Annotated in this window: 57 protein-coding genes (2 of these 57 cut by a window edge); 39 read left to right on the forward strand and 18 right to left on the reverse strand. The window is 36.7% G+C overall.

Features of this window, described 5'->3' with window-relative positions; all coding sequences use genetic code 11:
* The 8 genes from GQR44_RS02955 to GQR44_RS02990 all read left to right on the forward strand — a co-directional run.
* Positions 1 to 861 carry the 3' portion of a hypothetical protein gene (locus tag GQR44_RS02955; RefSeq protein WP_028867717.1) on the forward strand. The gene continues 84 nt to the left of window position 1, outside the view, so only the last 861 of its 945 coding nucleotides appear in the window; the start codon falls outside the window, past its left edge; its stop codon occupies positions 859 to 861.
* A gap of 9 nt (positions 862 to 870) precedes the next feature.
* The gene (locus GQR44_RS02960) at positions 871 to 1770 is read left to right on the forward strand and encodes a DUF350 domain-containing protein (RefSeq protein ID WP_166369109.1); all 900 of its coding nucleotides are present in this window, start codon (positions 871 to 873) and stop codon (positions 1768 to 1770) included.
* Positions 1771 to 1836: 66 nt separating this feature from the next.
* Positions 1837 to 3546, forward strand: a complete 1710-nt coding sequence (locus GQR44_RS02965; protein WP_166369111.1) for a polyamine aminopropyltransferase — start codon at positions 1837 to 1839, stop codon at positions 3544 to 3546.
* Between the two features lie 199 nt (positions 3547 to 3745).
* Positions 3746 to 5473 (forward strand): lysophospholipid acyltransferase family protein, encoded by a 1728-nt coding sequence (locus GQR44_RS02970; protein WP_346774315.1) that lies wholly within the window; start codon positions 3746 to 3748, stop codon positions 5471 to 5473.
* A 137-nt stretch (positions 5474 to 5610) separates the two neighbouring features.
* Complete coding sequence (locus tag GQR44_RS02975; RefSeq protein WP_205962957.1) at positions 5611 to 7155, forward strand: SulP family inorganic anion transporter; 1545 nt, start codon at positions 5611 to 5613, stop codon at positions 7153 to 7155.
* A 697-nt stretch (positions 7156 to 7852) separates the two neighbouring features.
* The gene (pfkA, locus tag GQR44_RS02980; protein ID WP_166369115.1) at positions 7853 to 8815 is read left to right on the forward strand and encodes a 6-phosphofructokinase; all 963 of its coding nucleotides are present in this window, start codon (positions 7853 to 7855) and stop codon (positions 8813 to 8815) included.
* A gap of 290 nt (positions 8816 to 9105) precedes the next feature.
* Positions 9106 to 9705, forward strand: a complete 600-nt coding sequence (locus GQR44_RS02985) for a UPF0149 family protein (RefSeq protein ID WP_166369117.1) — start codon at positions 9106 to 9108, stop codon at positions 9703 to 9705.
* Positions 9706 to 9823: 118 nt separating this feature from the next.
* Complete coding sequence (locus GQR44_RS02990; RefSeq protein ID WP_166369119.1) at positions 9824 to 10534, forward strand: TIGR01621 family pseudouridine synthase; 711 nt, start codon at positions 9824 to 9826, stop codon at positions 10532 to 10534.
* A gap of 136 nt (positions 10535 to 10670) precedes the next feature.
* On the opposite strand, the gene xthA is transcribed toward GQR44_RS02990, so the two are convergent.
* Together xthA and GQR44_RS03000 are read right to left on the reverse strand one after the other, a co-directional pair.
* Complete coding sequence (gene xthA, locus GQR44_RS02995; RefSeq protein ID WP_166369121.1) at positions 10671 to 11477, reverse strand: exodeoxyribonuclease III; 807 nt, start codon at positions 11475 to 11477, stop codon at positions 10671 to 10673.
* Between the two features lie 229 nt (positions 11478 to 11706).
* Complete coding sequence (locus GQR44_RS03000) at positions 11707 to 12612, reverse strand: LysR family transcriptional regulator (protein WP_166369123.1); 906 nt, start codon at positions 12610 to 12612, stop codon at positions 11707 to 11709.
* Between the two features lie 112 nt (positions 12613 to 12724).
* On the opposite strand from GQR44_RS03000, the gene GQR44_RS03005 reads away from it, so the two are divergent.
* A complete protein-coding gene (locus GQR44_RS03005; protein WP_166369125.1) occupies positions 12725 to 13357 on the forward strand; it encodes an NAD(P)-dependent oxidoreductase in 633 nt (210 codons plus the stop codon).
* Between the two features lie 290 nt (positions 13358 to 13647).
* Here the strand turns inward: GQR44_RS03005 and GQR44_RS03010 are convergent, their stop codons facing one another.
* Both GQR44_RS03010 and bamE read right to left on the reverse strand, forming a co-directional pair.
* Positions 13648 to 13884, reverse strand: a complete 237-nt coding sequence (locus tag GQR44_RS03010; RefSeq protein ID WP_028867728.1) for a TIGR02647 family protein — start codon at positions 13882 to 13884, stop codon at positions 13648 to 13650.
* Between the two features lie 280 nt (positions 13885 to 14164).
* Positions 14165 to 14587 carry an outer membrane protein assembly factor BamE gene (bamE, locus tag GQR44_RS03015; RefSeq protein WP_166369127.1) on the reverse strand — a complete coding sequence of 141 codons (423 nt, stop codon included), beginning with the start codon at positions 14585 to 14587 and terminating at the stop codon, positions 14165 to 14167.
* Between the two features lie 246 nt (positions 14588 to 14833).
* On the opposite strand from bamE, the gene hemA reads away from it, so the two are divergent.
* The 8 genes from hemA to rlmM all read left to right on the forward strand — a co-directional run bounded on the left by hemA (position 14834) and on the right by rlmM (position 21897).
* Entirely contained in the window at positions 14834 to 16099 is a 1266-nt protein-coding gene (gene hemA, locus GQR44_RS03020; RefSeq protein ID WP_166369129.1) for a glutamyl-tRNA reductase, read from the forward strand.
* Between the two features lie 51 nt (positions 16100 to 16150).
* On the forward strand, positions 16151 to 17242 hold the full coding sequence (prfA, locus tag GQR44_RS03025; RefSeq protein ID WP_166369131.1) for a peptide chain release factor 1: 1092 nt from the start codon (positions 16151 to 16153) through the stop codon (positions 17240 to 17242).
* A complete protein-coding gene (gene prmC / locus GQR44_RS03030) occupies positions 17243 to 18082 on the forward strand; it encodes a peptide chain release factor N(5)-glutamine methyltransferase (protein WP_166369133.1) in 840 nt (279 codons plus the stop codon).
* A gap of 79 nt (positions 18083 to 18161) precedes the next feature.
* Positions 18162 to 18548 (forward strand): SirB2 family protein, encoded by a 387-nt coding sequence (locus tag GQR44_RS03035; protein WP_166369135.1) that lies wholly within the window; start codon positions 18162 to 18164, stop codon positions 18546 to 18548.
* A gap of 3 nt (positions 18549 to 18551) precedes the next feature.
* Entirely contained in the window at positions 18552 to 19412 is an 861-nt protein-coding gene (locus GQR44_RS03040) for a tetratricopeptide repeat protein (protein WP_346774317.1), read from the forward strand.
* Positions 19413 to 19505: 93 nt separating this feature from the next.
* Positions 19506 to 20351, forward strand: coding sequence for a 3-deoxy-8-phosphooctulonate synthase (gene kdsA / locus GQR44_RS03045; RefSeq protein WP_166369137.1), 846 nt, complete (start codon positions 19506 to 19508; stop codon positions 20349 to 20351).
* Between the two features lie 8 nt (positions 20352 to 20359).
* Entirely contained in the window at positions 20360 to 20764 is a 405-nt protein-coding gene (locus tag GQR44_RS03050; protein ID WP_346774318.1) for a DUF423 domain-containing protein, read from the forward strand.
* Positions 20765 to 20811: 47 nt separating this feature from the next.
* Positions 20812 to 21897, forward strand: a complete 1086-nt coding sequence (gene rlmM / locus GQR44_RS03055; RefSeq protein WP_166369138.1) for a 23S rRNA (cytidine(2498)-2'-O)-methyltransferase RlmM — start codon at positions 20812 to 20814, stop codon at positions 21895 to 21897.
* 208 nt (positions 21898 to 22105) lie between these two features.
* On the opposite strand, the gene GQR44_RS03060 is transcribed toward rlmM, so the two are convergent.
* Both GQR44_RS03060 and GQR44_RS03065 read right to left on the reverse strand, forming a co-directional pair.
* Complete coding sequence (locus GQR44_RS03060; RefSeq protein ID WP_166369140.1) at positions 22106 to 23017, reverse strand: VanZ family protein; 912 nt, start codon at positions 23015 to 23017, stop codon at positions 22106 to 22108.
* Positions 23018 to 23290: 273 nt separating this feature from the next.
* Positions 23291 to 24505, reverse strand: coding sequence for a pyridoxal phosphate-dependent aminotransferase (locus GQR44_RS03065; protein WP_166369142.1), 1215 nt, complete (start codon positions 24503 to 24505; stop codon positions 23291 to 23293).
* A gap of 206 nt (positions 24506 to 24711) precedes the next feature.
* Between GQR44_RS03065 and GQR44_RS03070 the strand changes: the two genes are divergently transcribed.
* The 6 genes from GQR44_RS03070 (at position 24712) to GQR44_RS03095 (ending at position 31171) form a co-directional block, all read left to right on the forward strand.
* On the forward strand, positions 24712 to 25650 hold the full coding sequence (locus GQR44_RS03070) for a LysR family transcriptional regulator (protein WP_166369144.1): 939 nt from the start codon (positions 24712 to 24714) through the stop codon (positions 25648 to 25650).
* A 251-nt stretch (positions 25651 to 25901) separates the two neighbouring features.
* The gene (gene moeA, locus GQR44_RS03075) at positions 25902 to 27149 is read left to right on the forward strand and encodes a molybdopterin molybdotransferase MoeA (RefSeq protein WP_166369146.1); all 1248 of its coding nucleotides are present in this window, start codon (positions 25902 to 25904) and stop codon (positions 27147 to 27149) included.
* Between the two features lie 232 nt (positions 27150 to 27381).
* On the forward strand, positions 27382 to 27576 hold the full coding sequence (locus tag GQR44_RS03080) for a hypothetical protein (RefSeq protein WP_166369148.1): 195 nt from the start codon (positions 27382 to 27384) through the stop codon (positions 27574 to 27576).
* The gene (gene aroG, locus GQR44_RS03085; protein WP_166369525.1) at positions 27570 to 28622 is read left to right on the forward strand and encodes a 3-deoxy-7-phosphoheptulonate synthase AroG; all 1053 of its coding nucleotides are present in this window, start codon (positions 27570 to 27572) and stop codon (positions 28620 to 28622) included. Before GQR44_RS03080 ends, aroG begins: the two co-directional genes overlap by 7 nt.
* 156 nt (positions 28623 to 28778) lie before the next feature.
* Positions 28779 to 30179 (forward strand): cobyric acid synthase, encoded by a 1401-nt coding sequence (locus GQR44_RS03090; protein ID WP_166369150.1) that lies wholly within the window; start codon positions 28779 to 28781, stop codon positions 30177 to 30179.
* A gap of 2 nt (positions 30180 to 30181) precedes the next feature.
* The gene (locus GQR44_RS03095; RefSeq protein WP_166369152.1) at positions 30182 to 31171 is read left to right on the forward strand and encodes a Solitary outer membrane autotransporter beta-barrel domain; all 990 of its coding nucleotides are present in this window, start codon (positions 30182 to 30184) and stop codon (positions 31169 to 31171) included.
* A gap of 135 nt (positions 31172 to 31306) precedes the next feature.
* Here GQR44_RS03095 and pdxH read toward each other — a convergent pair whose 3' ends face one another.
* Positions 31307 to 31960, reverse strand: a complete 654-nt coding sequence (gene pdxH, locus GQR44_RS03100; protein ID WP_166369154.1) for a pyridoxamine 5'-phosphate oxidase — start codon at positions 31958 to 31960, stop codon at positions 31307 to 31309.
* Between the two features lie 244 nt (positions 31961 to 32204).
* Here pdxH and GQR44_RS03105 point away from each other — a divergent pair, with 244 nt between their 5' ends.
* From GQR44_RS03105 to GQR44_RS03120, 4 genes are all read left to right on the forward strand, one after another.
* Entirely contained in the window at positions 32205 to 32771 is a 567-nt protein-coding gene (locus GQR44_RS03105; protein WP_166369156.1) for an elongation factor P hydroxylase, read from the forward strand.
* 84 nt (positions 32772 to 32855) lie between these two features.
* Positions 32856 to 33308: a low molecular weight protein-tyrosine-phosphatase gene (locus GQR44_RS03110; protein WP_166369158.1), complete on the forward strand. Its 453-nt coding sequence runs from the start codon at positions 32856 to 32858 to the stop codon at positions 33306 to 33308.
* Positions 33309 to 33315: 7 nt separating this feature from the next.
* Positions 33316 to 33720, forward strand: a complete 405-nt coding sequence (locus tag GQR44_RS03115; RefSeq protein ID WP_166369160.1) for a thioesterase family protein — start codon at positions 33316 to 33318, stop codon at positions 33718 to 33720.
* A gap of 159 nt (positions 33721 to 33879) precedes the next feature.
* Positions 33880 to 34173, forward strand: coding sequence for a PilZ domain-containing protein (locus GQR44_RS03120; RefSeq protein WP_166369162.1), 294 nt, complete (start codon positions 33880 to 33882; stop codon positions 34171 to 34173).
* Between the two features lie 92 nt (positions 34174 to 34265).
* On the opposite strand, the gene GQR44_RS20020 is transcribed toward GQR44_RS03120, so the two are convergent.
* Positions 34266 to 35075 (reverse strand): 4'-phosphopantetheinyl transferase superfamily protein, encoded by an 810-nt coding sequence (locus GQR44_RS20020; RefSeq protein WP_166369164.1) that lies wholly within the window; start codon positions 35073 to 35075, stop codon positions 34266 to 34268.
* Between the two features lie 223 nt (positions 35076 to 35298).
* Entirely contained in the window at positions 35299 to 35601 is a 303-nt protein-coding gene (locus GQR44_RS03130; protein WP_166369166.1) for a DUF496 family protein, read from the reverse strand.
* 266 nt (positions 35602 to 35867) lie between these two features.
* Here GQR44_RS03130 and GQR44_RS03135 point away from each other — a divergent pair, with 266 nt between their 5' ends.
* Positions 35868 to 37247, forward strand: a complete 1380-nt coding sequence (locus GQR44_RS03135) for a PhoH family protein (RefSeq protein WP_166369168.1) — start codon at positions 35868 to 35870, stop codon at positions 37245 to 37247.
* A gap of 229 nt (positions 37248 to 37476) precedes the next feature.
* Here GQR44_RS03135 and GQR44_RS03140 read toward each other — a convergent pair whose 3' ends face one another.
* Positions 37477 to 38391: an AEC family transporter gene (locus GQR44_RS03140; RefSeq protein ID WP_166369170.1), complete on the reverse strand. Its 915-nt coding sequence runs from the start codon at positions 38389 to 38391 to the stop codon at positions 37477 to 37479.
* A 457-nt stretch (positions 38392 to 38848) separates the two neighbouring features.
* Between GQR44_RS03140 and GQR44_RS03145 the strand changes: the two genes are divergently transcribed.
* Positions 38849 to 39235 (forward strand): nuclear transport factor 2 family protein, encoded by a 387-nt coding sequence (locus GQR44_RS03145; protein ID WP_166369172.1) that lies wholly within the window; start codon positions 38849 to 38851, stop codon positions 39233 to 39235.
* Between the two features lie 150 nt (positions 39236 to 39385).
* The gene (locus GQR44_RS03150; RefSeq protein ID WP_166369174.1) at positions 39386 to 39910 is read left to right on the forward strand and encodes a phosphoribosyltransferase family protein; all 525 of its coding nucleotides are present in this window, start codon (positions 39386 to 39388) and stop codon (positions 39908 to 39910) included.
* Between the two features lie 212 nt (positions 39911 to 40122).
* On the opposite strand, the gene GQR44_RS03155 is transcribed toward GQR44_RS03150, so the two are convergent.
* Entirely contained in the window at positions 40123 to 41319 is a 1197-nt protein-coding gene (locus tag GQR44_RS03155) for an MFS transporter (RefSeq protein ID WP_166369176.1), read from the reverse strand.
* Between the two features lie 541 nt (positions 41320 to 41860).
* Here GQR44_RS03155 and GQR44_RS03160 point away from each other — a divergent pair.
* A complete protein-coding gene (locus GQR44_RS03160; RefSeq protein WP_166369178.1) occupies positions 41861 to 42601 on the forward strand; it encodes an antibiotic biosynthesis monooxygenase in 741 nt (246 codons plus the stop codon).
* A 240-nt stretch (positions 42602 to 42841) separates the two neighbouring features.
* Here the strand turns inward: GQR44_RS03160 and GQR44_RS03165 are convergent, their stop codons facing one another.
* Complete coding sequence (locus tag GQR44_RS03165; RefSeq protein WP_166369180.1) at positions 42842 to 43450, reverse strand: RNA methyltransferase; 609 nt, start codon at positions 43448 to 43450, stop codon at positions 42842 to 42844.
* A gap of 301 nt (positions 43451 to 43751) precedes the next feature.
* Entirely contained in the window at positions 43752 to 44111 is a 360-nt protein-coding gene (locus GQR44_RS03170; RefSeq protein ID WP_166369182.1) for a DUF2750 domain-containing protein, read from the reverse strand.
* 193 nt (positions 44112 to 44304) lie between these two features.
* On the opposite strand from GQR44_RS03170, the gene GQR44_RS03175 reads away from it, so the two are divergent.
* The 6 genes from GQR44_RS03175 (at position 44305) to GQR44_RS03200 (ending at position 51534) form a co-directional block, all read left to right on the forward strand.
* On the forward strand, positions 44305 to 45495 hold the full coding sequence (locus GQR44_RS03175; protein ID WP_166369184.1) for a site-2 protease family protein: 1191 nt from the start codon (positions 44305 to 44307) through the stop codon (positions 45493 to 45495).
* 202 nt (positions 45496 to 45697) lie between these two features.
* Complete coding sequence (gene cysD, locus GQR44_RS03180; protein WP_166369186.1) at positions 45698 to 46606, forward strand: sulfate adenylyltransferase subunit CysD; 909 nt, start codon at positions 45698 to 45700, stop codon at positions 46604 to 46606.
* Between the two features lie 46 nt (positions 46607 to 46652).
* Positions 46653 to 48062, forward strand: a complete 1410-nt coding sequence (gene cysN / locus GQR44_RS03185) for a sulfate adenylyltransferase subunit CysN (RefSeq protein WP_166369188.1) — start codon at positions 46653 to 46655, stop codon at positions 48060 to 48062.
* Positions 48063 to 48129: 67 nt separating this feature from the next.
* Complete coding sequence (locus tag GQR44_RS03190; RefSeq protein WP_166369190.1) at positions 48130 to 49857, forward strand: SLC13 family permease; 1728 nt, start codon at positions 48130 to 48132, stop codon at positions 49855 to 49857.
* 85 nt (positions 49858 to 49942) lie between these two features.
* On the forward strand, positions 49943 to 50575 hold the full coding sequence (gene cysC / locus GQR44_RS03195) for an adenylyl-sulfate kinase (RefSeq protein WP_166369192.1): 633 nt from the start codon (positions 49943 to 49945) through the stop codon (positions 50573 to 50575).
* The gene (locus tag GQR44_RS03200; protein WP_166369194.1) at positions 50575 to 51534 is read left to right on the forward strand and encodes a DHH family phosphoesterase; all 960 of its coding nucleotides are present in this window, start codon (positions 50575 to 50577) and stop codon (positions 51532 to 51534) included. Before cysC ends, GQR44_RS03200 begins: the two co-directional genes overlap by 1 nt.
* 186 nt (positions 51535 to 51720) lie before the next feature.
* On the opposite strand, the gene GQR44_RS03205 is transcribed toward GQR44_RS03200, so the two are convergent.
* The 3 genes from GQR44_RS03205 to GQR44_RS03215 all read right to left on the reverse strand — a co-directional run bounded on the left by GQR44_RS03205 (position 51721) and on the right by GQR44_RS03215 (position 54519).
* Positions 51721 to 52242 carry a tellurite resistance protein gene (locus GQR44_RS03205; protein WP_166369196.1) on the reverse strand — a complete coding sequence of 174 codons (522 nt, stop codon included), beginning with the start codon at positions 52240 to 52242 and terminating at the stop codon, positions 51721 to 51723.
* 96 nt (positions 52243 to 52338) lie between these two features.
* The gene (gene radA, locus GQR44_RS03210; RefSeq protein WP_166369198.1) at positions 52339 to 53751 is read right to left on the reverse strand and encodes a DNA repair protein RadA; all 1413 of its coding nucleotides are present in this window, start codon (positions 53749 to 53751) and stop codon (positions 52339 to 52341) included.
* Between the two features lie 105 nt (positions 53752 to 53856).
* Entirely contained in the window at positions 53857 to 54519 is a 663-nt protein-coding gene (locus GQR44_RS03215) for a regulatory protein RecX (protein ID WP_166369200.1), read from the reverse strand.
* A gap of 198 nt (positions 54520 to 54717) precedes the next feature.
* Here GQR44_RS03215 and GQR44_RS03220 point away from each other — a divergent pair, with 198 nt between their 5' ends.
* Positions 54718 to 55377: a 7-cyano-7-deazaguanine/7-aminomethyl-7-deazaguanine transporter gene (locus GQR44_RS03220; protein WP_166369202.1), complete on the forward strand. Its 660-nt coding sequence runs from the start codon at positions 54718 to 54720 to the stop codon at positions 55375 to 55377.
* Between the two features lie 218 nt (positions 55378 to 55595).
* On the opposite strand, the gene GQR44_RS03225 is transcribed toward GQR44_RS03220, so the two are convergent.
* The gene (locus GQR44_RS03225) at positions 55596 to 56333 is read right to left on the reverse strand and encodes a hypothetical protein (RefSeq protein ID WP_166369204.1); all 738 of its coding nucleotides are present in this window, start codon (positions 56331 to 56333) and stop codon (positions 55596 to 55598) included.
* A 47-nt stretch (positions 56334 to 56380) separates the two neighbouring features.
* Positions 56381 to 56656, reverse strand: a complete 276-nt coding sequence (locus tag GQR44_RS03230; RefSeq protein WP_166369206.1) for a DUF2960 domain-containing protein — start codon at positions 56654 to 56656, stop codon at positions 56381 to 56383.
* Positions 56657 to 56905: 249 nt separating this feature from the next.
* On the opposite strand from GQR44_RS03230, the gene GQR44_RS03235 reads away from it, so the two are divergent.
* Positions 56906 to 57671, forward strand: partial view of an AMP-binding protein gene (locus tag GQR44_RS03235; RefSeq protein WP_166369208.1) — the 5' portion only. It continues 959 nt past the right edge of the window; 766 of the gene's 1725 nt are visible here — the first part of the coding sequence; its start codon is at positions 56906 to 56908; its stop codon lies off the right edge, out of view.

Consider the following 57671-nt stretch of genomic DNA (forward strand, 5'->3'; position numbering starts at 1 on the left):
AAAACCGCTGATTATTTGATCGAGAATCTAGGCTCAGACTTAGATGCCGGGCGTGTCCGTAATGCGATTATTTTACAACAATACGCTCAGTTACTCGCAGCACAAAAACCGTCACTTAAACCCTTAGTTACTGAGCTATCTAAGGATGCTAGTCGATCTGGACCAATGTATTATTCATTGAGTCATCGTTTGTCTACGTTGCAATCAAAGCCTGAATTATTGGGTGATATTGATGCGCAGTTGTCAGAAAGTGATACCTTAATAGAAGCGTCCGACCCTAACTTGTTCAGTGATGCATTGTCAGATCCAATCAATGTAATCGCAGATATGTCTGAAGGAAAGCTAGCGCGTGTTAATGCCATCAGCCAAGCACAAAGTTTGCAAGCGAACGCGGCAGAAAATAATGGGGCGGGGAGTCAGTTAGTAGGTAATCCAAGTTACGGGCAGTGGCAAACAAACAGTAGTGGCGGTTCATTTTGGCAATGGTACGCTGCGTACTCTCTGTTTTCTGCTATTTCACCTCGTCCGATTGGTTACCATAACTGGTCATCTCGACGTGATTATAGTTATTACAATGATGTTGGTCGCCAACGTTATACCTCACCACAACAAAAACAGTCTCAAAATGATTTAGCACAACGAACTAAAAAACAGTTTGCCAATAAAGGCGGTTTTAATAGCCCTTATGCCAAATCAAAAACGGGCGCGAGTCGGATGTCTACAGCGAGTAAAAAAGCACAAAAAGCCCCAAGTTTTGCATCTAAGTCTAGTTATTCTAAGCAAAAGTCTACCAGTACTGGCAGTAGTAGCTTTAGAAATAGTAAATCGACCACGTCACGCGGCGTTAGTCGCGGTAAATAAGGTATTGATATGAATGAGTTAATTACAACATTGGAAAACAATAGTTCCCTAATAGGTTACTTAGCTATTGATATGGCAGTCGCGATGCTTTTCCTCGGCTGTATCCGTTATATGATGGGTCTATTCAATAAGTTAGATACCACTGATGAACTGGCTACCAAGGACAACTTTGCATTTGGTATTAGTATGGCTGGCGGTGTCGCGGCTATGGGCATCGCACTAAGTGGTGCGATTACTGGCGAAGTGGCAGGCTCTTATAAAATAGAGTTAATTGGTATGCTCAGCTACGGAATAGCGGCATTAATCTTGATTAAAGCAGGCCGCTATATTCACGATAAATTTGCCTTACCTTCTTTTAATAAACAAGATTTGATCGGTAATCGAAATATTGCTGTTGGTTTAGTTGATGCTGCTTCTGCTATTGCAACCGCTATTGTGGTGCGTGCTGCCATTATTTGGGTAGAAGGGATCAGTGTTGATACCTTTATTGCATTAACGTGCGTGTGGATAGTGTCACAGGTAATGCTAGTGATCATTACGCGTATTTTTGAATGGAAGTACTCGAAAAACAACGGTATTACCTTTCAAACTGCATTAGTGAATGAGCATCTTGCATTATCCATTCGCTACAGCGGCTATTTAATCTCTACGGCAATGTCTGTTACGGCAGCTAGTTACTTTATTGAATTTAATATCGACGAATTATGGTTAGGGCTAGCACAGTGGGTCGTGATCAGTGTGGTATTAATGGTGCTATTAACTCTGTTAACAACCGTTGCTAAATTATTAGTGTTATGGGGCATTGACCGTCGACAAGAAGTTGAAGATCAGCAAAATATCGGTGTTGCAACGATTGAGTTAACAACCTCATTTTCTATTGCTTTATTACTAATGGCATTAATGTCGTAATTTACAGCCTCCTAAATCGTTCAGGCCATCTTTAAGGTGGCCTTTTTTATAAGCGAATATCAATCTATGTCCTTCAATGCTGACAAAAATAACAAAATAAAACTCCTTGTTGACGATACACTATTAATTTTAATCATGGCGACCTTAGCCTGCTGTGGTTTGATTTACGAATACCTTTTATCCCATTATTCAGCCCGCATTTTAGGCAGTGTTGAAACGGTCATTTATGCAATCATCGGGATCATGATTGTGTCCATGGGCTTAGGGGCTTTTGCAGCAAAAAGAATAAAGGATGCATTTCAAGGATTTGTGGTATTAGAGTTAACCGTTGCATTGATCGGTTGTAGTGCAACTTTGTTAATTGCTTCGGTGATTGGTTTTAGTCAAACCTTGCCACAAATTATCGCTGATACCTATCAAATACCTAATGATGTATTAGTGAATGGCGATTTTCTATCAACGCTAAGTTGGATAAGCCTGCAGCTACCTTACTTTTTTGCATTTGTTCTTGGCTTTTTAATTGGTATGGAAATCCCACTAATCGCTCGTATTCGAGAGACCGTTTATGGTCATCATCTCGCCCATAATGCAGGGACTATTTACGGTGCAGACTATATTGGTGCAGGGATAGGGGCTGCTATCTGGGTGTTGTTCATGCTGAAAATAGAAATCAGCCAAGCAGCGGCATTAACTGCGTCTTTAAACCTGATCGCAGGCTTTATCTTCTTAGTTCGCTTCAGAACTTATCTTCGTTTTAAAGTTAAGCTGGTGTTAGGGCACGTTCTATTAGGGCTGTTAATTGTATTAATTTTTGTTTCTGGTGGACATTGGCAAAAGCAGATGCAGAATATGTTGTATTTGGATAAAGTAGTTTATCAAACGCAGACTCCCTATCAGAATCTAGTATTTACTGAGCGTCTACTTGGTGGCGGTTATGAACCTATTTATAATTTTTATATTAATGGTCGATTGCAGTTTTCGAGTCTAGATGAGCATATTTATCACGAATTTTTAGTACATCCTGCAATGCAAGCATCAGCCCGCCACGATAAAGTATTAATCATTGGGGGAGGTGATGGGCTTGCTTTAAGAGAAGTACAAAAATGGTACCCTAAGAAGGTCATTTTAATTGATCTTGACCCTAATTTAGTGGCCTTATTTAAACAACCTGAAAAATTTTTACCTGCACATTTAAGCAGTAAAATTAAAGCATTAACACAAGATAGTTTTAATCAACCCGAGGTTGAAGTGATTCACGATGATGCTTTTATTGCTATTGATAAGCTATTAGCTGCTAACATAAATTTTGATACGATTATTGTTGATTTACCGGATCCAAGCCATCCAGATTTGAATAAATTGTATAGTGTTAATTTTTATTATCGCTTACAGCATTTATTGAATGGTGACGGGACGATAGTTATCCAATCAACATCCCCATTTCATGCAAAATCAGCTTTTATCTCAATCGGTAAAACATTACAAAAGGCCGGTTATCAAACCCAACAATACCATCAAAATGTTCCATCATTTGGTGAGTGGGGGTGGACCATTGCAAGTAAAACTGGGTTGCCTCCTTTACAACGATTATCTGCATTCGATGATATTGATGTTTCAACAAAGTGGTTAACGTTGCCGTTATTAACGGGGTCATTTGTTTTTAATAAAGATTTCTATGTAGATAAAGAAAGCATAAAGGTTAATTATCTAGGCAGTAATGCGCTTTATCAATACCATCAACAAGCGTGGGAAGTTGAAACTGAATTTTCTCATTAAATAGATTAATTGATTTTTCATCAATTGAAAGATCAAAAAACCACAAAGTCTTTAAACCTTGAAGCATATAAATCTTAAAATATAAACCCGAAGTTTTTGTATTTGTATACGTCATAAATACGTCTTATTTTTGCAACCTAACTGTCATCGTTATTGCTTATCTTAATTTAAAAGCATAAAAAACGCTGAGATAAGAGGTATGACTAAGATGATTTCAAGCCAACAAATTTTAAAAAAATATTTTCCACTGTTACAAGAAAATACCTTAAAACATAAGCTACTCAGTTCTGTTTGCAAAAAACTGCTTCATGAAAAGGAATTTATTCACTTCGCAGATTGTTATCCCAACCTACGTGGTTTTGATTTAATAGAAAAAACCCTCGAACATTTTGATTTTAGTTTTGCCACGATTGACAGGCAAATTGAGCGGATACCAGTCACAGGGCGTGTTGTTATTGTATCTAATCATCCTATTGGCACCTTAGATGGTTTGGCATTGTTGCACTTAATTAGGAAGCTGCGTAGTGATGTAAAAGTGGTGGCCAATGAACTGTTAATGGAAATATCTGCGTTACATGAGTTATTACTACCGGTTAATAACTTTTCGGGTAATACGGCAAAACAAGATTTATTAAATATTCATGATTTCCTTTCCTGTGATGGTGCAGTGATCATCTTTCCTGCCGGTGAAGTTTCTCGTTTTACAGCCAAAGGTATTAAAGATTGTACTTGGCATAAAGGTTTCTTAAAAATAGCTTTACGTGCTAAAGCACCGATCCTACCGATACATATAAAAGCAAGAAATTCATGGACATTCTATGCGTCTTCGTTTTTTTATAAACCACTTGCAAGTCTATTATTAGTACAGGAGATGTTTAACCATAACCAACAAAGCATCCAGGTAAGTATAGGTAAATTAATTCCTTTCAATAGCTATGCTAAAAATAAGTTATCAACTCAGGTAAAAGTAAACTTGTTACAAAATGAGGTCTCCAGAGTAGCTAAAGGTAAAGTTAGTTATTTCAAGACAGAATCGGTGATTGCACACCCTGTCCCGAGAGTTGATTTAAAGCAAGCAATTGAAAAATGTAAACTGCTAGGTAATACGTCGGATAATAAATGTATATATTTACTAGAAAACCCACAACAGGGCGTGCTATTAAAAGAATTAGGTCGATGCCGTGAAATAACTTTTCGGGCTGTTGGAGAGGGGACGGGTAAAAAACGTGATGTAGATAAATACGATCTAGAATATATGCACATTATTCTATGGGACCAAACACAGCTTGAGTTAGTTGGTGCTTATCGTTTTGCTAAGACATCAAAATTACTCGCTACGCAGGGATTAGATGGACTATACAGTCATAAACTATTTCAATATGAGTCTGATATGCATCCCATATTTGAGCGAGGTATTGAGTTAGGGCGTAGTTTTGTACAACCTAAGTATTGGGGAAAACGCAGTTTAGAATCTTTATGGCAGGGGATTGGTGCTTATTTAGCCATGAATCCGGATATACGTTACTTATTTGGAGCTGTTTCTTTAAGTGCTACTTTACCTAGGGCTGCTCATGCTTACCTTGTTTATTTTTATCAGTTATATTTTCCTGCGCAGGGTACATTAGCAAGTGCACGTAATGGTTATTTAATATCAGATGAATTAGATAATGAGTTATGTAAGTATTTCACTGGAGAAAATTATGCAAAGGACTTTATGAAGTTAAAAACCATGATGCATGATCTGGGTGTTAGCGTACCAACACTTTATAAACAATATACTGAACTTTGTAATGAAGGAGGTGTTCAGTTTGTTGATTTTAATATTGATCCGGACTTTAACCACTGTGTTGATGGTTTAGTGGTGGTGGATTTAAGTTATTTGAAACAAAAAAAGCAGCAACGTTATATTGATATTCACCTAAAGTAACGCTAAAAAAGTAACGCTAAAAAATAATAAATTTTCTTATAAATTTTGTTTGTTTTGCTGTTCACCTCAATGGACGCTATAATACGCGCCCTATATTTGCCCTTACAAGGAACTAATCGGTGTTCGAATTCCCCCAAATGAATAAAAGCAGTATTAAAAATGATGTGCTTTCAGGTTTAACCGTTGCATTAGCACTGGTACCTGAAGCAGTAGCCTTTGCCTTTGTGGCTGGTGTTGAACCTATGGTTGGTTTATATGCCGCATTTATGGTGGGATTAATTACTGCTATATTTGGTGGTCGCCCTGGTATGATTTCTGGCGCAACAGGTGCAATGGCCGTAGTAATGGTTGCACTAGTGAGCGAACATGGACTGCAATACTTATTTGCAGCTGTCTTATTAACAGGTTTATTACAAATCTTATTTGGTGCATTTCATTTGGGTAAATTTATCCGCATGGTGCCACACTCGGTAATGATAGGTTTTGTTAATGGATTAGCGATTGTTATTTTCTTAGCTCAACTTGGGCAGTTTAAGGTCAAAGATGCAAGTGGTAACCTAAGCTGGTTACAAGGCGAAGCATTATATGTAATGCTGGGTTTAATTATTTTAACCATGGCAATTATTCATTTTTTACCAAAATTAACTAATGCAGTACCTTCTACCTTAGTTGCAATTGTAGTCGTGACATTATTGGTTTATTTTGTACCTGCATTAGATACTCGTACGGTACTGGATTACCTGCAAAGTATGAGTGGCGATGAAAATGCAACCATTGCTGGATCTTTACCTACCTTTGCCATTCCTGCGGTGCCATTTAATTTAGAAACATTACAAATCATATTACCTTACGCGTTAATTTTAGCCGCGGTTGGATTAATTGAATCATTGTTAACATTAACCGTGGTTGATGAAATGACAGGTACGCGTGGTCGACCTAATAAAGAATGTGTTGCACAAGGTGCTTCTAACATGGTAAATGGCTTGTTTGGTGGTATGGGCGGTTGTGCCATGATTGGACAATCAATGATCAATATTAACTCCGGTGGTCGTGGTCGTTTGTCGGGTGTTACTGCTGCTTTGGCATTACTTGCTTTCATTTTGTTTGCTTCAGGCCTGATTGAAATAGTGCCATTAGCTGCGTTGGTTGGGGTTATGTTTATCGTCGTATTAGGCACTTTTGAATGGGCTTCATTCAAGATGATGCGTAATGTGCCGATTAAAGATGCATTTGTTATTGTGTTAGTAAGTGGTGTTACCGTTGTTACTGACCTTGCGATTGCTGTATTTATTGGTGTGATTGTTTCTGCTTTAGTATTTGCATGGGAACATGCGCGTCATATCCATTCGAAGATTGAAGTGAGTGAAGACGGCAGTGAAAAATCTTACCGTATTAATGGTCCTTTATTCTTCGGTTCTGTAAGTAACTTTTTAGAGTTGTTTGACGTGAAAGACGATCCTCGCCATGTCATTGTTGATTTTGCAGAGTGTCGTGTTGTTGACCATTCAGCTATCGAAGCGATTAGTGTGTTAAACGGACGCTATACTAAAGAAGGTAAAAAATTACATATTCGTCATCTAAGTAAAGATTGTCGCAAGCTATTAAACAAAGCGGGCGTATTAGTAGAAATGAATGTAATTGAAGATCCATCTTATGCGGTTGCATCAGACCAACTGGGTTAAGTGGTTATATAAACCTTATTGATATACTAACCGTTAACATTCAGATGAAGGGTTAGTATTTAAGGTGTAGGGTATTAAGCAGGATAATCGCCTGCTTTTTTATTTGATGGTTTGATTCTTTTATAATATATGAAACTATTTTTTGAGCTTGTTTTAGCGGTTTGATTGGCGGGTAGGACGGTAGTCTGCATCACATTTAGGACTGAGTTGTGTGGATTTTGGATTCCAAACTGAAAACCATATGTGTTTATTTCGAAATGTTTTCTTTCTATTTTTCATTTTCTTCTCCTTTTAGTTAGTAAGTACAATAACCTGTAAAGGTTACAATTTTGTGACCATTAAAAAAGATTTGTAGTAAAAATTAAGATGTTAATAAAATAATAAATAAACATCTTTTTAGTGAGAATCTTTATAATATTGTTATTGTAGTCGTCACAGTTATTGTATGCTTACCATTCAGAGTGTCATCGGTTGTTTACATGAAAAACCAATGATTAAAAAATAGCTATTTTAACCATTCAAAGTACGCAGTGATTTTTTGATGTCTATATTATTTATAGAAAACTGCATATAAGTTGAGTTAAAATAATAAAAGTTTTAATTTTATAGACAATAATCATTAACTGAAATTATTCATAAGTCGTAATAACGTAGTTTTATATTATTTGTCAATTAGTGTAATTGGTTGAGGTAAATTGTGATTAAAAAAATTGGTGTTTTAACAAGTGGTGGCGATGCGCCAGGTATGAACTCTGCAATACGTGCAGTAACGCGTACTTGTCTTTCACACGGTATTGAAGTGTTTGGTATTTACGATGGTTATGCAGGACTGCATGCAGGTAAAATTGAACAATTAGACCGTTATTCAGTTTCAGATATTATTAACCGCGGTGGTACATTTCTAGGGTCAGCTCGTTTCCCTGAATTTAAAGAAGAAAGTGTTCGTAAAGAAGCGATTAAACAATTAGAAAAACATGGTATTGAAGCTTTGATCGTAATCGGTGGTGATGGTTCATACATGGGTGCGTTGAAATTAAGCGAAATGGGCTTCCCATGTATTGGTGTTCCTGGGACTATCGATAACGATATCGCAGGTACTGATTACACTATTGGTTTTATGACTTGTTTAAATACAATTGTAGAAGCGGTTGACCGTCTACGTGATACTTCTTCTTCACATAATCGTATTTCAATTGTTGAAATCATGGGCCGTCATTGTGGTGACCTAACACTATGGGCTGCTGTCGCTGGTGGTAGCGAGTATGTGATTGTTCCTGAAAAAGACTTCGATGAAGAAGGTTTGATTGAACAGTTACGAGTTGGTGAAGAAAAAGGCAAAAAACATGCGATTATTGCTATTACCGAGCATATCACCGATGTTAATGCGCTAGCTAAACGTATTCAAGAAAGAACTAAGCGTGAAACACGCGCGACTATTTTAGGCCACTTACAACGTGGTGGGGCGCCAATGGCCTTTGACCGTATTTTAGCAAGTCGTATGGGTTCATACGCTGTTGAATTATTAAAAGAAGGACAAAGCGCACGCTGTATCGGTATTAAGAATGGTCAAATGGTTCATCATGATATTGCTGAGTGTTTACAAACAATGCAACGCCCATTCCGCCAAGATTTATACGACTTATCAAAAATATTATACTAAAACATAATACTAAAACATAAGACTAAATCATCGGTAAGATTTAAGTGATCGGCTAAGCCTACCTTCGAGTAGGCTTTTTTTTGTCAATATTAATGAGACTCGTCACATTCAATAAATAGCCTATTTTTTTGTTAAAATAACTTAGTGCTTCGTTGTAAGTTTTTGTTTATATAGCATAAAATATTTTCACATCGATTTAACCTTGAACTAAGCCATTTTTCCTTCGTGAAGCTTACAACCCTTATTTAATATAATAGTGGTTAAAATAGAAAGTATTAATAGGAATAACTATGTCCGATCATAAAATCTGCATTTTTAAAGAATTCATTGATTATAACGAAAACTGCCAACAGTCACAGCAACTTCATCCCTCCTATTATCAGCTTGGTTTTATATGTAGCGTTCAAGCAATACCCGAAATAGTGGACCTTGAGCAGTGGTTAACATATTTATGGCAAGAGGGGGCTGACATTAGTTTTGAAAATGAACTTCAAGCTGCTGAATTTGCAAATAATGTATTAAAACTGGTTGCTGAACTGGAACGTTTATACGAACAAGCGACTCCGTTAAATGCACTGGATTGTGATTCCTGGATCCGAAGAGATCAAACATTAAGTAATGATGCTCACTTTTTTTCAGCAGGATTTTTAGCCGCCATTGAATTGTTTAATGCACAATGGTTAATGCTTGAAGATGATCCTGAGGCGCAAAACTTACTACAAACAACTATTTTACTGTTAACAAAAATGGCTCCAAGTGAAACCATTGATCCGGCACTGATAGAAGTTTTTGAGCAATTACCTGATGTTGCTGAAATAGTAAAAATATTACCACAACTGATAAGCAATTTGGCCTATAGTGCAGCCTCTACAAATACAGAACAGCAGTAATTCTTGGATTCAGATTATAAGTAAGTAATTATTAATAAATAGTAAGCAATTTAGCTTATAGTGAGGCCACACTAATACAGGCCAACAAGAATAAGTTATTTAACGCTTGGAGCTAACAATGATTGCACAGAATAAAACGGAAAATGGGTACTTTTCATTAGTGTCAGAAAATGAACACTTTGTTGTCATTAATAAGCAACCGGGTATTAACTTTCATAGTGAAGATGGTGAATTTGGTGTTGTTGTTGCAGTAGAAAAGTTTTTGAATATAAAGCTGTATAGCGTACATCGTTTGGATAAGATGACTTCTGGACTATTGTTATTGGCAAAATCATCGCAGGTAGCGAATGGTCTGTCTGAATTATTCAAAGCACAGCAGGTTCAAAAGTATTACCTTGCTATTGCTGATAAGAAGCCTAAAAAAACACAGGGTCTAATAAAAGGTGGTATGGATAAATCGCGTCGCTCGATGTGGAAACTGACACGTAATCAAGATAACCTCGCTATCACACAGTTTTTTAGTTATGCCCTAGGTGAAGGTAAGCGATTATTTATTGTGAAACCTAAAACCGGTAAAACGCATCAAATTCGAGTGGCATTAAAAAGTGTTGGTAGTGCTATTTGTGGCGATCCTATTTATGCTACGGAAACCGCGCATCAATACGACAGAGGGTATTTACATGCTTATCAAATTCAGTTTAATTATCTAGGGCAAGATCATCAATTTAGTGTAATGCCAGAATCGGGAGTAGAATTTCTATCAGATGCTTGTCAGCAAAAACTATTAGAATTGGGTAACTGTGACGGCTTACATTGGCCTAAACTTTAATTCGTTTTATGAGAAGTTTTTAGAAATATTTACAGGATTTCATTGAATGATTTTTGCCTCTTCAATGATAATAACTTTAATAGTGACCAACAGCATGTTGATCACTATTCATGGAAAGGTGATTTAATGTTCCGAGTTAAGCAAATTCCGTCCAAATAGGTGCATGATCAGAAGGTTTATCAATACCTCTTAGTTCATAATCTATATCGGCTTCTATCGTCTTTTCTGCTAATGAGTGTGTTGCTAATACGACATCGATGCGTAAACCTCGATTGTCATCAAAACCGCGAGAGCGATAATCGAACCAACTGAATTTCTCATTTTCTTCCGGGTGCAATAAGCGGAAAGTATCTATGAAACCAAAGTCCATTAATGTGGCTAACCATTCACGCTCTTCCGGTAAGAAGCTACATTTTTTTGTTTGTAACCAACGTTTAGCATTGACTTCTCCGATCCCGATATCTAAATCTAGCGGAGATATATTGATATCACCCATCACAATGACCTGTTCATCGGCATTATGGTTTTCATGTAAATAAGTATTTAAATCCTTATAAAACTGGCGTTTATAAGGATATTTAGTCTCATGGGTTTGGTTTTCACCCTGTGGGAAGTAACCATTCAAAATATGTACTGGCTGACCATCTTCATCTGCCACGGTGACCATGATTATGCGTTTTTGATGTTCTTCGTTATCGCTAGGAAAGCCATACTGAACTGCGCTTGGTTTTTGTTTGCATAACATTGCAACGCCGTAATGGGCTTTTTGTCCATGAAAGTATACGTGGTAACCCATTGCTTCTACTGCTTCAATTGGAAATGCATCATTGTGCACTTTGATTTCTTGCAAACCGATCACATCAGGTTGATGTTTATCGATAATTGCTTGTAATTGATGTAGACGTGCACGTAGCCCGTTAATATTGAAGGAGATAACTTTCATAAAATAATAGCCTTTACAGAATCGAAAGCCTGAATGTACCTTGTTGTGCTTATTTACTCAACCGAGTAATAATAATTAAAGCCTACGCAGCTTATTTAACTGGCTTTATATAAATATTAGTCGCTATTGGCTGGGGGCTTTTTAAAGACTAATATTTTACATTATTTTTACAACCACTCGCAATTGTAATCATTATAACAGTGCCGTTTATGGAATGATTATGATTGAGTTAGGAGGTGGTTCCAGTAAATTTATGAATATCTTGTTGCCAGTGTGTTGCTAAAAAGTCAATAAAAGCACGCACGACCGATTGTTGATAATTACGAGAAAGGTAAACGGCCCATAAGTTATGGCCGGGAGAATAATAGTCAGGTAGCACTTGAACTAGTTCTCCGCTTTGTAAATAGGTATTTGCTAAATCACACGGAATATTAGCAATGCCCATACCTCTGAGCGTCGCATTAATCAGGACGCCCATTTCATTACATTGCAAGTTCCCCTTGACCGTTATTTCTTGATCACTGTTGGCAGATGTAATCCGCCATTTAGTGGCACTGCTATGCACCAAACAGTTATGAGTGATTAAGTCTTGCGGTATTTTTAATGCCGCAGAATTTTTTAAATAAAGGCTAGAAGCACATAATACACTGTCGATGTGCATCAATTTACGAACAATAAGTTGCTCATCGGGCTGTTGCATATAACGAAGCGCAACATCAACGCGCTCATCAACTAACTGTGACAGGTTATCAGACAGAATAAGTTGAATGTTTGTATTAGGGTGTAATGTTAAAAATGCTGCAACTTTATCAAAAAGCAACGTTTGCCCAAGCCCAATGGGTGATGCAACTCGTATTGTCCCCACTAGTTCATTATTATGGCTATGAGCACGACTCTGCATGTCTGAAACCGTGCTGATTATTTGTTGGCAATACAGTAAAGCTTCTTCTCCTTGTAACGTTAGACTTACTTTACGTGTAGTGCGATGAAATAATCGAAGTGATAACCATTGTTCTATTTCTTGTACATGGCGGCTTACCTGTAGGCGACTTAAAGATAAATGTTCAGCTGCTTTAGTAAAACTGCCTGTTCGAGCAACTTCGATGAAGCTATTTATTGCCGTTATCTTATCCATTAGTATCCTAATTAGAAACAATATGCATCTTGATTCAATATTTATCATTTTAAATTGAACAAGTAAACTGTTTTTACTCGCTCAACAGTAAACATGAAAGAAGGAACATAAAATGAAATTAGCAATATTAGGTGCAACGGGTTGGATTGGTAGTCACATTATGGAGCAAGCTGTAAAGCGTGGTCATGAGGTGGTTAGTCTTGTACGTGATCCGACAAAAATCAGTAATTCAAAAACTAGCGTTGTCTCGTTTGACTTACAAAGCGAACAAGAGATAACACCTTTGATACGTGACGTTGAAGTCGTGATTGTCTCTGTAGGTGGACGTACTAACGATAATCACCAGCTAGTGGCTGAAACTGCACAACGTTTGATGACAGATCTTGATGGCAGTAGTACTCGCATCGTTTGGGTTGGCGGGGCTGGAAGCTTAGAAGTGGCACCCGGTGTTACACTCGTTTCATCACCTGAATTTCCAGAAGATTATAAGCAAGAAGCATTAGCACAAGTAGAGGCATTAAATGTGTTCAAAGCCAGTAAAAGTAATGCATCATGGACATTTGTTAGTCCGGCTGCGATTATTTATCCAGGCGATAGCGAAGCTAAATACCGTATCGGTGATAACACATTTTTTACTAATACCGATGGTGAAAGTAAAATATCAGTGACTGATTATGCGATTGCTATGGTAGATGAAGCTGAAAATGCAGCGCATTTAAATCAACATATGAGCATCGCTTACTAATCTATTTATCGATAGTTTAACAGTACCAACAATATTGAAACGAGCTTAATAGTCTCTAGATTTAATCAAGTACAATGATTAAAAAATACATTTATTTAATCTACGTTGAGTCAAAATACATTTGATAGAAGTGCATTTGTAAAATGCAGAATAGTTATCTAATTAAATGTCCGCTGTATATTCTATACAAAGTTACATTAACTATTGGCTGATTATTTTAATCAGCCAATTTTTTTAATTAGTTATTTTAAGTTAATTCATTAACTGAGTTCATCAATTTGATTGATTTATTAATTTAACGCAATCAATACATGGTGTAAATGCTCGGCTGTTTCTAAACCACTGTCGGTTAAGTAACCTCCGTCATGCTGCGTAGTGAGACCTTTGTCAAAAAGAGATTGTGCGGCTTGGATAACTGACGGGGATGCTTCTTTGTGAATTTTTAATCCTTCTAATTGTGATTTTTGTGGGAACTTAGCAAGTAATTTCATTTCTTCGAAAAAAGTATCAGAGTAAGTTTTAATCATCTTTAATTCACTTCTATTGTATTAAGGAACTTTCATCATATGCTCTGTTATATAAAAAGCAAAATTTACTCGAAGGGAACATGGGCTAGATCAATTCTCTGTAATATTCTGTTATTAAAGGTGATTTAGCGCACTTAAACAGATATTACTATGGAGAATATAATCTGTTTTATGGCTACGAAATGAGGTTTGTTAATTTCACTTTCATAATAATGCAATAAAAAAAGGAATGCCCTTGGCATTCCTTTTTTCTAGTGACACTTTAACCGTATTATAAAATTTATTCTGAGGTTAGAGGCACTTCGGTCTGATCACTTTGCGCAGCTTCATTAGGTGCATTTTTAGTTTTAGGGTTCTTAATTAATGGATTTTCAACAGAGGTATTGTCACTCACGATTTCAACTAATTGACCATTTTTGAAAGTAAGTAAAATTTCTGATTGCTGAATGTCTTCACCGCCTGGTTTGATATAACGAATGTAATACCATTTTGATGAATCAAACTGATCTATTAACATCGGCGAGCCTAAAACGTAAATAACTTGCTCCTGTGTCATGCCTATCTCAATTTTGGCTAGTTTTTCACTGTCAATATAGTTTCCTTGCACTACATCAATTTGGTAAACAAAGGTATCGTACAAATAAGAACAACCTGAAAGCGAAAAGGTAACTATAATACTAGCGAATATTTTTTTAATGTTCATGGGCTCATCAATCGTTAAAGGGTGAAAATGATGAAGCAGATAATACCCAAGCACAGCAGACAAGTAAAAATATAAGCGAAGAAATTTTGTGTTTCTGTTTTATCAAGCAGAACAAGTTAAGTAATTGTTTAAAAATAAGACTAATTAGGTGCTAGAAACAGAGTTAGCTTTAAATTTGTTGTAAATTTACGTAGAATTCAGCTCTTTTATTTTATCCCAATCTTTTTGACTCTGTGAATTATATAAATGCCATTATTTGCGTTAGGAATTAATCATCAAACTGCATCAGTAGAGCTGAGAGAAAAGGTTGCTTTTTCGCCTGATTCTTTATCTATTGCCTATGCTGATTTGTTGGCTCAACCCTTTGTCAAGGAAGCGGTCATTATCTCAACCTGTAATCGATGCGAAATCTATTGTCATTTTGAGCAGGAAGACCCCAGTTCAATATTATATTGGTTAACGCAGTTCCATGGTATTGAAACTGACAGCTTAAATGATAATTTTTACTGCTATCAAGATCAGCAAGCCGTAGCGCATTTATTTCGTGTTGCCAGTGGCTTAGATTCATTGGTGCTGGGTGAGCCGCAAATATTAGGGCAGATCAAACAAGAGTTTGCTACCGCTAGCCAATACAAAGCGGTCAGTAAAACACTAAACAAATGGTTTCAACATTCTTTTAGAGTTGCTAAACGAGTGCGTACTGAAACACAAATTGGAGCAAATGCGATTTCTGTGGCCTTTGCTGCGGTCTGTTTAGCAAGGCAAATATTTAGTGATTTAAAACAAAGTCGTGTTTTATTAATTGGCGCCGGTGAAACCATTGAACTAGTAGGTAAATATCTACTTGAGCATGAAGTGCCTAATATCACTATTGCTAACCGTACCCTAGAACGTGCCATGGATTTAGTAGAACAGTTTGATGCCAAAGCAATCACACTGGGTGAAATTCCTAATCACTTATCTAAATCAGATATTATTATCTCTTCAACGGCTAGCCCTTTGCCCATTATTGGTAAAGGTATGGTGGAAAGTGCTTTAAAAGACCGTCGTCATCAACCAATGTTATTTATTGATATTGCGGTACCTCGTGATATCGAGCAGCAAGTCTCAGAATTAAACGATGCTTATTTATATAGTGTGGATGATTTGCAGGGCATAATAGAAGAAAACAAACAAGCTCGTGCCGAAGCCGCAATTGAAGCAGAAAAAATCATTGTCGGCTGTGTTGATATTTTCATGGCTTGGAGAGAATCTTTAAAAGCGGTTGAAACTATTCGTTTATATCGTCAAAACAGTGAGCAATTAAGAGATGAACTATTACAACGTGCTATTACTTCATTAGCGAATGGCAATGATAGCGAAAAAGTATTAAAAGAACTGGCGTTTAAATTAACCAATAAACTGATTCATCACCCTAGTCAAGCACTAACTACAGTTAGTCAGACCGGTAATGAACAAGATTTAGAGTTACTCAGAGTAACATTGGGTTTAAGCCAAAAAGATGATTTATAAAGAATATATTAAGTAGCTCGACTGCTTACCTGTTCATAAAAAGAGATAAAGATGAAAGCATCAATTGTTGCAAAATTAGAAATTTTAGTTGAACGTTACGAAGAAGTTCAAGCGCTGTTAGGCGATCCTGATACCATTAGTAATCAACAGAAATATCGTGAGTTAACAAAAGAGTATTCACAGCTAGAAGAAGTTGTGCTGTGTTTTAAATCATTTCAAACTGCACAACAAGACCTCGTCGCTGCTGAACTTATGTTAGAAGACGATGATGAAGATATGCGCGAAATGGCGGAAGACGAAGTTGTTGAAGCAAAGGCTAATGTAGAAAAATTAGCTGACCAGTTACAAATTTTATTATTACCAAAAGATCCTAACGATGATCGCAACTGTTTTGTTGAGATCCGTGCCGGAGCTGGTGGTGATGAAGCTGCTATTTTTGCGGGTAACTTGTTCCGTATGTACAGTAAGTATTGTGATAGTAAAAAGTGGCGTGTGACGATCATGAATAGCAACGTCAGTGAGCAGGGTGGTTACAAAGAAGTAATCATGCAAATCGAAGGTGAAGGTGCTTACGGTTTAATGAAATTTGAGTCTGGCGGTCATCGTGTACAACGTGTACCTGAAACCGAATCTCAGGGGCGTATACATACTTCCGCTTGTACTGTGGTAGTGATGCCTGAAATCCCAGAATCTGAAGCGATTTCAATTAATCCTGCTGATTTAAAAGTTGATACATTCCGAGCATCAGGTGCAGGTGGTCAGCACGTTAATAAAACTGACTCTGCTATTCGTATTACGCACATTCCCACTGGGACCGTGGTTGAGTGTCAAGATCAGCGTTCGCAGCATAAAAATCGTGCTCAAGCTATGTCAGTATTACAGGCTCGCTTGCAACAAGCTGAAGATGAAAAAAATAATGCGGAAGAGCAAGATATTCGTCGTAGCTTAGTAGCCAGTGGCGATCGAAGTGAGCGTATTCGTACTTATAACTATCCGCAAGGTCGTGTTAGTGACCACCGTATTAACTTAACTATTTATCGTCTAAATGAAGTCTTAGAAGGTGAGTTAGATGCACTGCTTGGCCCTATTTTACAAGAAGACCAAGCAGACAAATTAGCGGCATTGGCACAAGGTAATTTCTAATTGCGTATTGATGATGCTTTGGTATGGGCAGAGTTCACGCTTGTAAATAGTGATTCTGCACTTTTGGATGCTCAAGTATTGTTAGCATTTGTACTTGGCAAAGAAACTATCTATTTAATAACATGGCCCGAGCGCGATATAAGTGTACAGCAAAAGGCACATTTTGAATCTTTAATAGAACAACGTGTTAATGGTCATCCCGTTGCTCATTTAGTCGGGCAGCGCGAGTTTTGGTCATTACCGTTAAAGGTCAATAATAGTACCTTGATACCGAGACCAGATACTGAAGTCTTAGTAGAGGTTACGCTTAATATAATACTTGAAAAAAATTACCTTGATGCGCATATATTGGACTTGGGTACGGGCACAGGAGCAATCATTCTTGCACTCGCCAGTGAATTACCTAAAGCGCATTGCGTAGCGGTAGATTTTAGTGAGCAGGCAGTCAAACTTGCCACTGAAAACCGAGATAATTTAGAGCTTAAACAAGTACAAATATACCAAAGCGATTGGTTTGAAAATGTGCATGAGTGTTTTGACGTGATTGTTAGTAATCCGCCTTATATTGACGCTAATGATAAACACCTTCACCTTGGTGACGTGCGTTTTGAACCGTTATCCGCTTTAGTGGCTAATGAACAGGGCTTATCTGATATAAGGCATATTTGCGAACAGGCAAAAAATTATTTAAATAACGCTGGTTGCCTATTATTTGAGCATGGTTTTGAACAAGCTGAATTAGTGAGTCACATTTTGCATGAAAATGGCTTTACAGGTATACGAACTGAACAAGATTACGCAAATAACGACCGTGTGACGTTAGGATTTTTACCGAGTTAACGTTCATATTATAAATTTGTATTTTCGAACAATATTAATAAAATAACTGTAAGTTTAATGACTTACCTCTAGGATAAAGATGTACTCAATTTTAAAACACACGCATATGACTTTCATTTTACTGGCTATAGTTATCTTTATTTTAAGGTTCTTTTGGCTAAAATCAGGGCATGCAAATGCACAGAAAGCCGTTTACAAAAAAATTCATTTACATACTCATTTAACAATTATCGTTTTAGGACTAGCGTTAATGGGACTTTTGCACTTTAATCCTTTTGTTGAAAGTGGATATTGGTTATTAGAAAAGCTCATTGCTTTTGTCGCTTATTTTGCAATGGTGCAAGTCGCATTAAATGAAAAAACTAAAAAACATATTCAATGGTTAGCGTTTATTGGTGCTTTCGGTTGGTTGGCCTACATAGCGAAATTAGCATTCACTAAACAAGCCATTTTATTAGTGGGGTAAAAAGTGGAATTAGATGAACAAGATGCAATAGAACAGCCCATTCTTACTGCAAGTATTATTCATGAGGGTATTGACTATAGTGCATATTCGCTTTTGCAATTAGCGACTATGGTGGAATCTGAAATTACTGGTCAGTCTATTTTACAATTTCAAGATTCAATGCGTTTACAGATGATTGTGATCAAATCACAAATAAAGAATGAAACAACGAACTGTCTAAATAAGTTAAAATTATTGTTAAATACACTTTATCAAGAGCAAGGTTTTAGCGGCGATTGGAAAGCATTTTTCGAAGTTAAAAATGCCTTGGTTTCTAAAGTATTAGCACGTCGTAAGGGGGTTCCTATTAGTTTAGGGATTTTATTGATTGAAATGCTAAAAGAGACAGGTTTTTCTGCGCAGGGGATCTGCTTTCCAAGTGGGTTCATTGTAAAAGTTGAATTAGAGCACGATGTTATTTATGTTGACCCCTTTAATGGTGAACTGGTCAGCTTTAAGCAACTAGAGCTAAAAGTACGTGGTCAGTTGGGTAATCATGCACGACTAACTGCTGAAATGCTCAATGCAGATACTAATGAAGTGATTATAAAACGTTATATTAGTGTTTTGAAAGCGGCTTATATTCAAGCGGAAAATATCGAGTTGGCCTTATTGTGTAGTGATATTTTATTACGCCTGGATCCCGAAGATGCTTTTGAAGTAAGAGATCGAGGCTTCTTATTTCAGCAACTAGAATGTTTTCAATTAGCGTGCAATGATTTCTCCTATTTTATAGAACAGTGCCCAGAAGACCCGATTGTTAATTTATTAAAACAACAAATTAAGCAAATGACAGATGAGCACAGTGCTCAGACAATTCATTAATCACGCACCGGTTTATCGAGAATACTTAGCGACCCAGTAATGAATTTACTGCAAAAATTGGCATAGCAAGTTACAACTAACAAGAGAGAAAAAATGACTCAGAAAATTATTAAAGTAGGCAATATAGACGTTGCAAATGACCTTCCTTTTGTATTATTTGGTGGAATGAATGTTTTAGAGTCTCGTGATTTAGCGATGAAAATGGTTGAAACCTACGTGGAAGCAACTAGTAAGTTGAATATCCCTTATGTTTTTAAAGCCTCTTTTGATAAAGCAAATCGCTCATCGATCAATAGCTATCGTGGTCCTGGTTTAGAAGAAGGTTTACGTATTTTTGAAGAGATTAAATCTACGTTTAATGTGCCAATTATTACTGATGTGCACGAACCTTATCAAGCTAAGTCGGTAGCTGAAGTCGTTGATGTTATTCAATTACCTGCTTTTTTAAGTCGCCAAACTGACCTTGTGCAAGCAATGGCAGAAACAAATGCGGTGATTAATGTAAAAAAAGCACAGTTCTTAGCGCCACATGAAATGCAGCATATTATTACTAAATTTAAAGAAGCTGGTAATGACAAAATCATTCTTTGTGAACGTGGTAGTTGCTTTGGTTATAATAACCTAGTGGTCGATATGTTAGGTTTTAGCACCATGAAAGAAACCGGTTATCCGGTTATCTTTGATGTTACCCATTCTCTCCAAAAACCAGGTGCTCGCAGTGATAGTGCCGATGGCCGAAGAAGCCAAGTGGTACAATTAGGTTTAGCGGGTATGTCACAAGGGATTGCTGGTCTATTCCTTGAGTCTCATCCTGATCCAAGTAATGCTAAGTGTGATGGCCCTTGTGCACTACCACTAGATAAACTAGTGCCATTTCTAACACAAATGAAACAAATGGATGATTTAGCAAAAAGTTTAGCACCAATAGTCACTGAATAAGAACACTTGTGTTATTAACTAAACAATCTCGTACTTTTATCGCCGTTGCAGCCTTCTTGGGTGCAACGGCGGTTATGTTTGGAGCGTATGCTAGTCATGGTTTAGCGCTATGGGCAACACCTGCTCAAGTGTCACAAGTACAACTTGCTGCGCAATATCAGTTATTCCATGCCATCATATTATTGTTGATTGCGGTGTTAGGTAGTGTGTTTGCATTGCCGGCAGGTTCTAAACGTTTACTCACAATAAGTCAGTATTGCTTTACGCTAGGCACTTTATGCTTCAGTGGAAGCTTGTATTACTTGGTGTTTTTAGGTTCAAAGCTGCTGGTGTTAATCACACCTGTCGGTGGTTTATTACTGATTTTTGGCTGGCTAGCCATTATTATTTCTATGATTTTTAAACAAAAATAAAGGTTTATTTATAAACAATAAACTAAGGGTTCTATGTTAGAGGTTCTATGTTAGGTATTTTATTATATTGTCGTCCAGGTTTTGAAAACGATTGTGCCAACGAAATTCAAGCTAAAGCCAGTGAACTTGAAGTCTTTGGCTATATTAAAACGCTGAAAAACAGTGGCTTTGTTTTATATCACTGCTATGACCCATCACAAGTTGAAGTATTAGCCGAGCAATTAAACTTTGCGCAATTAATTTTTGCACGTCAGATGATTGTGGCAGTTGCATTAGTAGATGAGTTGCCTGCTGAAGACCGTATTACGCCTATTTTAGCGATCACTCGCCAATTACCTATGGCCGGCGATGTTTATGTTGAATGCCCTGAAGGTGATGAAACAAAGCCTCTGCTTACTTTTTGTCGTAAATTTACTGTGCCTTTTAGACAAGCATTAAAAAAACATAATAATCTGACCAATAAAGAAAACCTTAAAAAACGACGTACGCACGTTTGCTTTATGGATTATGAAACTGCCTATGTGGGCTACTCTTTACCAAATAATCGCAGCGAAGAACATATGGGGATCACTCGTTTAAGATTCCCCAATGAAGCTCCAAGTCGATCTACATTGAAGTTGGATGAAGCGTTTCAAACTTTCTTGACTAAAGAAGAACAAGCTTTACGTGCTCATTCTGGTTTACGCGCAGTCGACTTAGGTGCATGTCCCGGTGGTTGGACTTATCAATTAGTAAGACGTGGTATGTTCGTTAGCTGTGTTGATAATGGGGCGATGGCCGATAGCTTAATGGAAACTGGCCAGGTGACCCACTACATGGAAGATGGTTTTAAATTTGAACCAGAACGTAAAAACATTCACTGGTTAGTGTGCGACATGATTGAGAAGCCTAAACGTGTAGCAAAATTAATGGCGCAATGGTTGATTGATGGTTGGTGTAAAGAGGCGATTTTTAATCTCAAGCTACCCATGAAACAACGTTACCAAGAAGCTACTGACGATTTAAAAATCTTAACTGATATGATTGATCAAGCTGGTTTTAACTATGAATTACAAGCTAAGCATTTATACCATGATCGAGAAGAGATAACTGTGCATGTGCGACTAACGGATAAAATTTACGGTCCATTATAATCATTTTCTTGCTTTAAATGAGTGACTAATTTGTGCATCAGCAATCTTAGTCACTTATACTCATTGAGCTAAAATGCTCATTGCGTTAACAAACATGTTGCCTATTATATAGCCGACTACATAGTGTACATTACATCTAGTACATAACATCTAGTACTTTACGTCGCCACTACATATCCTATTATAAATTCCATTATAGTGATTAAATTTATTGCAAATACATTGAATCTAAATATAAATGGATTGGGCTTTTCAACTTATACATATAAAAATCCACACCAGCTATCTTACTTAAATCCATTTCTCTCAATTCAACACCAGCTTGAATAGTAGTAAGCAAAATACTTTGTTCACTATAACCTGGGGCAATTGTTAAATGTTGATCGTAACGGTCACGGTAATTTGGGTGCCCTTTTTCATAGTGTTGATCAATGATAATTAAGGTTACAGGTAACGCGTTTGGGTTAGGATTATAAAAGCGCATAGTTATCTTGTTGTAATCCTGCCAATCACCGGGAAAATAACGTAGCGCCACTCCGCTATACTGCCGCGGCACAAAAGTGATTTGCATCATACTGCTTGAGCCTGTTTGTATCATTGGCTTTTTAATCATTAATGGTTGATCTGCTTTCCAGCGAGTCAGTTCGATCTCTTGGTCAAATGAGGCTAAAGCAGGAAAATCGATTTGTGCTTTTGCTTCATCATAAATCAATAAAGCAGAACGGTGCAGAACTAAACCTATTAACAGCAAGTAGGCGACTTTAAATAGCCAATGGATAGGGTGTTTGCTAAATAAAATTAAGCTTAATAATACTCCCATGTAATTGAGAAATAGGTCTTGTACCTCCATTTCACGTGAAAAATACGGTTGTATTATTTCAATGCTCAATCCAAAAGCAAAACATAAGAGTGTCAGTGTGAAGCATTGTTTAAGCAGGGGAAGTGATCTGATTGACGGGTGGTATTGTAGTAGTAAGAAACTCCAAAAACAAAAAACACTAAGATGACCAATGGGCCATAATGCTTCAATTAATCGTTGAGAAAATAAGCTACCCACATCAATAAATAGTAATAAAAAAGCACAGACTGCCAAAGCAGCGAAAATTATTTTTTTAAACATCTTTTAACTCAAAGGGAATGAAGTGATAAAAGTTAGTGAACAGAAGGTCTTTGTTAAATTATAGAGTATTTACGTATTGTCTCTGTCTACTTTATATCGCGATGAAATACTGTTAATACGTAATGTTGCCAAATGATAATGTTACCAAATACTGCTACTACATATTAACTATTTGAATATGGAGCAGCATCTTTTCAAACAACATTGATTATCTAATGTTGTGCAAAAAGACACTTTTATTTTAGGAAAAATTAACCTGTAACAGCATTAATCTTATTGACTATAACCTTCTAAGAAATTGCCTATTTTTTTGATCGCGATAGCCATTTCATCAACGCGAGGTAGACAAACGATACGGAAATGATCGGGTTTATGCCAATTAAAGCCAGTACCTTGCACAATGAGTATTTTTTCTTCAACTAATAAATCCATAGCAAAGCGTTGGTCATCTTTAATATTAAAACGCTTTTGATCTAACTTAGGAAAAAGATATAACGCGCCATTGGGTTTAGTGCAGCTAATACCCGGAATATCATTTAATAATTTCCAAGCCGTTTGTGTTTGATCGTATAAGCGCCCACCCGGCACTGTTAACTCATTAATACTTTGGTAGCCGCCCAGTGAAGTCTGTATCGCGTGTTGCATCGGTACGTTGGCACATAAACGCATACTGGCTAAAATCTCTATGCCCGAAATATAATCACGCGCTTGTTTTTTAGCGCCGCTGATCATCATCCAGCCTACTCTAAACCCACACACGCGATAGGCTTTAGACAAACCATCAAAGGTCACAATCAAAATATCATCGGCTAAGGTTGCAAGCGGAATATGAACAGCATCGTCATAAACAATTTTTGAATAAATCTCATCGGAAAAAACAATTAAGTTGTGTTGACGTGCTAACTCAACTATTTGCTCTAATAGCTCTTTACTATAAACAGCACCGGTTGGATTGTTAGGATTAATTAGCACAATACCTTTAGTGCGAGAGGTGATTTTTGATTTAATATCGTCAATATCTGGAAACCAGTCAGACTCTTCATCACAAATATAATGAACAGCTTTACCACCTGATAGATTAGCCGCCGCAGTCCATAATGGATAATCTGGTGCAGGGACTAATATCTCATCACCATTATTGAGCAAACTCTGCAACGCCATTACGATTAACTCACTGACACCATTACCAATATAGATATCGTTGGTATCTAAAGATAATAAACCTTTTGCTTGGTAGTGTTGCATTACCGCTTTACGTGCAGAAAATAGACCTTTACTGTCACAATAACCTTGGCTATTTGGCAAGTTTTTGATCACGTCCATTAATACTTCTTCTGGGGCTTCAAAACCAAATTGGGCGGGATTACCTATGTTCAATTTAAGAATGCGTTGGCCTTCATCTTCTAATTTCATCGCTTGCTTTAATACTGGTCCACGAATGTCATAACAGACGTTATCTAGTTTGTTTGAACGAACAATTGAATACATTTAAACCCCTTAAACCCTAATTTCCATAATGCTTTTGATAGTGAGTTAAAGTACCTTATCTCATTGCGTTAGTGAAGATGAAATGAAAAATATGTAGGGCTAAATACAACTAATAGTGAATTTAATTCAATTAATAACAAAAAAGCTTTAATATAATTAATTCTTAAAATAGAATTTCTGCCTGTTTGCTTTTAGTAGGAAAAAATATGATTGAATTTAAACACTTAAAAACATTATCAGTATTAAGTAAAGCAGGGAGCTTAGTAGAAGCAGCAAAACAATTACATTTAACCCAGTCAGCGTTATCGCATCAGCTAAAAGAATTAGAGCAACGGCTTGATTGTTCATTATTTATTCGTAAATCTCGGCCGATCCGTTTTACTATTTCTGGACTCCGTATATTGGAACTTGCAGACCAAGTATTGCCTCAAATTCGTCAAGCAGAACGGGATCTGTCGCGTTTTGCTTCCGGTGATGCAGGACGTTTGCACATGGCAATAGAATGTCATTCCTGCTTTCAATGGTTGATGCCTGCCATTGATAAATTCAGGGACAGTTGGCCAGAGGTAGAATTAGACTTTTCCAGTGGTTTTAGCTTTTTACCATTACCAGCATTAAAACGAGGTAATTTAGACTTGGTGGTAACCTCAGATCCACAACAAATTCCCGGGATCACTTATATTCCATTATTTAGTTATCAATGTATGTTGGCGTTAAGTCGCCACCATCGCTTAGCAAACAAAACCTACATCGATGCTGAAGACCTGAGCGAAGAAACATTGATTACTTATCCTGTTGAAAAAGAACGATTAGATATTTTTAATGGCTTCTTGATGCTTGAAGGCGTGTCTCCAGCCAATATTCGTCATGCAGATATGACGTTGATGATGTTACAACTAGTAGCAAGTGGCAGAGGTGTTGCCGGTTTACCTGACTGGGCACTATTTGAGTATTTACAAAAAGATTATGTGGTTGCCCGTCGTTTAGGAAAAGAGGGCGTCTGGAAAACCTTATATGCAGCAGTACGAGAAGAACAACAATCCTTGGCATTTATTGAGGATTTTATCTCAACGGCTATCGATAGTTGTTTTGAAAACTTAAAAGGCATAAAAGTGCCTTGCTCAAGTTTCCAGAGGAATAATTAAGTTTTTAGTGTTAAGAGCCTAGATTTAAGCCAGTAAAGCTTATGTTTAAGCTAAAGGTCAAGGGTATTATCGGGGGAGATTTGTTATCCTGTTTATCCTGTAATTAACTGAATGAAAAATAGACACTTAACGTTTTATATTCAGTTTAATTGATCTAAAAGGCATTTATTTCAGTTGTTCAATTGCACGCTATAGTAGAAAAAGACACAATAATAATACTGCTATTTAACTAATTAAAAGAGTAACCAAATATGAGTTGTTGTGATGTAAAAGGCTTAATGCCGCTCTCTGATGCACTACAAAAGATGCAATCGTCCCTCTCTAACGTTTGTGAACAAATCGTTTTACCTTTGCCTAAGGCGCTAGGTTTTACGCTAAGTGAAAATATAATTTCAGAAAAAAATGTCCCTTCATTTAATAATTCAGCAATGGATGGATATGCACTTCATGCTAGCGATTTAAAAAACTGTGATGCGGGTAATCCTGTGCATTTAACGCAAATAGGTAAATCCTTTGCGGGCGCACCTTTTGACGGAAATATTCCTAAAGGCAGTTGTATTAGAATAATGACCGGCGCCGTTGTGCCTGACGATTTAGATTGTGTGGTAATGCAAGAGCGTACTGTGGCAGAAGGTACGAAAATCACCTTTAACCACGCACCTAAACAATACAACAATGTGCGTTTTGCTGGTGAAGATTTAAGTATTGGGCAAGCGGTATTGCAACAGGGGCATAAATTAACACCCCGTGACATTCCATTACTTGCTTCATTAGGTATTCCAAACGTCGCAGTATACCGTCAATTAAAAGTGGCGGTTTTATCCTCGGGTGACGAATTAACAAGTTTAGGTGAACCTTTACAACAAGGGCAGATATACGACACTAATCGTTATAGCATCATGGCTTTATTATCACGTTTAAATGTTGAAATAATTGATTTTGGTATTATCAAAGATGATTATGAAACTATTAAGCAGGCAATGGTTAGTGCAGATCAACAAGCTGATGTTGTGATCACTAGCGGTGGTGTGTCTGTTGGTGAAGCTGATTTCATTAAAGAAGTACTCAATGAAATTGGTGAAATTGGCTTTTGGAAACTGGCTATTAAGCCTGGAAAACCATTTGCCTTTGGTAAGTTGAAAAACAGTGTCTTTTTTGGGTTGCCAGGAAATCCTGTTTCCGCTATCGTGACTCTATACCAATTAGCAGTGCCAGCAATGGCAAAAATGAGTGGTGAAGTTGTTAAACCCGCTATTCGCTTCAATGCAATCTGTACCGATGCATTGTCTAAAGCACCAGGAAGAACTGATTTTCAACGCGGGAACTATTCTGTCAATGAACAAGGCCAACTAGTTGTCAATACAACCGGTAATCAAGGCTCTGGTGTGTTTAGCTCAATGAGTCAGTCAAATTGCTTTATTGTGCTTGAGCAAGACCGTGGCAATATCAGCGTAGGTGAAACAGTGGTGATTGAACCGTATAGTCCCCTAATGGATTAATACGTTTAAAATGCCATAAATATAACGAAAAAAGACCAATTCCATTAATCATGTGGAGCAAGTAACACAGGGAAAAGTAAGCGAGTTTTAAGGTTATATTTTATAGCTTTTGATGGGGGACTGCTGTTAACCCATTACAAGAGGAACAATCATAAAAAATTAATTTTTTACTGATTATGCCATTTATAAAAATGTTAGTAGCTTGCTTGTTTATTTATTCCTATGAAAGTTGATGATTTTAATCAACATCGTTGCTTGTTTATTGATGGTATTAGTCAAAAAGCACCATGTAAAAGGTGCAATGCAAAAAAGTAAAATGCATAAAAGATACTTATATCCGCAAGGTAAAAATGTAACGGGTATAATTAATAAAAATATATTAAATACTAACTATAAGCACAACGATGTGCCTCAGGAAAAATTATGATCAAAACAGATGACGTGAATATAACTGCAATTAAAGAACTATTACCCCCTATTGCACTTTTAGAGAAATTTCCAGCTACATCTGCAATCAGCCATACGGTTTCTGATTCACGTAAAGCAATTAGCAAAATTTTAAGTAACCAAGATGACCGTTTATTAGTGATCATCGGACCATGTTCAATTCACGATACAGAAGCAGCACTTGATTACGCAGCAAAATTAATGCCTTTACGTGAAAAATATAAAGATTCTTTAGAAGTAGTCATGCGTGTTTATTTTGAAAAACCACGTACGACTGTTGGATGGAAAGGTTTGATCAATGATCCTGAAATAAATGGTACTTTTAATATTAATAAAGGCTTACGTAAAAGTCGTAAACTTTTATTAGATATTAATGCAATGGGCCTACCTGCTGCGACTGAATTTTTAGATATGATCACACCGCAATATGTTGCTGATTTAATGACATGGGGTGCAATCGGAGCACGTACTACAGAGTCACAGGTTCACCGTGAATTAGCTTCTGGTTTATCTTGCCCAGTTGGTTTTAAAAATGGTACTGACGGTACTATTAAAGTAGCCGTTGATGCAATTGGTGCAGCTAATGCTTCTCACCACTTCTTATCTGTTAATAAATTTGGTCATAGTGCGATTGTTGAAACAGCAGGTAACCCTGACTGTCACATTATTTTACGTGGTGGTAAAGCGCCTAACTATAGCGCAGAAGACGTTGCAGCTATCAAAAAAGATCTTAAAAAATCAGGATTAACTGAAACATTAATGATTGACTTCAGTCATGCAAACTCAGAGAAAAAATTCGAAAATCAAATGAAAGTTTGTACTGATGTTTGTGGTCAAATTGCAGCGGGTGACCGTGCAATTTCAGGTGTTATGGTTGAAAGCCATTTAGTCGAAGGTCGTCAAGATCTATGTGAAGGTGTTACACCTACTTATGGTCAAAGTATTACTGATGCATGTATTGGTTGGGATGCAACTGAAACATTATTAGCACAATTATCTGAGGCTGTTATTGCTCGTCGTGGTTAATGACGTATTAACGGTTATTAAAAGCACTGTTTAGACAGTGCTTTTTTTTGTCTTTTAAACTTAAGCCCAAGCAATTATGTACTTGGTTTTAGATAATCGACCGAGTCGTTTGTGACCTTTACCCTTAATTGACGAGACTATTTGCAAGTGAGTGAAATGACTGTACCACATAAACCGATCATGATTTTAGGGTGTACCAGTGATGCTGGAAAATCGCTGATTGTCACGGCTATTTGCCGATTATTAGCGAATAGAGGTGTCAGTGTTGCGCCTTTTAAAGCACAAAACATGAGCAACAATGCCGCTATTACTGAAGATGGATTAGAAATAGGGCGAGCGCAATATCTGCAAGCATTGGCTGCAAAAGTGAAACCTTCAGTATTAATGAATCCTATTCTATTAAAACCAAGTGCCGATACATTTAGCCAAGTCATTGTGAATGGCAAGGTCGATACTGAAATCTCCAATATGCCGTGGATGGCAAGAAAAAAGCTATTATGGCCAAAAGTAATACAGTCTCTTGAGTTGTTACAAGTACAATACCAACAAGTTGTTATTGAAGGTGCTGGAAGCCCCGCAGAAATAAACTTGCGCGAAGGCGACATCGTTAATATGAGTGTTGCATTAGCTTGCAAAGCGGATGTCTATCTTGTCTCTGATATTGACCGAGGCGGATCTTTTGCTCATTTATTGGGTACCTGGGCATGTTTAGCTGAAGAAGAACAAAAACTGATCAAAGGATTTGTACTGAATAAGTTTCGAGGAGACCCCAAGTTGTTAGGTAACGCAATGGACTGGTTAGAAGAAAAAACCGGTATACCTACCGTTGCAAACTTACCTTATCACCGCCATCAATTGCCAGAAGAAGATAGTTTTAGATTAGGCACAACTTGGCAACAGGGCGCAATTAATGTTGCACTAATATATTATCCCTATGCATCCAATATGGATGAATTCGATGCTTTAATTTATCAAGATGATATTAACTTAGTCCCAGTGCAGTTAAATCAAGACTTATCTGTTTTTGATGCTGTGATTTTACCCGGTAGTAAAAACAGTGGTAAAAGCCTGCATTTTTTACAACAAACAGGGTTAGACAAGACTATTAAGACATTTGCTGAAAGTGGTAAACTAGTACTTGGAATCTGTGGTGGTTTGCAAATATTAGGGCATGAAATCAAAGACCCTTTACAATTAGAGGATGGTGATAAAAGTGCACTTGGCTTAATTGGACTAACAACCACTCTCGCGCCAAATAAAGCAACGCAGCAGAGAAATATAGATTGGTTGGGGCAAAGTATAGAAGCATATGAAATTCATCATGGTGAAAGCCAACTATTAAATGATGCAGTCACTCCCTTTATCAGTGATAATATTGGCTGGCAACAGGGTAATATTTATAGCTCTTATTTACATGGATTATTTGATAATGCCGCCTTTTATAATTGGTTTATGCAGCAGCTGGGTGCTGCACAAAATGGCATTAGTTGGAAAACACATGTTGATAAAGAATTGGATAAACTAGCATTAATGTTTGAACAGCATGGGTGGTTGTAGTCTTGTATTATCATCGAAATTTAAAAATCATTTCACCATTAATTTTAACATCGGCCTTAACTTCGACCTTAACGACGCCTGTTTATGGTGAGTCCTTAGGTGTTGCAGTGCGTTCAGTAGAGCAAGCTTTGGCGATTGCTACGTTGATGTCCGACAGCGAGGCACTGACTTTTGGATTTGCTAATGTAGATTTAGAAGTCGAAGACCCAGGCTTTGGCAACGAAAAAAGCACCAACCTTAAAAATAGCTTGGATGTGTTTGTGATCCCTTATACCTGGGATTTAGAGCCTAAAAGTAAAGCTTGGGAGCATGCGATAACAGTACGTGCTTTTTACATCGCTTCTAAACGAGATAGCCAGTTATTTAGTGATGTCAGTGATAAATTAAAGCAAAATACCTATGGTATTTACGGTAATTATTCTCAGTTTTACCATATTACTCATCAATGGTATGTCACTTCCGCCTTAGGCGCACATCTCAGTTATTATAAAAACTCTTACTCTTACGGCGATGGTTTTCCAGAAGAAACAAAAGCAGAATTGGATAATATCGCGTTTAATGTCACTACCTTGGCTTTAATTGCTGAGCCGGAAGTAGGCATTGGGTATGAAAGAGATGAGCAATGGGGAAAATGGCGAGCACATAATCAAATCAATTATATTTATGGTCATGGTTTGTCTGGTTCAATTGATAAACCAAGTAGCATCAATCCTGAAGGATGGCGAATTACCAACGGTGTTGAGTTTACGGTTAACGTCCCAGAATTATGGGGTGTTAATGACTTTATCACCGTCGACTTTAAGCGAATTGATTTGATGGGTGACTTAGAGGCAATGGCAGATAATGGTTACTATTATGAAACAACAGTCGGTTGGGTCATCGATACTCAAGATAAAATTCCATTTTTGGATAATATAGGTATTGGACTTTCAGTCAATTATGGCAGTTCAATCAGTGGTGCGACCTTGGTGCTATATTGGAATGAAGAATAGCGATGTCGGTTCGTATTATTGCTTTGTTTACAATAATGATTGTAAACAAAGCAACATGACCATTAAACCTATCTAAGAAGGAATTGTCTTAGGTTAAGGTTTAAGGTTTAAGGAATAAAAGTTAACGGGTAAAGTTTAAGGATTAAGTCGAGTAATAACCCATTTACCTTCTTCATTTTTATATACAAAACGATCATGTAAACGGTCTGCTTTACCTTGCCAAAACTCTATTGATTCTGGAATAACTCGGTAACCTCCCCAAAACTCAGGTAACGGCACGGGTTCACCCTTAAACTTTTCTTCGTAATATTTAACGGTATCAACTAATGTTTGGCGTTCATTAAGTTCCTGGCTTTGTTTTGAAGCCCATGCCCCTATTTGACTACCACGACCGCGAGAATGAAAGTAGTCTTCAGACTCTTGATGACTAACACGTTCAATTCGACCTTCTATTCGCACTTGACGTTGTAACATATTCCAATGAAATAACAGCGCAGCAAAGGGGTTTTGTTCTAATTCGCCAGCTTTTCTACTGCCGTAGTTAGTAAAAAACACAAAACCCTGCTGATCTACCTCTTTTAATAGCACCATTCGAGATGAAGGGCGGCCTTCGCTAGTACAAGTTGAAACAGACATTGACTCAGGCAATACAATACCCGTTGTTTCTGCTTCCTTTAACCACGCCTTAAAAAAAGCAATAGGGTCGTCAGTAGTGGTTAATGCTTTGTTCTCGATTAAAACACCTTGCCCCAAGGTGAATGCACAACGAAGTTTAGTGAGTAATGACATAGCGTATCTTAATTAGTTAGATTGAATGAGATCTGAAGTGTATAATTTGTATTTAACCTTGTCGAACTTAATGTCTTTATCTTGATAGCTAAGTTTGAACATTTTATCCTTTTACTCTTTTATTAATGAATCTCATCAATGATGGGAAAATACAGGCGTTTATGAACACACTTGCGCTTTATTTTTATAGAACATTATTGAGTATTATTGAGGTCACATACAATTGAACGAGAATTTTTAGTGTATGCCTAAGTTATTGAATGAAGCCTTTTCAAGCGAAGATATCATTAATATCTTTAATCAAACTTTTTACACTTCTCACCAGACTAAATTAGTACTAGGTGGAAATGAGCCTCTGTACCAACCCGCTAATGAACAGTGTGATTACCATCAAATCATATTTGCCCATGGTTATTTTTCAAGTGCTCTTCATGAGATAGCACATTGGTTAGTTGCTGGCGACAAACGTCGGTTACACCTTGATTATGGTTACTGGTATGAACCCGATGGCCGTGATCAACAACGCCAAGCTGAATTTGAAAAAGTTGAAATAATGCCTCAAGCGATCGAATGGGCATTATCAGTGAGTTGTGGGCTTGAGTTCGATGTCAGTAGTGATAACCTAAGTGGTATTGTTATCAACCGTTTAGCTTTTAAACAAAAAGTATATCAACAAGTTTTAAGTTTATTAAGCAATGGGTTTTCAGCACGTACTAAGACCTTACTATCAGCATGTCAGCAACACTATAAAACACCGGATTTAAGTGTTGAAGATTTTGAATACCAAGGTATGTATCAATTAGTGAGTTAATAAAGCTTATTCAAAAACCATGTACATAGTTAATTAAATAAGATTTATTGAAATTACATATTAGGTGGTTTTTAGAGGTGCATAATGAAGAAAATATTAATAGTCTGTTTAGGTAATATCTGTCGCTCTCCAACAGCTGAAGCAGTGCTTCGGGCGAAAGCTAAATTGCGTGGTATTGATATTGAAGTCGATTCGGCGGGCACCATTGATTATCATCAAGGTAAAGGCCCTGATAGTAGGGCCAAAGCGGCAGGGGAGAAGCGTGGATACAGCTTTCGAGGGATCACTTCTCGTCCTGTTAAAGCTGAAGACTTTGTTCACTTTGATTATATTTTAGCTGCAGATGAACAAAACAAATGCGATTTATTAGCGCGTTGTCCATTACAATTTAAAACTAAAGTGGATCTATTCTTGAGCATGGCCGAAGTTGATGAAATTGAAATACCCGACCCCTATTATGGTGGCGAGCAAGGGTTCGAATTAGTGTTAGATTTGTTAGAAACCGCCAGTGACCAATTATTAGACAAAATAAGTTAATCATTTTATGAGCAATAAAACCTACCATCATGCAGTACAAATTTATTATGAAGACACCGACCACTCTGGTGTGGTGTATCACCCAAACTTTTTAAAGTATTTTGAGCGTGCTCGTGAACACGTGATTGATAGTCAAGTGCTTAATAGGCTATGGAATGAACAAGGGATCGGCTTTGCTGTTTACAAAGCTAATATGATTTTTCAAGATGGGGTAGAGTTTGCTGAAATCTGTGATATTCGCACTCACTTTGAGATTGAAGGTAAATATAAAACGGTATGGCGTCAGGAAGTTTGGCGACCTAATGCAATTAGACCAGCTGTGATTGGTGATATTGAAATGGTCTGCTTGGATAAAAATAAACAACTTCAACCATTACCCTTAGCGATTATTAATTTATTAAACAAAGTGTGATCAAGGTTTTTAATGCTAATTCAATGCGTAAACTTTTTCGTTGATCTCACTTTATAGGTAAAAAATTATATCAATGTTATCTTTCTCCCAAACACCATGGATTAAACTTGCGAAATTATAGTTTATAGGTAATTTTGTGATTTTATAAAGGAGACGAATATGTATTTTGCACAAAATGATCAACGATCATTTCATAGAATGGAACTTAACTTACCTATTAAGATCACCAAAGATGAGATTGAACATGAAGGGCTATGTATCGATTTAAGTAGTACCGGAATGCGTATTTCTTTTTCTGCTGAGTTGCTAAAAACCGATGATATGGTGCATATTCAATTGAACACTGGTGACGAACGTTTCCCTCCTCTTGATGCAGAAGCTAAATTAATTCGTGTGACTGAGCTTGGACCTAGTAATTATACGGCCGCAGTGGAGTTTATATCATTAACGTAATAACGATACATTAGCGTATTGCATTCTTATTACGTTTATTAATGAGTTTCATCATAGCTGCTGATTCATAGCTACTTGTACATAGGTAATAGTTAAATGCCAAGTAATGAAGTCGCATCGCGATAAATAATAGTTTGATTAAGTTTACTCGCACGACAGATTGACATGGTTTGTTGTTTAAAAAAAGTGTGATAAAACTGCCACGGCGTATCTTTGCTCAAGGGATAATGTGAATTGAAATGTATTGCAATGTTATCCTTTAAATTCAATTGTTGAGTTTTTTTAGCCACTGTTTTTGATGGATCACTTTGGTTACCTGTGGTGGTACTGGTAAAGCTAAAATAAAATGTATCTAAACCCAAACTAATCCCTACACCCGTTGCTTTAACGAAAGCTTCTTTCAATGTCCAACATCTAAAAAATTGTTGCTGTTGTTCCACTCCTGTTAATTCACTTAACTGTTTATGTTCTTGTGCTGCAAAATAACGTTTAGTTATCGTCGCAATATTAACTTTACGCAGCGGATCTTCAATATCACAACCAACTTCATCCCCAGCACATATAGCCATAATAATGAGTTGATTATTATGGCTTAGATTAAAACGTATATCATTGTTGTTATTAACTAGGGCAGGTTTACCCTGTGAATTACGGACAAATTCTAATGCGGCGGGCGAACAGTTTGTATAGTGGGATAAGACTAAACGGCATAATGAGCGTGTAATTAAGGCAGTATGTTGAGCTTCTTTATGCTTATATTTTAATAATTTTTCAGATTCTTCTGTTGTTAACAGACTAGTTAAAAATGTGATTGATTGTTGACACAACTTGGTAGGGTCAATAGACCATAAATCAATATGATTAGTTTTTAAGGCATGTAAATTTGAAATAAATGTATCCACTGAGTAGACCTTGTTAGGTAAGGGCAACATTATAAAGTTTATTAAATCTTAGATTAGCATAAATAACTTAAGCCACCATTTTGAAATAAATAGTTAACATATTTATGTTTAATGATTAGGGAGCAACAACACATTGAGCACTGAAAACAGTCAATTTGCTTCGCTAGAAATGAAAAAAGATAGCTAAGCTATCTTTTTTCTAGTCACACCAACAAACTATTATTTATTTAGTTGGTTCAGGACGCTTGAATGAATTAATTTTTTTATTCACTTCACGGCGTTCTTTAGATAATTCAGCACCTGTGATGATGTGGTCATCAACACGATCTTCGTAATCAGACTGCATATTCTTGATGATATTCACAATATCTTCGTGCGTCATACTAGGAGTGATGTATTCAGCTAAGTTTGTTAATAGATCAACACGTTTACGGTTATCACGGATTTTCTTTTCGTTATCAATGATTTCGCGTTTTAATTTATTTTTACGGCGTGTATTTTTTACTAATTCTAGAACGTTACTCATTTATGACACCTTTTGATTTATATACTTAATGACAGTTACATAATAACAAATAGAGCTATTCGTTAAAATCAATTAAGAAATTAATGATTTATATTAATAACTTAATTATACCCAGCATAAACATTTACGAAACAGATTTTTTGATTTAAATGTCGAAAATTGCAAATTATTAGAAGTAACAATAATTTATTGTCGTTAATGACTCCGTCATAAAAATGTCATCCTGAGCTGTTTATATAAAAGTTCACTTACCTGAGGAGCAAACTATGACAGACGTTGCGCGTAAATACTACCTACTCGATACGAACGTTTTATTACATGAACCTTTAGCTATTTATTCCTTTGAAGAACACAATGTTGTTATTCCGATGACGGTTTTAGAAGAGTTAGACCGTATTAAAGATCGACAAAAAGATGTCAGTCGTGATGCCCGTGTTGCGATTCGTTGCTTAGAAAAATTGTTTCAAGATGCAAGCTCAGAGCAAATTACGCAAGGTGTACCAATTGACCACAAAGGAATGTTATTAGGCGGAGTCATTTCTATTTTTGCTGACCACCATGCTTCATTTATGCAGGAAGCTTTCAGTGAAGATGAGCCGGATAATCGCATTATTAATGCCGCATTATATCTGCAACAAAGTAAAGCGCCTGCCAAAGTCGTGTTAGTGACCAAAGACATCAACATGCGCCTCAAAGCAAAAGGGGCGGGACTTAAATGTGTCGAAGATTATAGAACCGATCAATTAATTGAAGATGTCCATTTGTTGAGCAAAGGCTATCAGCAAGTGGAAGGTACTTTTTGGGACAATATAAAAAAATGTGAAACATTCAATCGTGGTGAGGATACCTACCATCAATTAACCTCTGATAAAATAAATGATCCCTATCCGAACCAATATATTGTCGATGAGAAGTATCAATTTGTTGGTAAAGTGACGGATCATCTTAAACATAATATTGAGTTATTAGATATTGGTTATGACCGTTTAATGGGACAGCAAGCATGGGGAGTTAATCCAAAAAATATTTATCAAGGCATGGCGCTTAATGCTCTGCTAGATCCAACCGTGGATTTAGTCATTTTAACTGGACCAGCGGGGTGTGGGAAGACACTTTTGGCTGTCGCTGCAGCGTTAGAACTCGTTATCGAAAAAAAGCAATATGACAAAATAATTGTTACACGTAATACACCCGATGTGGCTGAAAATATCGGTTTTTTACCTGGGACCGAAGAAGAAAAAATGATGCCATGGTTAGCCTCTGTTACCGATACCTTGGAAGTATTACATAAAAATGATAATTGCAGTACAAGCTCAGTTAACTACATAATGGATAAGGCAAATATACAATTTAAGTCGGTCAATTTTATGCGTGGTCGAAGCATTCAAAATAGTTTTGTTTTACTCGATGAATGCCAAAACCTAACCGCCTCGCAACTTAAAACTATTATCACTCGCTGTGGAGAGGGCACTAAAATTGTATGCTCAGGTAATTTAGCACAAATCGACAGCAATTATTTAACCCCAGTCACTTCAGGTTTAACCTATATCGTTGAGCGTTTTAAACAATTCGAAGGCAGTGCAAATATCTACCTTAATGGCGTGATCCGCAGCCGTTTAGCTGAGTTTGCAGAGGAACATTTGTAATAATAAATAACGTTCTTCATGCCGTTAGTTATGTAAACTATGTAATTCCGTATTTTGGTACGGAATTATTCTGTTTATTCACATGATTAAGGTTTTAGTTTGATATTTAACACATTCTCTGGTGCGCTAGTTGTGGACACACCAATTTAGTGGAAGTGGCGTTCGTTACAGACGTCTATCAGTTTACCTTCAATCAGCCTCTTTCAACGAACCTTTCTACACCCCTATTTTAAAGTAACAACATGCCTAACAATGGCATAAGAATAAACGCGAGTAAGGTTTGCATTGTAATAATGGAAGCCATTGATTCGATATCTCCTCCTAATTGGCGAGCTAATATATAAGAAGAGGGAGCGGTGGGCGTTATAAACGCAATAAGTAAAACGGCTGCGGCAACGCCATTTAGGCCGGTATAGGTTATCAGTGCGACTGCTATTAATGGCTTTAACCCGAACTGTATCAGTGATGAGTACACAATCGCTTTGAAGTGACCATGAATAGATTCTAGTTTTAAAGCTGCTCCAACGGCTAATAGCCCAAAAGGTAAAGCAGCTCGTCCTACTATCTCTAGGATATCTCCAGCAATACTCGGAACACCGATACCACTTAAACTTAAAAACCAACCAATAGTGCAACCGATAATCAGTGGATTAAACATAATTGATTTTATAAATTGTAACGTGCCTGTGATCGATGTTTTTCCCCAAATAACAAAAATCGATATACACCAAAGGTTAATCAATACGATCATAAATCCTGCTGCAACTGAGCTCATTGCCACACCCGTTGCCCCATACAAGCTTTGCGCAACAGCAAAGGCGATGTAGGTATTGAAGCGAATACCACCTTGGAACACTGATGTAAAGTTTGCGTTGTCTTCTGTTAGTTTAGGACGCAACAGTATTAATAAAATGGCAGAAACCGTTAAGGTACCAAATATAACTAATAGCATTGAAGCCCAAGGCATACCTGTAATAGATTGCTGGCCAAGTGTTCTAATTAGGAGCGCTGGAAACAGGATAAAATAGGTGAGTTTTTCTATACCTGGCCAAGTATCTTCAGGTAAGAATTTAGTGCGTTTTAAAATAAATCCAAGAATAATAAGCGCTATTATGGGAATTAGTGTGTAAATAAAAGTTATCATTGTTTACTCATTATTTATTGATTTATTGATTTATTGATTTATTGATTTATAGATTATTACTTGATTACAAGAAATAAAAAAAGCTGCTTGTATAGTCGTTCTACTGTCGGGATGTGGGAATATCACGATGTCTCGCATGCTTTATTACGCTTATTACCACGTTATTTATTTTTTTACGTTTTATTCAGTTTATATTTTTGAGTTTACATTTTTTATTTGAATAAATGTTAATTTTTAAGTTATTTTAGTAACAAATTATGCCTCTTTTTTTAACAAAAGTATTGAGGCTTACTATCAATGCATAAACATTAGAGCTGTTCGTAAATTAATTACAATATTGTTCTGCAATTGTTTGTTATTAAGGCGTATTCCACCATTTATAATGGAACTTTTAAACCTTTCCTATCTTTTACGCTGATGTATGATTATTCATTAAAATTTTTTAGAGGAATGTAATATGGCAGATCAGTTACAGCAAAATAAAAGTAATGCTCAAGCGTTTTATGACATGATGTTTAATCAATGTAAACCACGTGAAGCGATTGAATTGTATGCTGGTGATGAATATATCCAGCATAACCCGCATGTTGGAAATGGTAAGGAAGCATTCATTGAATACTTTGAACGCATGGCTAAAGAATATCCGGAAAAGCATACCTATTTTAAACGTGTGATCGCCGAAAATGACTTAGTAGTACTTCATTGTCACCAACTGTGGCCTGGCTCCCAAGATTATGCTGGAATCGATATTTTTAGATTTGACCATAATGGCAAAATAGTAGAACACTGGGATGTATTACAAGTAGTGACGTCTGATTCAAAAAACACTAACGGCTTGTTCTAAGTTCCTGCCATCATCGCTTCTTGAATACCAAAACTATTAATAATTTCTTGAATTTTTGTGTTTGAAAGAGTTTGCTGTGTTAGCGGATCCGCTGTTTGTAAGGCAATATATAATTACAAACAGTTGTTTAAGCATAGTGAAGGAAAAGTAATGAACACATTACATATTGGTGAGTGCGTACTTGATACTGAGCAGATTAAACGGGGCGTGAGTAACGTTGCGTTGCAATTGAATCAAAAATTTAATAATGAAAGCGTGGTTATTATTACCGTGATACCTGGGGGTATAATATTTACAGCTGATTTAGTTCGTGAATTAAAGTTTGATATTAGTATGGATTATATTTCCTGTTTACATACACCGGGAGATAGAAATAATAGCTCAGAGATTATATTTCATCATAATATTAATTTAAAAAATCAACATGTTGTATTGATTGATGATGCCATTGAGTCCGGCGGCACCATGAAACGAATTTGCCAATTTCTAACAGATAATTTTGAACTTAGCTCTTTATCGATTGCTACACTTTTCGTTAAACCGGGGCGAGTTTTGATTCCAGTTGAACAATACTACGCTGTCGAAATGGATAATGATGATTTGCTGGTGGGTTATGGTTTACCTTGGCAGAATAAGTTTCGTAACATTCCCTATATTTCAAAGTTAATTAAATAATTCTATCGCTAAAAAATTCAACACGAGTTTAATATAAGCTTAATTCCAAAGGCTTTCTTGTTAATAACTTTCTTACTTATAAAAGGTGGAGATATGTTCGAAAAGATTAAAGCCCAAACAAATATAAGCTATTTTTACATAAATACAGAGTTGGCAGGTAAACCAACTCTGTTATACGAAGTCTTAATACCAAATAGTGCGAAGTATTAATCCTAAATTGCAACTGCTAGTTTGTTTTTAGTATTTAATTGCATGTAACTTAATGCCCACATTATAAAGCCACCAAAAAATAAGACAGCAGCAACATAACCAGTTTGGTTGGGTTGTGCACCCTGTGCAATGGCCATTCCACCTACCCAAGGTCCGATAGCATTCGCCACATTAAATGCACATTGAACTAGTGCGCCAATCATGGCATGCCCATCGGGTGATACGTCCATTAATAATGTTTGAATCAAAGTAGCTAAACCAATACTGCAACCAATTAAGAAAATAACGGCGTATAACTGCCAAATATTATGACTAGCGTTGACGTAGGCGATAGCAAATATAATCGCGCAAATTAAGCTTAAACCAGTGGCTTTGATAGCAGAAACATCTGCCGCTTTACCCAAGAAATAATTGCCTAAAGTACAACCGATACCGAACATAACCATTGCAATCGAAATAGTGTAAGCAGGTGTTTGAGTAACATCTAGGATCGTGTCAGCAATGTAGGTATAAATACAAAATACGCCACCAAAACCAATGATCACAATACCTAGAATCGACCATACTAATTTATCTTTTAATACACTGAATTCATTGATCAAGTTAGACGGTTTACTGTTGTCGATGTTAGGTACTACTTTATAGACAAATAATAACGCAATCAGTGATAAAACGGATGCACCACCTAGGCAGTAACGCCAGCTTAGGTTTTGTCCAACTAACGTGACTAATGGTACGCCAACAATGGTTGCAATGGTTAATCCCATAAATATTTTAGACATAAAAGAGGCGCGTTTTCCCTTTGGGGCAATATCTGCAGCCAACAGAATTGCGGCCCCAAAATATGCACCGTGCGGCAAGCCACTTAGAAAACGAAAAAATATTAATTGATTTAACGAATTTGACAGGGCACTTAATCCGTTGGCAATAAACATTAATGTTAAGAAAATAAGTAATGCTTTACGTTTACGCATGTTAGCAGTGGTTAACATTAAGATAGGAGCGCCTACTACAACGCCCATTGCATAAGCACTAATAGCGTAACCAGATTGTGTCGGGGTAACATTAAAGGTTTCACTGATTAAAGGCAGCATTGGCATCATAGAGAATTCGGTTAACCCTAAAATAAAGGTCCCTAACGCCAATACGAACATAATTGCAGTTCTATTTAGTGGTTGTGTTGTGTTAGAAAAAATCATGAATATCCTTGCAGGGATGCTTACTTATGACACTCATCTATTAACAGGAGCACTGATCGTGAACTCAATTGATAGAATGTTAAAAGTAATGATGTAATAAAGCGCGTATGTTAAATCTTAATGTGATCTTAGTCACTCATAAACTGTGTTTTATTACATAATTTTTTATCTAGAAGGGCTGGCTTTGTTTGTTACTTATTTTTCTATATTCCGATATGTCAGTATTTCTTGATTCTAGGTTCTAGGTTCTAGGTTCTAGGTTCTAGGTTCTTGATTCTAGGTCTAGGTTCTAGGTTTTATTTTTTATAGCGAGGGTTAAGCTGTTCATAATGTTTTGTTTTATCTGTTTTAGGAATGACACCATATAATGCACTTTAATTATCAATATATTTTATAAACTGATTCAATTTTATCGTTATTATAAAATATTACTTAAAGGATTAAACTTTATTTCAAGTTGTGAAACGCTTAAAAGCAGTGTTTAGAGTAACTCCATTGCACCTAATCGTTGAACTCAATATCTAATAAGTAAGGAAAAAATATGTTTAAGAATTTTGGTTGGATAGTAGAAGCAAAGTTAAATGCAGGGCAGTTAGAACAATTCAAAGCGGTAATGAACTCTCAAGTCAATAGAGCGCTCACAGAAAAAGGTACCTTAAATTATCAGTATTATATGTCTGATGATGGTGACATTATGGTCTATGAAAGGTTTGCGGATGCTGATTCTTCACACGAACATATTGAAAACTGGGATGCTCATGCAGAGCGATGGTTGGCTGCTGCTCCTGCTACTCGTATGGTGCATTTAGGTGATTTGCCCGATGACGTTAGAGAACGGCATGCAGTTCTTTCGCCTCTATGGTTAAAACCCTTCGGCGGTTTTGCTCGTGAACAAGCTGAAAGCAGTCTTATTGAAAAAGATGGCAATACTAGTTTTGAGAACTTTGGTTGGATTGTAGAAGCAAAATTAAACGAAGGGCAATTAGAGGCTTTTAAAGCAGTAATGAACTCGCAAGTTGACAGGGCTAAAGCAGAAGAGGGTACATTGAATTACCAGTATTACATGTCCGATGATGGTGACATTTTAGTATATGAGCGTTTCAAAGATCTGGAAGCCGCTTATATTCACATTGAAAACTGGAATGACCACGCTGAACGTTGGATTGCAGCTGCGACACCAACCAGAATGGTACATTTAGGTGATTTGCCACAGGCACTTCGAGATAAACATGCGGCACTTTCTCCATTACTATTAAAACCACTCGGCGGCTTTGCTAAGTAGACGATTTAAGCTCGTGTAATCTAATGTTTGAAATGCATTTGGCAGATTCAACATTGAAAGATACGAGGCTATTCAAATGGTAATGTCTGACAATGCTTATTACTTTGTGGAAATAGGCTTTGTCAGGTTGATTGTCATTGTAACGGGCTGATTATTAGTAGCCATTCCCAGTCAGTGCAAGAGACGATAATATAGCAATGCTAACTGATAAAAAATTAAACAGAAAAAGAATCAAATGGCTTAATTGCTGGCGTTTAACTTTTCTAGCTCAAGTCTTTTTGCTTCTTTTATTGCATTCTTTTGATACTTTAATTCTTTTACTTTAATCTTATTGTTTCTATCACGACTTTTTTTAATTAAATCGTTATCTAATTGATGTTGTTGGGATTTAGCTAATTTATCGTATAACACTACGTTGACTGAGGCAGCTAAATTCATACAACCTATGGTTGGAATGTACACCACGGCATCGGCTTTATTAATCACCTGTTGCTTAATGGTGCCATCTTCAGGACCAAATAAATACATCGCATTTTCTGGGTGCTCAAAATTTGGTAACGGGATTGCACCTTCAATCAAATCAACGCAAACTAATTTCATGCCTGGCTCTAAGGCAGTTAATAAGTCTTCATAATGTACTAGAGGCACTATTTCATGAACTTTTTGTGTATCTGCCGCTAAACGCACTGCACGATTAAATCTATCACCGGAATAAACGACTTTTTGGGCGTCATAACAGCCTGCTGCACGCATTGCGCCGCCAACATTAGATGAGCTTTTCGGATTAGTGAGGGCAATGATAGTGCGCGTTGTCGAATCTGTTACTGATGTTGTTTTATTTTCTGACATAACTTTATAACCATAACTTTTATGTAGTCACATTTGAACGTGTTAAATGGGGATATAAGCGGAAACAATAGTTTGTTTGGCTATCAAAGCAATGGCTTAATAGTGCGACTTATTGTATCGGTTTATTTAAAATTTCAGTGCTTTGTTTAAGCGTGCTTGCTTATTATATGGCACTGCATCTATTTTTTACTAGCTGTCTATTGTTTTAACTATAAGATTTTATATTTAAAGTCTTATAGTAAATACTTTTTATTAGATATTTTATGCTAGCCGCTACAGCTAGCACATCCAAAATAGTAAACTATAGCGCTTCGATTTGACCTAGTGATTCTGTAAATTCAGACAAACCTAACTCGATATCATCTTCATCACCTACCCAGTTAAGACCAACAATCACATCGTCTTCAACCAAGTCTTCAAGCCAAAATTCGAACCACTCAGCAAGTGGGATAGATGCTGGTACATAATCATCCCATTCTTCAATACAATGTATTTTTGCAAGAGCTTCAGAAGACCATAATGGCATTACTTCAGTTTCTTCGTAATTCATTGAGTCCATCACAACCCAATCACCACTCGCTTTGTCTTGCAGAGCCCATAAAAGTTGACTTTCTTTAACGTCATCTTGGAATTTTTCTAATGCGGCTGTGTTTTCAGTCATGGTGCTTCTCTCTTATCATGAAATGGTAGAACTAAAAACGCTTAGTATACGGGTTAAGTTAATAATTGATAGTGACAAATAGTGACGATTTTTTGCCTTTATAGCTTGTGTATTTTTACTCAATGAAGATGAACGCCTATAGGTTGTTGTTTTTATTTCTGGCATAATCGCGCTGACTTTAAAAGGAAAAATAATGGAATTATTGCAATTAACACATTTTGGAAAAACATTAAGACTCGAAGCATCGATGGCAGGGTGGCAACAATTGTATTGGGGCGAACAAATTGTTTCGCAAATTAGTGCTAGTGAATTTGCACAGGGCAAACGTTCACACCAATTTGAAATGCGTCAGCATAGAGCGACTAAAGAAACAACACAAGACCAGTTGTCTTTGGATAAGGCAAGCCCAAATAACGAGATATTCGATGCTGCCCAATCAGACAATGAATCAGACCAATCCAGTGTGCGTATTATTACCTGCCAGTTAGATGTTGACGTTGTTTGGCAGCCTTTTTTAGTAAGTTATTCGTTTTATGTTGATCAACAGCTTGTGGCCCAAGATTCGCGTAATGAAAAAGATATTGAACAACAAACTCCGGTTAAAGTGGTTGCCGACCCTAAAAAGTTAAGCCTGATAGGAATAGGGTCTTTAGCACTGAAATTATTTAAGAGTGCAAAACTGATTAAAGTCGTGCTCGCTGGCGCAAGTATCGCGGCATACAGTTGGTTCTTTTCTTTTCAATTCGCAGCTGCATTGATCGCCTGTTTAGTGTTTCATGAGTACGGGCACATACGAGCAATGCAATACTTTGGAATGAAAACAAAAGGTATCTATTTAATCCCTTTTGTTGGCGGACTTGCGGTTTCCGATGAAAAAATTAATACCCGCTGGCAAGATGTGGTGATTTCTATTATGGGGCCAACTTTTGGCCTGATCATGTCGATTGTTTGTGTGATCATCTACTGGCTAACGGATAGTACGTTTTTTGCGGGGCTAGCGGCATTTAATGCACTTTTGAACCTATTTAATTTACTACCTATTTTACCGTTAGATGGTGGACATATTTTAAAAAGCATTAGTTTTTCAATGAATAGCAAAGTGGGGTTATTAGCCTGTGTTGTAGGCGCTGCTGCCGGTGTTTTCATTAGTTACGCATTGGGGTTAGCTTTATTAGGTTTTATGCTTTTGATCGGGAGTGTGGAAATCATCTTTGAATGGAGAGCAAGGTTTAACAGTCATTTATTACCTTTAGACCGTTATGGTCAGATCTTTTCAACCGCTTGGTATTTACTGACCGTAGCTGGACTAGTGGGTATTATTTTTTACTTTGCAAAAACGGGTGACCAATTATTATCCTTACCGTTAATGATATTAGGTAGCTAACTGTTTTACAAAACACAATCTTTTTTAAATCGTATATGCTATTACCTGCAATGAAAAACTAAAATAGTTTCAATAAATTGCATAATTTTTTACTCTTATAACTATTTTCTATATTCTATTTGAATTTATTACTGCATATTTATAGAATAACTCTGCATAATAGCTTCAATTATTTATATCCTGTGACTTTGTAAGGAAACACATGAACAATAAAAGACTAACTCACCTTAAGGCTCTTGAGGCTGAATCAATTCAAATTATGCGTGAAGTAGCCGCTGAATTTGATAACCCGGTTATGTTATATTCGATTGGTAAAGATTCATCTGTTTTATTACACCTTGCGCGTAAAGCATTCTACCCAGGCAAAATCCCTTTTCCTCTATTACATGTTGATACAGATTGGAAATTCAAAGAAATGATCGAATTTCGTGATAATCTTTCAAAAAAATATGATTTCGATTTATTAGTTCATAAAAATCCTGAAGGCATTGCGATGGGTATGGGACCATTTACTCATGGTTCTGCAAAGCACACTGATGTGATGAAAACACAAGGTCTTAAGCAAGCACTAGACCATTATGGTTTTGATGCCGCCTTTGGCGGCGCTCGTCGTGATGAAGAGAAGTCTCGTGCCAAAGAACGTGTTTATTCTTTCCGTGACAAGAAACATCGTTGGGATCCTAAAAATCAACGTCCAGAATTATGGAATATTTATAACTCTAAAGTAGACCGTGGTGAAAGTATTCGTGTTTTCCCACTTTCTAACTGGACTGAGCTTGATATTTGGCAATACATCTACCAAGAACAAATTGAAATGGTGCCTTTGTATTTCTCTGCACCGCGTCCTGTTGTTGAACGTGATGGTTCTTTAATTATGGTGGATGATGAGCGTATGCCACTTGAAGAAGGTGAAGTACCTCAGATGAAAAATGTGCGCTTCCGTACATTAGGATGTTACCCATTAACGGGTGCAATCGAATCTGAAGCGAAAACATTACCAGAAATCATTCAAGAGATGCTGTTAACAACAACATCTGAGCGTCAAGGGCGAGTAATCGATAACGATTCTGCTGGTTCGATGGAAAAGAAAAAAATGGAAGGTTACTTTTAGGCCATTGCTTAAATAACCCTGTCCTATAAAGAGTTAAGGAAAAAAAATGACTAACGATACAAATCTAATCGCATCGGACATCGAAGAATACTTACGCGTTCATGAGAACAAAGACATGATGCGCTTTATTACTTGTGGCAGCGTAGATGACGGTAAATCAACATTAATTGGCCGTTTATTATATGACAGCAAGATGATCTTTGAAGATCACATGGCTGCCATTGAAAAAGATTCTAAAAAATTCAATACCACTGACAATACTTTTGACCTAGCGTTATTAGTAGACGGTTTACAATCAGAGCGAGAGCAAGGTATTACCATTGATGTTGCATACCGTTACTTTGCAACCGAACAACGCAAATTCATTATTGCAGATACACCTGGACATGAACAATATACGCGTAACATGGCGACTGGTGCATCTACTTGTGACTTAGCGATTATTCTGATTGATGCGCGCCACGGTGTGCAAGTTCAAACACGTCGTCATTCTTACATTTGTTCTTTATTGGGTATTAAGCATGTTGTTATTGCTATCAATAAAATGGATGCAGTGGATTACGATCAGGAAGTATACAAAAAAATCAAAGCGGATTACCGCGAGTTTGCTAAGCAATTAAATATTACAGATGTTCGTTTTGTACCTATTTCAGCACTTAAAGGTGACAATGTAGTAAACCAAAGTGAAAATATGCCTTGGTATCCAGGCTCTCCATTATTACGTTTACTTAATACAGTTGAAATTAGCAGCAATGCAAATGATCAATTCCGTTTAGGTGTGCAATATGTAAATCGTCCAAACTTAGATTTCCGTGGTTTTGCAGGTACCATTGCGTCAGGTGAAATCCGTATTGGTGATACGATTGAAGCACTTCCTTCAGGTAAACAAAGCAAAGTAAAAGAGATTGTTACGTTTGACGGTAACTTAGATGTTGCTTACCAAGGTATGGCGATTACGCTAACACTTGAAGATGAAATTGATATCAGCCGTGGTGACATGATTGTTCGTCCACATGAAAAACCTCAGTCGACTAAAACTTTTGAAGCAGATGTTGTTTGGATGGATGAAACGTCACTAAAAGTGGACCGTGAATACATCATTAAAGTAGGTAGTAATGCGACGGTTGGTTGTGCTACTTCAATTAATTATCAAACAGATGTTAATACGATTGAGCAGAAGCCTACTACACAATTGGCTTTAAATGAAATTGGTAGCTGTAATTTTGAAGTTGCAAAAGAAGTTCAATTTGATGCTTACTCAGAAAACAGAGCAACGGGTGCATTCATCATTATTGACCGTTTAACCAATGGTACTGTTGGTGCTGGTATGATTAAACGACCACTTGACGCTAAAGTTTCTCCTAAAACTGCTTACAGTGATTTTGAAGTCGAATTCAATACCCTCGTTCGTAAGCATTTCCCGCATTGGGAAGCAAAAGATATCCTGAAAGGGTAACACACTAGAAAGTGTTCAGTTGACAGTTTACCCTGACTTCTGAACACGCCTCATTGATGGCGTATTCATGACATTCCAATCTTATTTTGTACTTGCCGTTTTCATTTTTACCATCATCGGTTTAATTAAATTTCAACAACGCCCAAGTTTAGTGTTTGGTGTGGCATTGTTATCTCTCTTCTCCACGCAAATGGTCAGCACAGACCAAGTTATTAAAAGTCTCTCCAATCAAGGTTTACTGACATTAATATTATTAATGTTATGTTCTATTGCCCTTGAAAAAACTCGATTATTACGTTTAGTTGCCATGAAGGTGATTCGACCCAATTACAGTGCAACATGGTTACGTTTATTTAGTTTTACCGTTGTATCATCTGCCTTTCTTAACAACACTGCCGTTGTATCAACCATGCTAGCACCCATTCGCAACAACCCTAATCATTCCGCCAGTAAGTTATTAATACCACTATCTTATGCAGCTATTCTAGGGGGGACTTTAACGTTAGTAGGTACCTCAACCAACTTGATTGTTAATAGTTTAGTCTTAGATGCTAATTTACCTTCACTTGGTTTTTTTGATTTTACATTGGTAGGGTTAGCACTGGTTATTACTTGTGGGATTACGCTATATTTTTGCCGTTCACTGTTACCTAATCACAAAATAAAAAGCAGTAAAGCCCAGTCTTACTTTATTGAAGCAAAGGTTAGCCCTGAGTCTAGTTTGGTCGGTAAAAGTATTGATCAAAATGGATTACGTCATTTACAGTCTTTATTCCTAGTCGAAATAATGCGTGGGGATTCACAGCTAACGGCCATCACTCCCAATGAAGTGATACAGGCTAATGATAAATTAATTTTCAGTGGCGATATATCGAAAGTGAGTCAATTACGTTTATTTGATGGTTTATCTATTTTTGCCGAAAATAGTGGCTTACCATTAGGGAATTTACGAGAAGTCGTTGTTCGTTCTGAAAGTATTTTAAATGGTAACACCTTAAAATCAGTCGGCTTCCGTTCTTTGTTTGATGCCGCGGTTGTGGCCATCAAACGAGATGGTGAAAAAGTATCTGGTAAAATCGGTAAACTAAAAATTAAACCTGGTGATTTTTTAGTTTTAGCGGTGGGTGAAGATTTTAAGTCTCGTCGAAATATCCGTAAAAACTTTATACTCCTGTCAGACGTAGAGTTAGATTCTCGTTTGTCGGGTAAAAAAGAAATATTAGCGATTGTAGGGTTTATTGTTGCTATTGCTTTAGCTGCGATGGGTATTCTTCCTTTGTTTAAAACCGTATTATTACTACTTGGTGTTTTATTGCTCAGTGGATGTGTAACAACCAATGAGTTACTAAGGCGTTTTCCAACTGACATTTGGTTGATCATATCTTCTGCTATTGTATTGTCATATGCACTACAAAACAGTGGTGTGATCGAAGTATTTAATCAAGTGATGAGTGAAAATTCGTACTTATTTAGTCCGTTAGTAGCTTTAATTGTTGTTTATGCGCTGACATTATTGCTAACTGAATTAGTGACCAACAACGCAGCTGCAGCATTAATTTTCCCAATTGCTTATGGCCTTGCTACTAGTATTGACGCGAATCCGATTGCCTTTATTATGGCAGTTGCTTTTGGAGCGAGTGCTAGCTTTATTAGCCCTTATGGATATCAAACTAATTTAATGGTATTTAACGCCGGACAATATAAGCTGAATGATTTTATCAAGATAGGTGTGCCTGTTAGCATTGTTTACAGCATCACCTGTGTGACTTCCATTGTGTTTGTATTTGGCTTGTAATTATTTTAAAAACTTACTCATTTATTTTCAGCATCTCTAAATAAGATATAAGACTGAAGTTTAAAAACATTAAGAGAGAATTAATATGAACAACCCCTATATAGAAAAAGATGTTGATGGCGAAAAATCATCGGATGTAGTTTGGCATCAAGCAAGCGTCTCTCATCAAGATCATTGTCACTTAAATGGCCATAAAGCCGCAGTGTTATGGTTTACCGGGTTAAGTGGATCAGGCAAATCAACAGTTGCTAATGCAGTGGATTTGATGTTGTTTCAGCATCAAGCTAAAACTTACGTATTAGATGGTGATAATGTACGCCATGGTTTGAATGGCGACCTGGGTTTTTCAGATAAAGATCGCGTGGAAAATATCCGCCGAGTAGGTGAAGTTGCTACGTTATTTGCTGATGCGGGGTTATTAGTGTCGACGGCTTTTATTTCACCCTTTGTTGCCGATCGCGAAATGGTTCGTTCACAGTTACCTGAAGGTCAGTTTATTGAAGTGTTTATCGATACTCCATTAGCGGTGTGTGAGTCACGTGACCCAAAAGGTTTATATAAAAAAGCACGTGCAGGTGAGATAAAAAACTTCACGGGTATTGATAGTGCCTATGAAAAACCCGTTAATCCTGAAATACATGTGCAAACTGATCAAAAATCTATACAAGCCTGCGCTCAACAAGTAATTGATTACTTAAAAGAAAATGAGTATTTATAATGCATTATGATGTCTTTAATGGTGATGCAGATGGCATTATATCTTTAATTCAATTGCGCCTTAGTAATCCTATACCCGCAACCTTGGTGACCGGTGTTAAAAGGGATATTCAATTATTGAAAAAGATTGAAATAGCAGCACAGGATACTGTCACCGTGTTGGATATTTCAATGGAGAAGAATAGTGCCTCTTTAATTGAAATGTTAAATAAAGGGCATGATGTATTTTATGCGGATCATCACCGTTGCGGTGATATTCCTGGCAATAAAAACTTAACTGCCCTAATAGATCTCGATGCAAATACTTGTACTGCTTTGATAATTGATCAGCATTTACAGGGGAAATTCCATAGTTGGGCTATTTGCGCAGCCTACGGAGATAACTTAATTGCTAAAGCAGATCGGCTTGCAATAGCTGCAGGTTATGGTCAACAGCAAAGAGCACAATTACAAGAGTTAGGTACGTTAATTAATTATAATGGTTATGGTAGTCACTTATCGGATCTGCATTATGATCCTGCTGAGTTATACCGTTTGCTGTTAAATTACTCCTCTCCCTTTGATGTGATAGCTGATCCAAACTCACCATTTTCCAAGCTGCAATCTGCTTACCAAGAAGATCTTGATAAGGCATTAGCGATTTCATCGCAATACAGCTCAGCATTATTAAGTATTTTTGAATTACCAGACCAAGCTTGGTCTCGCAGAATTAGTGGTGTTTTCGGTAATTTATTAGCCAATCAACAACCTGATAGTGCCTTTGCCGTATTAACTGAGAACTCAGACAAAAATTATCTCGTTTCACTTAGAGCGCCGCTTAATAATAAACAAGGTGCTGGTGATATTTGTAGTCAATTTGAAACTGGAGGGGGTAGGGCTGCCGCTGCGGGTATTAATAATTTATCGAGAAATGAGTTATCACGGTTTATTGAATTAGTAGAGTTACAGTATAAAAGTTAATGCGATAAAGCGTTTATATAAGTGCTAGCTATAAAAACCATGTATAAAAAACCTAGCTGTACAAGCTACTACCTGATAAAGCATAGGTAGTAGCAGACAAGTCTATGCCCGACTGTTTATGCTTTTTAGCTATTTTAATTTTTAGTAATTTCAATTGATAACTATTAATTTACTTTTATGAAAGTATTAAGGTTTCCGACAAACAATCTGTGCAATCGCTCGGTCAGGGTTGTGCTGGATGCCTTCAAAGTAAAATAATATTTCCCAATCTTGAAAAAGTGATTTGAGTTCACCTTCTTTTAATAAAAATTGCTCGCTATTTGGTCGCCCAAATTGTTTGTTTTGTTTAGTGAATGTTTCATAAATGACAAAACCACCGGCTTTAACTGATTTTTTTAGCGCATCAAATAATGGTCGATGTAAGTACCTAAAAATTATCACACCTTGCAATTGCATTTTACTGAGTTTGATTGCATCATTTTGTGTCTCAGATTCAAAGTCAGCACACCAAATATTACCCTGAGCAACATCTTCATGTGTAACTAAATGATCTAGATGCAGTTGTTGAATATCGGCAAACAACATATCAATGTTATGTTGCTTTAAATACAAACCATTTTGGCCTTTACCACAGGCTAAATCGAGCACTTGTCCTTGCTCAGGTTTGAAAAGATGTTGATGGTCTTGTAATAATTGCGCACTTACCATTATTTAACCTTACTTGCCGTTAATATATTTTGTTTGATAAATCTTATTTGATTTACTTCAATGTCATTTACTTTATCGTCATTTACATAGGATAAATCACTGTAATGCCTCAATAAGTTCTTTTACGTTTTTAAGTGCTATGATTTTTTGGTCACCTTTAACAAATTGTTGCATTGACGCATGATAGGCAACTGAGGGAATGAATATTTGTTTTTTACCATGGCTTAAGGCTTCTCGTACGCGCGGTACAATTTGTGGAATTTGACGTAATTCACCGGTTAAGGCTAATTCACCAATAAACACTGCATCGCTAGGTAAGGGTTTAGAGTTAATAGAGCTGAGTAACGCAGCAGTCACCGCCATATCCGTTGATGTTTCTGAATCAGCCATTTTTAAACCACCCACTAAACTGATATTAATATCGTAATAGGTGGGAATTCCGCCGTGTTTTTTTAATACGGCGGTAATTAATGATAAACGACTGTAGGAAACACCAATACAGTTACGAATAGATTTTTCACCTTCAACTTCAGTCGCTAATGCTTGAATTTCGATTAATAAATTTCGAGCGCCATCTTTAATCACTGAGATAGCAGAACCTTCAAAATGTTCTTCACTACCTGATAAAAATAAACGACTTGGATTATCAACGGAGCGCATACCTTTTTCAGTCATTTGAAAAATACCTACTTGCTCGGTATCACCAAAACGGTTTTTATCTGCACGTAAAATACGCACTGATGCATCATTAACCTCAATATGTATGGCAGTATCGATAATATGTTTAAGCGTTTGTGGTCCAGCCATTTGTGAGTTCTTGTTCACCTGGCCAACTAAAATTAATGTTATGCCGTGCTGCTTACACAATCGGTTTAATATTTTTGCACAGGTTTTAACTTGTGTTACGCCACCAGCTGAACCATCAACAGAACTAGATTCAAATGCTTGTATTGAATCGGCAATTAAAAAACGTACGTTATTTTCAATACATTGGTCTACGATATCTTCAATACTGTCGGTGTCAGATAATAAAAAATTAGCTTCATTAAAATTTAAGTTTAAACGTTCGATACCGCGTTTTGCCCATTGGCTTAAACTTTCTTCTGCTGTGACATATAAAGTGGACATAGTTTGTGACATAACTGATGCCACTTTAGTGAGTAGGGTGGTTTTGCCTGAACCCGGATCACCGCTGATCAATACCACTGAACCTAATGTAATACCATCACCTAATACACGGTCTAATTCACTTAAACCAGTAGAAACACGTTGTGCATTTTCTACTTGTACCGATGAAATTCGCTTTACACCATTGGTGGTTACACCCGCGTATCCACCTGCTTGGTTACGATTGATAGCTGCATTAACAGATTTAGTGGTACTTGATGCTTCACGGAATTCAGTGATCGTGTTCCAAGCTTTACATTCCCCACATTGACCTTGCCATTTGGTATAGTCTGCTCCACAGTCACTACATACATATGAAATTTTTGTTTTTGCTTTTGCCATTATAGGTTCCGTATTTTAAAGCTGGTGTTGTTAATAAATAGTCAGCGTTTGAAGTCGCTATTCTTTTAAAGTCTGTCGTTCATATAAAGTCTGCTTAGATAAGTATTATTCATCTAACGCTATATTTTCATTAAATAATTTAATCGCTTGGTTTGATTTAGCGTAGTCATAACCATGAGAAGTTAAATGACGTAACGCTTTACTCTTTTGCTTTTGATCGTCGATAGATACTCTGAATTTTTTAGAAAGTAATAAACATGCTTCGTCGAGATCGTTAAAGCTAGGCGTTGGAAAGTTTTCATTATGTGATTCAATGGCTAATGCAATATCACTAAAATTATGACCTTTGGCCTGTAAAAATCCCATCGCTTTTTGCTTTAGATGCTGAGTGACAATTGCCTCATTATATTTGTTGTCTAATAGTTGTTGCGCAGCATCAATATAATTAAACACATTTTCATCAAGCGTTTGTTTAATCAAACGTTCACTGATCCCTTTCTGTTTTAAGTCTTGTTTAATGCGTGTTTCACCATAACCTTTATTGCGAGAACTACGTAAAAAAGATTCAGTAAAACGTTGATCATCAAGATAATTATAATCTAAGCATTCATTAATGACCGCATCAATCCAGTCTTGATTGTCGGTTTTACGTTGTAATTTTTTTAATAACTCAGCTTGGCTATGATCTCGACGGGATAGATGCCAAAAAGCACTACGACGTACGCCTTCAATATCCTTTGCTATCTTAATGGGTTTATTAGCAAACATAATTGACTCACTTAAGTGTGTTTATATACAGTATAACGTTGTTGTGTGGAAAATTATACGCGCTTGTTTAGATGACATAAAATCAATGCCATCAAAGGACTTGTATTGCCAAAAGATCCCCCTATAATATGCGACCCCATTTGGGATAAATAATAAGCGGGTTCCCTCACCCCGTTGTCATATATAAAAAGGTACAATATGTTATCACTTTCAAACACGCAAATTCGCCGTGCTATTACGCTATTGGTTGGATTTCACATCATTATAGTTTGTGCTAGTAATTACCTAGTTCAGCTACCTTTTACTTTATTCGGTTGGCATACAACTTGGGGCGCATTTAGTTTCCCTTTTGTATATTTAGCAACAGATTTAACAGTAAGAATCTTTGGTCAGAAAGATGCTCGTCGCATCATTTTTAAAGCAATGTTACCCGCATTGATAGTGTCCTACGTGATCGGTGTTTTATTCCATCAAGGCGTATTTCAAGGTATGGACGCACTGGCTGAATATAATAGCTTTGTATTGAGGATTGCAGGGGCAAGTTTTGCTGCGTATCTTTTTGGACAGCTTTTAGATATTAAGGTATTTGCAAATCTGCGTTTAACTAAAAGCTGGTGGGTTGCACCTACCGCATCAACTTTATTAGGTAACCTTCTTGATACCCTAGTCTTCTTCTCACTCGCCTTCTATGCATCAACGGACAGTTTCATGGCTGAAAATTGGCCTGAAATTGCAATGGTGGATTATGGATTTAAACTATTAGTTAGTTTGTGTTTATTCCTACCTGCCTATGGTGTGCTATTAAAAGTATTAGAGAAGCGGATCATCAAATTACCTGCACAATCAGCCATTGCATAAGAATCGTTAAGGTTTAGCAAGGTTTTACTCTGAATTTAGTTATAGATTCAGAGTAAAACATCAGAGGTTCAAAGGGAGAGCCTCTTGATGTTTATATTCACTCTATTTTTCTATTTTACTGAAAGACGTAATAAATCCGCTATTCAATCAAGAGACTATTTAATTGAGCCCTATTTAACTTAGCCTCTATTAAACTAGGTCGCTATCTAAATATGCTCTTAAGCAGAATATCTATTTTCTAGTTCTTGCCAATCTTCATCTAACCAACTATCTGGTTTTGGCCAATGTTCTGGTGGTAATGTTAGAGCGAAGTGTTTGATATCACTTAATCGCTCACCCTCAAAAATATTATCGAGTACTAATAATGACTGAGGTGCAGTAATTATCGTTATGTTGTCGCTTGGTTTTAACAAAGTACTAGGATCAATTTGATCCTGTTGACTTTGATAGTCATAAATAACTCTGATCAGATTGGCTTTACAATGAATATTAGGGCTTTCTGTATCTGAGTTTGATTGTAATAATAAAAAATACAGCAACCCGCCATGTTCAGGTTCTTTAAAACATTTAACTGCCATCACTTGAAATGATTCTTTGCACACTTGTTGTGCTTTTATATCTGCATTTACTAATGTATATAAATTATCTGATTCAGCTAACCACTTTCTCGTTGAATTAATAGCAAAGGTGGCAGCTAATACGATGGCGGTTGGGAATATAAAGGCTGCATACTGGCTACTTATTCCGATATCCAAAGGACTAAAACTAGCCAGTAATAAGCTAGATACGAACCAAATGATACAAAAAGCAGCGAGAGAAAATACCCAAAATACTGCTGTATTTAATGCGGCTTTCAAGTAACGCTTTTGAGGAACGGGTAAAGTACTGAGAATGTCAGTTAATTGTTTGTGCTCGTGTGTTGATATTTTTTGTAATGTTTTATTTTGCGTTAGCACGTAATTTATTCCGTGAAAGGAGAGAGGCTTTGATCGCCTCTCTGAATTTATTTATTGTCTTTATTGGTTTTTTTATCTTTTGTCTCATCACGTACAAACTTGATCTCAGAAAAACCCATACGTTCAAATTCATTTGCACGATAATTTTTCATTATTCCTTGGCCACGCGAGCTCATTTCTAGCTGTTTTTCCATTGCCCAAAATGATTTTAAATCAACACCTTCTGCCGCTGCAACCGCTTCAAAAATATCAAAGTGTTGGCTAAAAGAAAATGAGATTGTTTTTTTGGTGCCTTGGTAAAAATAGGTGACTTGACGTGCCATAGAATTATTCCAATAAATAAAAAAAGAGGATTTTAGCACAGCTTGAAGTGTTGCTATAACTACCTTTTTCGATTTAATCAAATTACTTTTTTTAATAAATTTGAGCTAAGACTCTGAAAAGCCGTTAATAACGCGTATTTTTGTCATTTTGTATTAATTTATTGGTGTAAAATTAAAGTAACAATAAAATTAATTATCCAGAGAAGGGGTGTGCTAAAAAACACATTTCTTTCAACTTAAAGGTCAACTATGTCGCTTAACCTCTCACACAATAACTTAATGTCTTTAGCAGATTATACTTTTAAAAAGTATGCATCGAACACCTTTGTGACAAATGTAGGAGAAGAAGGATTCACCTATCAGCAAGCAGGAGAAAAAGTTATTCAACTGCAAGCAATGTTCAAAGATTTAGGGATAAAACAAGGCGATAAGGTAGCGATATGCAGTGAAAATATGCCACATTGGGGCATAGTGTACCTCGCAATAACTGCAATGGGAGTTATTGCTGTTCCTATTTTGCCTGATTTTCATAGTAATGAAATTCATCACATTATTAAACATTCGCAGGTGCAAGCTATTTTTGTTTCAAACAAAATATGTACACGTCTTAATGAAGATGATTTTAGTTCTAGCCTTTCTTATGTTTTTTCACTAGAAACCTTAGATATATTAGAGGATAAAACGCCTAAGCATTCAGATTTGTTTATTAAAGGCGCAGAAACTATTGCGCAGATGAAAGATAAAGCCATACAGTTTGCAAAGCAGAAAAAGCTCTTAAAAATGAGTGAAATTGATAATTCGTTAACCATCAATCCAAACGATGTTGCAGTTATCATTTACACTTCAGGCACAACCGGACAATCAAAAGGTGTGATGTTAAGTCATTACAATTTAATGGCGCAGTTGTATCAAGCTAATACCTTAGCGGATATTATTGAGACAGATAGATTTTTATCGATATTGCCATTAGCGCATACTTTTGAATGTTCAGTTGGACTTTTAGTACCTTTTGCAA

Origin of the sequence: Psychromonas sp. SA13A (assembly GCF_011378715.1) — a bacterium.
GTDB lineage: Bacteria > Pseudomonadota > Gammaproteobacteria > Enterobacterales > Psychromonadaceae > Psychromonas.

What these genes read in the sequence shown, in the direction of transcription:
- GQR44_RS02960 (WP_166369109.1), top strand. Translation starts at nt 871, where the DNA reads ATGAATGAGTTAATTACAACATTGGAAAACAATAGTTCCCTAATAGGT.
- GQR44_RS02965 (WP_166369111.1), top strand. Translation starts at nt 1,837, where the DNA reads ATGTCCTTCAATGCTGACAAAAATAACAAAATAAAACTCCTTGTTGAC.
- GQR44_RS02970 (WP_346774315.1), top strand. Translation starts at nt 3,746, where the DNA reads ATGACTAAGATGATTTCAAGCCAACAAATTTTAAAAAAATATTTTCCA.
- GQR44_RS02975 (WP_205962957.1), top strand. Translation starts at nt 5,611, where the DNA reads ATGAATAAAAGCAGTATTAAAAATGATGTGCTTTCAGGTTTAACCGTT.
- GQR44_RS02985 (WP_166369117.1), top strand. Translation starts at nt 9,106, where the DNA reads ATGTCCGATCATAAAATCTGCATTTTTAAAGAATTCATTGATTATAAC.
- GQR44_RS02990 (WP_166369119.1), top strand. Translation starts at nt 9,824, where the DNA reads ATGATTGCACAGAATAAAACGGAAAATGGGTACTTTTCATTAGTGTCA.
- xthA (WP_166369121.1), bottom strand. Translation starts at nt 11,477, where the DNA reads ATGAAAGTTATCTCCTTCAATATTAACGGGCTACGTGCACGTCTACAT.
- GQR44_RS03000 (WP_166369123.1), bottom strand. Translation starts at nt 12,612, where the DNA reads ATGGATAAGATAACGGCAATAAATAGCTTCATCGAAGTTGCTCGAACA.
- GQR44_RS03005 (WP_166369125.1), top strand. Translation starts at nt 12,725, where the DNA reads ATGAAATTAGCAATATTAGGTGCAACGGGTTGGATTGGTAGTCACATT.
- GQR44_RS03010 (WP_028867728.1), bottom strand. Translation starts at nt 13,884, where the DNA reads ATGATTAAAACTTACTCTGATACTTTTTTCGAAGAAATGAAATTACTT.
- bamE (WP_166369127.1), bottom strand. Translation starts at nt 14,587, where the DNA reads ATGAACATTAAAAAAATATTCGCTAGTATTATAGTTACCTTTTCGCTT.
- hemA (WP_166369129.1), top strand. Translation starts at nt 14,834, where the DNA reads ATGCCATTATTTGCGTTAGGAATTAATCATCAAACTGCATCAGTAGAG.
- prfA (WP_166369131.1), top strand. Translation starts at nt 16,151, where the DNA reads ATGAAAGCATCAATTGTTGCAAAATTAGAAATTTTAGTTGAACGTTAC.
- GQR44_RS03035 (WP_166369135.1), top strand. Translation starts at nt 18,162, where the DNA reads ATGTACTCAATTTTAAAACACACGCATATGACTTTCATTTTACTGGCT.
- kdsA (WP_166369137.1), top strand. Translation starts at nt 19,506, where the DNA reads ATGACTCAGAAAATTATTAAAGTAGGCAATATAGACGTTGCAAATGAC.
- rlmM (WP_166369138.1), top strand. Translation starts at nt 20,812, where the DNA reads ATGTTAGGTATTTTATTATATTGTCGTCCAGGTTTTGAAAACGATTGT.
- GQR44_RS03060 (WP_166369140.1), bottom strand. Translation starts at nt 23,017, where the DNA reads ATGTTTAAAAAAATAATTTTCGCTGCTTTGGCAGTCTGTGCTTTTTTA.
- GQR44_RS03065 (WP_166369142.1), bottom strand. Translation starts at nt 24,505, where the DNA reads ATGTATTCAATTGTTCGTTCAAACAAACTAGATAACGTCTGTTATGAC.
- GQR44_RS03070 (WP_166369144.1), top strand. Translation starts at nt 24,712, where the DNA reads ATGATTGAATTTAAACACTTAAAAACATTATCAGTATTAAGTAAAGCA.
- moeA (WP_166369146.1), top strand. Translation starts at nt 25,902, where the DNA reads ATGAGTTGTTGTGATGTAAAAGGCTTAATGCCGCTCTCTGATGCACTA.
- GQR44_RS03080 (WP_166369148.1), top strand. Translation starts at nt 27,382, where the DNA reads ATGATTTTAATCAACATCGTTGCTTGTTTATTGATGGTATTAGTCAAA.
- GQR44_RS03090 (WP_166369150.1), top strand. Translation starts at nt 28,779, where the DNA reads ATGACTGTACCACATAAACCGATCATGATTTTAGGGTGTACCAGTGAT.
- pdxH (WP_166369154.1), bottom strand. Translation starts at nt 31,960, where the DNA reads ATGTCATTACTCACTAAACTTCGTTGTGCATTCACCTTGGGGCAAGGT.
- GQR44_RS03105 (WP_166369156.1), top strand. Translation starts at nt 32,205, where the DNA reads ATGCCTAAGTTATTGAATGAAGCCTTTTCAAGCGAAGATATCATTAAT.
- GQR44_RS03110 (WP_166369158.1), top strand. Translation starts at nt 32,856, where the DNA reads ATGAAGAAAATATTAATAGTCTGTTTAGGTAATATCTGTCGCTCTCCA.
- GQR44_RS03115 (WP_166369160.1), top strand. Translation starts at nt 33,316, where the DNA reads ATGAGCAATAAAACCTACCATCATGCAGTACAAATTTATTATGAAGAC.
- GQR44_RS03120 (WP_166369162.1), top strand. Translation starts at nt 33,880, where the DNA reads ATGTATTTTGCACAAAATGATCAACGATCATTTCATAGAATGGAACTT.
- GQR44_RS03130 (WP_166369166.1), bottom strand. Translation starts at nt 35,601, where the DNA reads ATGAGTAACGTTCTAGAATTAGTAAAAAATACACGCCGTAAAAATAAA.
- GQR44_RS03135 (WP_166369168.1), top strand. Translation starts at nt 35,868, where the DNA reads ATGACAGACGTTGCGCGTAAATACTACCTACTCGATACGAACGTTTTA.
- GQR44_RS03140 (WP_166369170.1), bottom strand. Translation starts at nt 38,391, where the DNA reads ATGATAACTTTTATTTACACACTAATTCCCATAATAGCGCTTATTATT.
- GQR44_RS03145 (WP_166369172.1), top strand. Translation starts at nt 38,849, where the DNA reads ATGGCAGATCAGTTACAGCAAAATAAAAGTAATGCTCAAGCGTTTTAT.
- GQR44_RS03150 (WP_166369174.1), top strand. Translation starts at nt 39,386, where the DNA reads ATGAACACATTACATATTGGTGAGTGCGTACTTGATACTGAGCAGATT.
- GQR44_RS03155 (WP_166369176.1), bottom strand. Translation starts at nt 41,319, where the DNA reads ATGATTTTTTCTAACACAACACAACCACTAAATAGAACTGCAATTATG.
- GQR44_RS03160 (WP_166369178.1), top strand. Translation starts at nt 41,861, where the DNA reads ATGTTTAAGAATTTTGGTTGGATAGTAGAAGCAAAGTTAAATGCAGGG.
- GQR44_RS03165 (WP_166369180.1), bottom strand. Translation starts at nt 43,450, where the DNA reads ATGTCAGAAAATAAAACAACATCAGTAACAGATTCGACAACGCGCACT.
- GQR44_RS03170 (WP_166369182.1), bottom strand. Translation starts at nt 44,111, where the DNA reads ATGACTGAAAACACAGCCGCATTAGAAAAATTCCAAGATGACGTTAAA.
- GQR44_RS03175 (WP_166369184.1), top strand. Translation starts at nt 44,305, where the DNA reads ATGGAATTATTGCAATTAACACATTTTGGAAAAACATTAAGACTCGAA.
- cysD (WP_166369186.1), top strand. Translation starts at nt 45,698, where the DNA reads ATGAACAATAAAAGACTAACTCACCTTAAGGCTCTTGAGGCTGAATCA.
- cysN (WP_166369188.1), top strand. Translation starts at nt 46,653, where the DNA reads ATGACTAACGATACAAATCTAATCGCATCGGACATCGAAGAATACTTA.
- GQR44_RS03190 (WP_166369190.1), top strand. Translation starts at nt 48,130, where the DNA reads ATGACATTCCAATCTTATTTTGTACTTGCCGTTTTCATTTTTACCATC.
- cysC (WP_166369192.1), top strand. Translation starts at nt 49,943, where the DNA reads ATGAACAACCCCTATATAGAAAAAGATGTTGATGGCGAAAAATCATCG.
- GQR44_RS03200 (WP_166369194.1), top strand. Translation starts at nt 50,575, where the DNA reads ATGCATTATGATGTCTTTAATGGTGATGCAGATGGCATTATATCTTTA.
- GQR44_RS03205 (WP_166369196.1), bottom strand. Translation starts at nt 52,242, where the DNA reads ATGGTAAGTGCGCAATTATTACAAGACCATCAACATCTTTTCAAACCT.
- radA (WP_166369198.1), bottom strand. Translation starts at nt 53,751, where the DNA reads ATGGCAAAAGCAAAAACAAAAATTTCATATGTATGTAGTGACTGTGGA.
- GQR44_RS03215 (WP_166369200.1), bottom strand. Translation starts at nt 54,519, where the DNA reads ATGTTTGCTAATAAACCCATTAAGATAGCAAAGGATATTGAAGGCGTA.
- GQR44_RS03220 (WP_166369202.1), top strand. Translation starts at nt 54,718, where the DNA reads ATGTTATCACTTTCAAACACGCAAATTCGCCGTGCTATTACGCTATTG.
- GQR44_RS03230 (WP_166369206.1), bottom strand. Translation starts at nt 56,656, where the DNA reads ATGGCACGTCAAGTCACCTATTTTTACCAAGGCACCAAAAAAACAATC.